Raw genomic sequence first — 56,625 nt, forward strand, 5'->3', positions numbered from 1 at the left:
GCGTCTGACCCCGACGGCCCCCAACACCCGCCTCACCGTGGGAGCCTGGAGCACCTACCTCCATTAGCGCACGTGCACCAAGCGCAACAAGGACCCTGGCATGTGACGGGTGTCACCGCATGAGTTTCTGATACCGCGGTACTTACACCCCACCTACAACTGGTCAATTTTATATGTGCAATTGCACCCTCCACGGGGCTCCTCGCGGGGCGCCGCACAGAGGCCCCCCACAGGAGATCCGACAGCCCTCCCCAGACTCCGACAGGGCCACTCACAGGGCCGTCGGCCAGGCATGCCATGCACACAAAAAAGATCGCGCTGGACCCGGCGGAGTCCAGCGCGATCGACGACGCACCCTGTTACTTGCTTGAAAAGCTCTGAAGAGCGTGGGCGTGGAGCCTGTTGGGGCAGACCCCGCGTCGCTTGGAGCTAGGGTTCGGGCGCCACGGCACGTTGGGGGACCTGCCGATTTGCCCTGTTATGCAGTTGTTCAGGCCTCGCTGCGCTGCTGGGGGATGCCCGCGAGCAGAGCACGGACCTCCGCCTCGCGGTAGCGGCGATGCCCGCCGAGCGTACGGATCGAAGTAAGCTTGCCGGCCTTCGCCCACCGCGTGACCGTCTTGGGGTCGACGCGGAACATCGTGGCGACCTCAGCCGGGGTCAGCAGCGGCTCGGCATCAGGGGTGCGAGCGGTCATGAGCGGCCTCCTCGGGAGAACCGATCGTTCTCGGTTCTTTCCTCTAAATTCTGCACCTTGACCCGCGTTGCCCGAAATGGCGGACGCGAGTCGAGTCGGTTATAGGACGAACGGCTTGTCCTCGGCACTACAACTACACCATCTGTCCAGCCTCGTCGGCCAAACCGATGGAATTGCCCCTCCAGGTGTTCATCAGCCACGGAAGCCGATGGACCATGCCATAACGGACAGTCACGCCCCTGTGACGATCAGTCACAGGACACTCAGGAGCCACGAGACCCCCCAAAGCGTGCAATACGGACGGAGTCCCCCCCGGACTCCTTGTCCTATTTTGGCATGAGGAGGGGCAAGGGACGCAAGAGCCGCGTAAGTGCGGTCCATCACGCTTGGCCGGGGTTGAGGCTTACTTGAGGCGATCGCCCGGATCGTGACCTACGTCCCAAGTCGGGGAAACCTCAGTCACCTCAGGTACCTCGGTGCGAGGACAAAACCCCAAAACGGGCGTCACGTCAAACGTCAGTTCGCCGAGCGCCGGTCCCTGACCGACCGCCAGCGCTCCACGAGCCGCGCGTACGCGTCCCCCGCGGCCGCCCCGTCGCCGTGCCGCAGCGCCTCGATGCCCTCGGCCACGTCCGCCGCCGAGTGGTCGTCCTCCAGCTCGCCGGCCGGCAGGGTGTGCACCAGGCCGCCGTAGTCCAGCTCCACCAGCGAGCGCGGATGGAACTCCTCCAGCCAGCGCCCCACATCCACCAGACCGTCGATCAGCGGCCCCTCGTCGATGCCGTCCTTCAGCGCCCGCAGCGCCCGCGCCACGCGCCGCCGCGCCTGCACCATCGGCGTCTGGTAGCGCAGCATCGGGGGGATCTCGCCGGAGCCCTTGTCGAAGCGCCGCTCCTCGTCCGACACCAGCACGAACCAGTGCAGCGGCACCTGCCAGGTCGACATGCGGATCCAGGGGCGGGCGTCCGGGTTGCGCACCAGCCAGCGCTCGTAGTCCTGGGTCGCCTGACGTCGTACGACCTCCGGCAGTACGGCGTCCAGGACCGGCTTCGGCAGCTCCTCCGGCAGCTCCTGAAGGGCCTGCCACCCCCGCAGCCGGGTCCGCCAGGGACACACGCACACCACCCCGTCGACCTCCAGCACGAAGGCGTCGCTGCTCTCGTGCACCGGCACGGGGATCGGCGGGGTGGGCACCAAGTCGGCCAGGGAGCGGCGGAGTTCGTCCTGGTACGAGGGGCGGCCCGAGCGCCGGGCGTAACGCGCCCAGTGGCTGCGCTCCGGTTCGGGGAAGGCGGCCAGTGGTTCGTACACGCGCAGATACGTCGCGTACGGGACGATCACCGAGGACACCTTGGGCACGCCTGCTCCCTCCCCCGCCCACCACCGGGAAAACCTGCGGAACCCGCTCACAAACGGGCGGGAAATCTATGCAAATCGTCGCACGGACATCATCCCGTGGTAGGTGATCCTGAGCACTGCGCGGATGGCGGGGCTCCCAGGCTCTAATCTCGTCCTCACAGCCCCCGCCACCCACACGGGAGCTGGTCTCCAACCGCCGCTACTTACTTCAGGAGTCACCACCGTGACCGACGTAACCGGCGCACCTGCTGATGTACTGCACACCCTGTTCCACTCGGACCAGGGCGGACATGAGCAAGTCGTGCTCTGCCAGGACCGCGCCAGCGGCCTCAAGGCCGTGATCGCCCTTCACAACACCGCTCTGGGCCCCGCCCTCGGCGGTACGCGCTTCTACCCGTACGCGAGCGAGGCCGAGGCCGTCGCCGACGCGCTGAACCTCGCGCGCGGGATGTCGTACAAGAACGCCATGGCCGGTCTCGACCACGGCGGCGGCAAGGCCGTGATCATCGGCGACCCGGAGCGGGACAAGACCGAGGAGCTGCTGCTGGCCTACGGCCGGTTCGTGGCCTCCCTCGGCGGGCGGTACGTCACCGCGTGCGACGTCGGCACCTACGTCGCCGACATGGACGTCGTGGCCCGCGAGTGCCACTGGACCACGGGCCGCTCGCCCGAGAACGGCGGCGCGGGCGACTCCTCCGTCCTCACCGCCTTCGGCGTCTACCAGGGCATGCGGGCCAGCGCACAGCACCTGTGGGGCGACCCGTCGCTGCGCGGCCGCAAGGTCGGCATCGCAGGCGTCGGCAAGGTCGGTCACCACCTGGTCGGGCACCTCCGGGACGAGGGCGCCGAGGTCCTCATCACGGACGTGCGCGAGGAGGCCGTCGGGCGGATCCTCGCGGCACACCCGACGGGCGTGCGCGCGGTCGCCGACACCGCGACCCTGATCCGCGCCGAGGGCCTCGACATCTACGCCCCCTGCGCGCTCGGCGGGGCCCTGAACGACGACACCGTGCCCGCACTGACCGCGAGGATCGTCTGCGGGGCCGCCAACAACCAGCTCGCCCACCCGGGCGTCGAGAAGGACCTCGCCGACGGGGGGATCCTCTACGCGCCGGACTACGTGGTGAACGCCGGCGGTGTCATCCAGGTCGCCGACGAGCTGCACGGCTTCGACTTCGACCGGTGCAAGGCGAAGGCGGCGAAGATCTTCGACACCACGCTCGCCATATTCGCTCGTGCGAAGGCGGACGGGATTCCGCCGGCCGCGGCGGCCGACCGGATCGCGGAGCAGCGGATGCACGAGGCGGCCACGGGCCGCAGTCTCTGACCTTCAGGAGGTTTGGCCGGTACCCGTCGGCGCACACTTAGAGAGAACTCTCACGTTCGTCGGCGGGTCGCCTGCCGAGAAGTGGTTAAAATCGCGGTTGACCAGCGGGGACGGCGCGCCCCGAGGGTCCTGGACTCGGGCCCGTCCTGCGGGCGACGTACCGTATGGGCGCGGGCTCAGGTACCGTGGAAGCCCTACGGACCGGTCTCTCTGCGGAGGGCCCGTTCCAGATCATGAACGCGTGTCAAGACTCTGGGGCCGCCGGGCCCCGTATCCGAGGGGGTCGAGCCATGGGGCGCGGCCGGGCAAAGGCCAAGCAGACGAAGGTCGCCCGCCAGCTGAAGTACAGCAGCGGCGGGACTGACCTCTCGCGTCTGGCCAATGAGCTGGGCGCATCGACTTCGAGCCAGCCGCCGAATGGCGAGCCGTTCGAGGACGACGACGACGAGGAAGACGACCCGTACGCCCAGTACGCGGATCTCTATAACGACGACGATGAGGACGAGGACGACGAGTCCGGTCCCGCGTCGCAACATCGTCGCGGCGCTTGACGCATTAAGCAGTGCTTGACCCGGTCCGGGGTGGTCCACACCACCGGACCGGGTTTTGTGCTGCCGTCGCGTCCGCCGTCGGATCCGTGTCCGCCGTCGGATCCGTGTCCGTCGGCGGGTCCGTGTCCGTCGGCGGGTCCGTCAGGCGCTGTAGTCGCCGACGAGCGCCGCGCCCGTCTCGTGGTCGCCGCGGTCGGTGATCTCTCCGGCCACCCAGGCCTCGACCCCGCGGTCGGCCAGCGTCGCCAGGGCCACGTCAGCCGACTCCTCGGGGACGATGGCGATCATGCCGACGCCCATGTTGAGGGTCTTCTCCAGCTCCAGGCGCTCGACCGAGCCGGTCTTGCCGACGAGGTCGAACACGGGGCCCGGGGTCCAGGTGGAGCGGTCGACGATCGCGTGCAGGCCGTCGGGGATCACTCGCGCCAGGTTCGCGGCCAGGCCGCCACCCGTGATGTGCGAGAAGGCGTGCACGTCCGTGGTGCGGGTCAGGGCCAGGCAGTCCAGCGAGTAGATCTTCGTCGGCTCCAGCAGCTCCTCGCCGAGGGTGCGGCCGAACTCCTCGATCCGTGCGTCGAGCGACAGTCCCGCCTGGTTCAGCAGGACGTGCCGGACGAGTGAGTACCCGTTCGAGTGAAGACCGGAGGCCGCCATGGCGATCACCGCGTCACCCGTACGGATGCGATCCGGGCCCAGCAGCCGGTCGGCCTCCACGACGCCCGTACCGGCGCCGGCGACGTCGAAGTCGTCCGGGCCGAGCAGCCCGGGGTGTTCGGCCGTCTCGCCGCCCACGAGGGCGCAGCCGGCCAGCACACAGCCCTCCGCGATGCCCTTGACGATCGCGGCGACCCGCTCGGGGTGGACCTTGCCGACGCAGATGTAGTCGGTCATGAACAGCGGCTCGGCGCCGCACACCACGATGTCGTCCATGACCATGGCGACCAGGTCGTGGCCGATGGTGTCGTACACACCCAGCCGGCGCGCGATGTCGACCTTGGTGCCTACGCCGTCGGTGGCGGAGGCGAGGAGGGGACGCTCGTAGCGCTTGAGGGCGGAGGCGTCGAAGAGGCCGGCGAATCCGCCGAGGCCGCCGAGGACCTCGGGGCGCTGCGTCTTCTTCACCCACTCCTTCATCAGCTCTACGGCGCGGTCGCCCGCTTCGATGTCGACGCCCGCGGCTGCGTAGCTGGCACCAGTTGTCTCAGACATGACGGTGAGAACTTTCGTGTCGTACTGCAGGTATGACGGGCTTTACGGGCGACGGATCGCGTCGGCCGCCGCCGTGGCTGCCGGACCGGCGGCCAGCTCGGTCTCCAGAAGCTGCTTGCCGAGCAGCTCGGGGTCCGGGAGCTCCATCGGGTACTCGCCGTCGAAGCAGGCGCGGCACAGGTTCGGCTTGGCGATGGTGGTCGCCTCGATCATGCCGTCGATGGAGATGTACGCCAGGGAGTCGGCGCCGAGCGAGGTGCCGATCTCGTCGATCGTCATGCCGTTGGCGATGAGCTCGGCGCGGGTGGCGAAGTCGATGCCGAAGAAGCAGGGCCACTTCACGGGGGGCGAGGAGATCCGGATGTGGACCTCCGCCGCGCCCGCCTCGCGGAGCATGCGGACCAGGGCGCGCTGGGTGTTGCCGCGCACGATCGAGTCGTCGACGACGACCAGTCGCTTGCCCTTGATGACTTCCTTCAGCGGGTTCAGCTTCAGGCGGATGCCGAGCTGGCGAATGGTCTGCGAGGGCTGGATGAACGTACGGCCGACATAGGCGTTCTTGACCAGGCCCGCGCCGAAGGGGATGCCGGACGCCTCCGCGTAGCCGATCGCGGCCGGGGTGCCGGACTCCGGGGTCGCTATGACGAGGTCGGCGTCGACCGGGGCTTCCTTGGCGAGCTTGCGGCCCATCTCCACGCGGGAGAGGTAGACGTTCCGGCCGGCGATGTCGGTGTCGGGGCGGGCCAGGTACACGTACTCGAAGACACAGCCCTTGGGCTTCGCATCCGCGAATCGAGAGGTGCGCAGGCCGTTCTCGTCGATGGCCACGAACTCGCCCGGCTCGATCTCGCGGACGTAGCTGGCGCCGCAGATGTCGAGGGCGGCGGACTCGGAGGCGACGACCCAGCCGCGCTCCAGGCGGCCGAGGACCAGCGGGCGGACGCCCTGCGGGTCGCGGGCCGCGTACAGGGTGTGCTCGTCCATGAAGACGAGCGAGAAGGCGCCCCTGACCTGCGGAAGGACCGTGTGTGCGGCCTCCTCGATGGTCAGCGGCTTGCCGTCGGCGTCGACCTGGGCCGCGAGCAGCGCGGTGAGCAGGTCGGTGTCGTTGGTGGCCGCGACACGCGTGGTGCGGCCACCCTCCTGCTTGGGCAGGTCGGCGACCATCTCGGCGAGCTGCGCCGTGTTGACCAGGTTGCCGTTGTGGCCGAGCGCGATGGAGCCGTGCGCGGTGGCACGGAACGTCGGCTGGGCGTTCTCCCACACGGAGGCGCCGGTGGTCGAGTAGCGGGCGTGACCGACCGCGATGTGACCGGTGAGCGAACCGAGCGAGGTCTCGTCGAAGACCTGGGACACGAGGCCCATGTCCTTGAAGACGAGGATCTGGGAGCCGTTGCTGACCGCGATTCCCGCGGATTCCTGGCCCCGATGCTGGAGGGCGTAGAGCCCGAAGTAAGTGAGCTTGGCGACCTCTTCGCCCGGAGCCCAGACACCGAAGACGCCGCAAGCGTCCTGGGGGCCTTTCTCGTCGGGGAGCAGATCATGATTGAGTCGACCGTCACCACGTGGCACGGCACCGAGTGTAGGCGAGATCGACCACTGGTCCGAATTGGGGACAGCTGCCGCTCTTGGGTCACCGTCCGGCGACCGCTTCGGCGCTTTCTCCGTTTTCGCTGGTCAGCGTGAGGTTTCGATGATCCAACTCGTAGCTCACCGTGCGGTCGAAGAGGCGCAGGAGGCTCCTCTCCGTATGCATGAGTGAGGTGTCGCACATGATTCGGGTGGTGGACGGGGCGCCCAGGGTGATATGTCCGTTGCGCACCGTGGCTTTCGCGGTCACGTGATTGCAGCCCAGCTTGCCGGTGACCTTGCCGGACTTCTCCTCGAACGTGAGGTACGCGGACCCCTTCTGCTTCTGCGGCAGGCTCGTCGCCGAGCCGTCGGCACCCAGTGCCGTGATGGTCCACTTCGTCCCGAACAAAGGCGCGTCCTTCTCCTTGGTGAGGTGGATGCGGTCGCCGTCGTGAGTGGTGAGGGTCAGCGCGTCGCCCTTGGCCTCGACCGTGAGCGAGCGGTCGGTGAGGGTGCGGGCGAGGGCCCGCTCGAAGGTCATCCGCCGCGGATCGCAGGCCATCAGGGTCTGGCGGGCGTTGGTCAGCTCGACGCGGTGGTCCGTGAAGTCGGCCTTGGCACTGAAGTGGTTGCAGCCGTAGCTGCCCTCGGCTGTTCCGTCGTCGGTGATCCGGACGTCGGCGCCGGCGGGAGCGCGCCGGGTGGTGCCGTCCACGGTGACGCTGTCGACCTTCCAGTGGACGCCCGACATTCCGGACGCCACGGAGGCGCTGCGTGCCTCGGAGACACCCCCCGTTTCGCTTCCGCACGCCAAGCCGAGCGGGAGAACGGTCAGGACGGCGAGGGTGAGTCGCATGTTGTCCATGCCGATGGGACGGGAGGGACGCGGGGCCGGTTCCCCTCCGCGGGCACGGCTCACCCCATGAGCGGCAGCAGCCCGCCCAGGTCCGCCCGCTCGCCACTGGCGCTGACCTGGGCGTTCTCGACCGCCTCCGGCCAGGTCACCCGCCCGGTCGCGAGCCGGATCCAGGTCAGCGGGTCCGTCTCGACGACGTTCGGAGGGGTGCCGCGGGTGTGCCGGGGGCCCTCGACGCACTGCACCACGGCGTACGGCGGGATCCGCACCTCCGTCGAGCCGCCGGGGGCCTTCACGGCCAGCGCGTCGGCGAGGAGCCGGGTGCAGGCGGCGAGGGCCTGGCGGTCGTACGGCACGTCGAGACCCGGCACCGCGGCGTTCAGGTCGTCGGTGTGGACGACCAGTTCGACGGTGCGGGTGACCAGGTAGTCGGCGAGCGTCATGGCGCCGGTGCGGGCGGCCAGGAGGCGGGCCTCGGGGGCGGTGGCGAGGGAGGCGGTGAATCGCTCGCCGGTGCGGGCGTAGAGGGCGTCGAGGTCGGGGTTGGCCTCGGCGAAGTCCCGGGTGCGGTCGGCGATGGCGGCGGCGCGGGGGGCGGTGGCGAACGGCCACTCGGTGAGCGTGAGCTCCGGCTTGGACGGCTCCTCGCTCCCGAGGCCAAGGCTGACGGTCTCCAAGGCCATGGCCAGATGCGCGGCCAGGTCCCGGACCGTCCACGCGCCGAGCCGGGTGGGTCCGGCCAGCTGCTCGGGGCTCAGGGAGGCCACGGCCTCCCGTACGTGCGTGAACTGGGAGAGGATCGCTGCCCGGATCTTGGCCGGGTCGTAGGCACGGGCGCGCTTCTTGGCCGGAGACATGCGGCGAGCCTAGGGCCTGTCCGCGTCCCGCCGGTCATTCGGGAGCCGGCGAAGGAACCAGTGACCTCGGGAGGACGCAGCGAAGGCCCCGCCGGCTGTGAACCGGTGGGGCCTTCACCGTCGTAGGGCTGCTTGGCCGTCGGACTGCTTGGCCGTAGGACTGCCTACTTGAGCAGTGCCGGGATGGTCTCCTCGTGCGCCGTGCGCAGCTCCTCCAGGGACAGCTCGAACTCGCCCTGGAGCTCGACCGTCTCGCCGTCGACGACACCGATGCGGGTGACGGGCAGGCCCCGTGCACCGCACATGTCGTTGAAGCGGACCTCCTCGGAGCGCGGCACGGCGACGACCGCACGCCCCGCCGACTCGGAGAAGAGGAGGGTGAAGGCGTCGAGCCCGTCCGGTACGACCAGACGCGCGCCCTTGCCGCCGAGCAGCGCCGACTCCACGACCGCCTGGATCAGACCGCCGTCGGACAGGTCGTGCGCGGAGTCGATCATGCCGTCGCGGGAGGCGGAGATCAGGATCTCGGCGAGCAGGCGCTCGCGCTCCAGGTCGACCTTCGGCGGCAGACCGCCGAGGTGGTCGTGCACGACCTGCGACCAGGCCGAGCCGCCGAACTCCTCGCGGGTGTCGCCGAGGAGGTAGAGCAGCTGCCCCTCCTCCTGGAAGGCGACCGGCGTGCGGCGCGCGACGTCGTCGATGACGCCCAGGACCGCGACCACGGGGGTCGGGTGGATGGCGACCTCGCCCGTCTGGTTGTAGAGCGAGACGTTGCCGCCGGTCACCGGGGTGCCGAGCTGCTGGCAGGCGTCGGCGAGTCCACGGATGGCCTCCGCGAACTGCCACATCACGGCCGGGTCCTCGGGCGAACCGAAGTTCAGGCAGTCGGAGACGGCGAGGGGCTTGGCGCCGGTGGTGGCGACGTTGCGGTACGCCTCCGACAGCGCCAGCTGCGCGCCCGCGTACGGGTCCAGCTTCGCGTAACGGCCGTTGCCGTCGGTCGCGATGGCGACGCCGAGGCCGGTCTCCTCGTCGATGCGGATCATGCCGGAGTCCTCGGGCTGGGCGAGGACGGTGTTGCCCTGCACGAAGTGGTCGTACTGCGAGGTGATCCACTTCTTGGAGGCCTGGTTGGGAGAGGCCACCAGCTTCAGGACCTGGTCCTTCAGCTCCGCCGAACTCGCGGGCCGCGCGAGCTTGCCCGCGTCGTCGGCCTGGAGGGCGTCCTGCCAGGACGGGCGGGCGTACGGGCGCTCGTAGACCGGGCCGTCGTGCGCGACCGTGCGCGGGTCGACGTCGACGATCTTGCCGCCGTGCCAGTAGATCTCCAGGCGGTCGCCGTCCGTCACCTCACCGATGACGGTCGCGATGACGTCCCACTTGTCGCAGATCTCCAGGAACCGGTCGACCTTCTCCGGCTCGACGACCGCGCACATGCGTTCCTGCGACTCGCTCATGAGGATTTCCTCGGGCGAGAGGGTCGAGTCACGCAGGGGTACGTCGTCCAGCGTCACGCGCATGCCGCCGGAGCCGTTCGAGGCGAGCTCGGAGGTGGCGCAGGAGAGACCGGCCGCGCCGAGGTCCTGGATGCCGACGACCAGCTTCTCCTGGAATGCCTCCAGGGTGCACTCGATGAGCAGCTTCTCCTGGAAGGGGTCGCCGACCTGGACGGCGGGGCGCTTCGACGGCTTGGCGTCGTCGAAGGTCTCGGAAGCCAGGATGGACGCGCCACCGATGCCGTCACCGCCCGTACGAGCCCCGTACAGGATGACCTTGTTGCCCGCGCCGGACGCCTTCGCGAGGTGGATGTCCTCGTGCCGCATCACGCCGATCGCGCCCGCGTTGACCAGCGGGTTTCCCTGGTAGCAGGCGTCGAAGACGACCTCGCCGCCGATGTTCGGCAGGCCCAGGCAGTTGCCGTAGCCGCCGATGCCGGCGACGACACCGGGCAGGACGCGCTTGGTGTCGGGATGGTCGGCCGCACCGAACCGCAGCGGGTCCACGACCGCGACCGGGCGGGCGCCCATGGCGATGATGTCGCGGACGATGCCGCCGACACCGGTCGCCGCACCCTGGTAGGGCTCGACGTACGACGGGTGGTTGTGCGACTCGACCTTGAAGGTGACCGCGTAGCCCTGGCCGACGTCGACGACACCCGCGTTCTCGCCGATACCGACGAGGAGCGCGTCGCTCTGCGGGGCCTTCTCGCCGAACTGGCGCAGGTGCACCTTGGACGACTTGTAGCTGCAGTGCTCGGACCACATGACTGAGTACATGGCGAGCTCGGCACCGGTGGGCCGACGGCCGAGGATCTCCACGACCCGCTCGTACTCGTCCTTCTTCAGGCCGAGTTCGGCCCAGGGCAGCTCGACGTCGGGGGTCGCGGCCGCGTGCTCGACCGTGTCCAGAGGCGTCCGGCTCATGCGTTGACCAGCTTCTTGAGGATCGAGGTGAAGAAGGGGAGGCCGTCGGTGCGGCCCGACCCGATGAGCGGCTCGACGGCGTGCTCCGGGTGCGGCATGAGGCCTACGACGTTGCCGGCCTCGTTGGTGATGCCGGCGATGTCGTTGAGCGAGCCGTTCGGGTTGAAGTCGACGTACCGGAAGGCGACGCGGCCCTCCGCCTCCAGCTTGTCCAGCGTGTACCGGTCGGCGACGTACCGGCCGTCCATGTTCTTCAGCGGGATGAAGATCTCCTGGCCCTCGCTGTAGTCGCTGGTCCAGGACGTGGAGGCGTTCTCCACCCGCAGCTTCTGGTCGCGGCAGATGAAGTGGAGGTGGTCGTTGCCGAGCATCCCGCCGGGAAGCAGGTGGGCCTCGGTGAGGACCTGGAAGCCGTTGCAGATGCCGAGGACCGGAAGGCCGGCCTTCGCCTGCTCGATGACCGTCTCCATCACCGGCGAGAAGCGGGAGATGGCGCCGGCCCGCAGATAGTCGCCATAGGAGAAACCGCCGGGGAGGACGACCGCGTCGACCTGGTGGAGGTTCTTGTCCTTGTGCCAGAGGGCGACCGGCTCGGCGCCCGCGAGGCGGATCGCACGCTGCGTGTCCCGGTCGTCGAGACTTCCGGGGAAAGTGACGACGCCAATACGAGCGGTCACTTCGCGGCCTCCGCGACTTCCTCGACCTTGACGGTGAAGTCCTCGATCACGGTGTTGGCGAGGAAGGATTCCGCAAGATCGTGGATGCGGGCGAGAGCGGCCTCGTCGACCGGTCCGTCAACTTCCAGTTCGAAACGCTTTCCCTGACGTACGTCGGAGATGCCTTCGAAACCCAGACGCGGCAGTGCGCGCTGCACCGCCTGGCCCTGGGGGTCGAGGATCTCCGGCTTGAGCATGACGTCGACTACGACGCGTGCCACTGGCACTCCCGGTGGTGTGGTGCTGAGCAGGTTCCTGCGGGTGTCTCCAACAGGTGCCTTCAGACTACCCGTACAAAATTTCTACGCGGGTAGAGTTGTAGGAAAGTACGTGACGGCCGTCACGATCGTGTATCGGACGGGTGCCTTCACGAAAAGTTCAGGGAAAGATCCCGGATCGATGCCCTGGAGGTATTGCGCGTGAGACACGCGGGGAGATTTAGTCGGGCTTCACATTGCAATGCCGGGCACTGTACAAATGAATTGTCATTAGCCGATACTTTGCCCATTAACTGGCGGACAGTCGGCATCTCCGCGACGTCGTGGCACGTCATCCACGTCTTCGTCGATTGAGGTGTCGCACGAAGGGACCGATATTCGTGGCGCAGAAGGTCGTAGTCACTCTCTTTGACGACATCGACGGCTCGGAAGCGGCGGAAACGATCGCCTTCGGACTCGACGGCAAGTCGTACGAGATCGACCTGAACCAAGCCAATGCCAAGAAACTGCGTAAGGCGCTCGCGCCGTACGTGGAGGCCGGCCGCAAACGGTCGAAGTCCGGCAGGACCTACCGGCAGACGGAGGTCGCCCCCGACCCGGCGGCCGTTCGCGCCTGGGCCCAGGCCAACAAGATGGACGTCCCGGCCCGCGGCCGGATCCCGAAGAAGGTTTACGAGGCGTTCAGCGCGGCGCAGTAGCCGCCGGCCGACGACCGGTCACTCGCCCCTCGGAGGAACCGACTTGCGCTGCACCCCTCAGGGTCGGCTAGAGTCTGGAGCACGCCGCGGGGCGAGGCCGAAAGGCCCAGCTCACGGAGTACATGCGGGTGTAGTTCAGTAGTAGAACATCCCCCTTCCAGGGGGAAGGCGCAGTGTGCAATTCCTGTCACCCGCTCTGCACCGCCGGTCCGGACCACTGTGGTGGATCAGGTAGGCTGGTGCTCGCGCCGATCGGTGGGAGCCGGTCGGAGGCAATGCGGACGTAGCTCAGTTGGTAGAGCGCAACCTTGCCAAGGTTGAGGTCGCGAGTTCGAGCCTCGTCGTCCGCTCAGGAGTAAGACCCCGATCCTCTGGATCGGGGTCTTTTTCGTGTGCCGACTCCCTTCTGACATTTGTCATACGGAGAGATGACACCGCGCACTGCTGCCGGATCCCGGTCGACGGGACGCTGAAGTCATGGACACCAACGAACACGAACACGTGATTGAGGTCACTGACCTGCGACGTGTGTACGGGGGCGGGTTCGAGGCCGTACGCGGAATCACCTTTTCCGTGGCCCGCGGCGAGATCTTCGCGCTGCTCGGCACCAACGGCGCGGGCAAGACATCCACGGTCGAGTTGCTGGAGGGGCTCGCCCGGCCGGCCGGGGGGCGGGTGCGGGTGCTCGGGCACGATCCCTACGAGGAGCGGGGCGCCGTACGGCCTCGTACCGGGGTCATGCTGCAGGAGGGCGGGTTTCCGTCCGAGCTGACCGTCGCCGAGACCGCGCGGATGTGGGCCGGGTGTGTGAGCGGGGCGCGGCCCGAGGCCCAGGCGCTGGAGCTGGTCGGGCTCGGACGGCGGGCCGGGGTGCGGGTGAAGCAACTGTCCGGGGGTGAGCGGCGGCGCCTGGACCTGGCGCTCGCGCTGCTCGGCGAGCCCGAGGTGCTGTTCCTGGACGAGCCCACGACCGGGCTGGACGCCGAAGGGCGCCGGGACACCTGGGAGTTGGTGCGGGCGCTGCGCGACAAGGGGACGACCGTGCTGCTGACCACGCATTACCTGGAGGAGGCGGAGGCGCTCGCCGACCGGCTGGCGATCCTGCACGAGGGGCGCGTCGCGTCGACCGGGACACCGGGCGAGGTGACCGCCGCACAGCCCTCGCGGATCTCCTTCCGGCTGCCGGACGGCTACTTCCTCGGGGACCTGCCGCCGCTCGGTGAGCTGGGGGTGTGCGGGCACGAGGTGGACGGCGATCTCGTACGGCTGCGGACGCGGGAGTTGCAGCGGGCCGCCACCGGGTTGTTGGTGTGGGCCGAGCGGGCCCGGGTGGAGCTGCGGGCGCTCGATGTGCGGTCCGCGTCGCTGGAGGAGGCTTTCTTGGGGATCGCCCGGGAGCGGGAGGTGGCAGCGTGAGCGCCCTCGCCCATGCCCCCGCCGCGCGCCGGCTGCGCGCCCTCGCCCGGGCCGAGCTCACCCTGCTCGTCCGCAACCGGAGCGCGGTGGCCACGGCGCTGCTCGTGCCGCTCGCGGTGCCCTTCAGCGTGCGGCCCGCGGTCGACCAGATGGACCTCAAGAGCCAGGGGCTCAACATCGGCACGGTGATGCTGACCGCCGCGATCGGCTTCTCCTTCCTGTTCTCCGTGTACACGGCCCTGGTGAGCGCCTTCGTCGCCCGCCGCGAGGAACTCGTCCTGAAGCGGCTGCGGACCGGGGAACTCGGCGACCACGAGATCCTCTTCGGCACCGCGCTGCCCGCCGTCTGCGTCGGCCTCGCCCAGTCCCTTGTGCTGGCCGCTGGCTGCGTGCTGCTCATCGACGCCGGGGCGCCCCGGGCGCCGTATCTGACCGTGCTGGGCATCCTGTCGGGCCTGACGCTGTGCGCCGCGCTCGCCGCGCTCACCGCCACCTTCACCAGGACCGTGGAGAGCGCCCAGTTCACGGCGCTGCCGCTGGTGCTCGTGTCGATGATGGGCTCGGGCATCGCGATCCCCGCCGGGATCCTGCCGGATCGGCTCGCCTCCGTCTGCGAACTCCTTCCGCTCTCTCCCTCCGTACGGCTGGTCGGCGGCGGATGGACCGGGCGGCTGAGCGCGTACGAGGCACTGGGCGCCCTGGCGACCGCCCTGGCCTGGACAGTGCTCGCGGTGTTTGCTGTACGGCGGTGGTTCCGGTGGGAACCGCGGCGTTGACGGACGGAGGGCTCGGGGGGATGGGGCGGACACGCGGCTGGTGGCGGCGCAAGAGCACACCGGCGAAGGTCGAGACGTACACGCGGTGGTCGTTCCACTTCTTCGGCGTGACCGAGATCCTGGCGATCGGGCTGCCGGCCGTCGGCACGCTGGGGCCGAGGCTCGGTGGAGCGCTGCTGGGCCTGGTGGCGGTGCACGCCGTGGCGTGCATGGTGACGGTGTCCCGGGCACTGGACTGGACCCGCGGGCGCCGTCCACAGCCCGTGCGGCTGCTGTGGACGCTCGCCGTCGTGACCGCCGTGATCGCCGTCACGGCGGTGTGGATCGCGCAGCGCGGACCGAAGGGCGACGGCGTCGACGCCACGGCGGGCGGTGTGTTCGGGGTCGTTCTGGTCGTCGCGGCCGGGGTCATCTCGCTCGGCGTGCGTGACCGGCGGCGGGTGTGCGCGATCGTGTGCGGCTTCTCGATCGGCGCGGGAGCCGTCTCGTTCCCACTGGGCACCCCCGGTCCCGCCACCGTGCTCACCATGCTGGGCGTGTTCCTGGGCGCCGGGTTCCTGGCCTTCACCGCGATCTTCTCGGTCTGGCTGCTGAACGCCGTCTACGAACTCGACGAGGCCCGCGAGACCCGCGCCCGGCTCGCCGTCGCCGAGGAGCGGCTGCGGTTCGGGCGGGATCTGCACGACGTGATGGGGCGCAACCTCGCCGTCGTCGCGCTCAAGAGCGAGCTCGCCGTACAGCTGGCGCGCCGGGGGCGGCCCGAGGCCGTGGACCAGATGATCGAGGTGCAGCGGATCGCGCAGGAGTCGCAGCGGGAGGTACGGGATGTCGTACGGGGATATCGGGAGGCCGATCTCGGGGTCGAACTGGCCGGTGCGCAGGGCGTGTTGACCGCCGCCGGGATCGACTGCGAGGTGACGGGGGAGACGGCCGGGCTGCCCGCTGAGGTGCAGTCGGCGCTCGGCTGGGTGGTCCGCGAGGCGACGACGAACGTGCTGCGGCACGGGGACGCCGGACGGTGCGGGGTGGCTCTGCTGGTGACGGAGGAACGCGTGGTGCTGACGGTGGAGAACGACGGGGCCGGCCCGCCCACGACGAAGGGCGGTTCCGGACTGGCCGGGCTGCGGGAGCGGTTGTCGGCGGTGGGCGGCACGCTGGAGGCGGGGCCGGCCGGTGGGGACGTGTTCCGGGTCGTGGCCGAGGTGCCGCTGGCCGTGAGCGAGGTCCCCGCGTGACCGCTGCCGTACGACTGCTGCTCGCCGACGACGAGCACCTCATCCGGGGCGCGCTAGCCGCGCTGCTCGGGCTGGAGGACGACCTCGTGGTCGTGGCCGAGGCGGCGTCCGGAACCGAGGCGCTGGCGATGGCCCGGGCGCACGAACCGGATGTCGCCGTGCTCGATCTCCAGATGCCGGGCGCCGACGGTGTGAAGGTGGCCACATCCCTGCGTGCCGAACTGCCCGGCTGCCAGGTACTGATCGTCACCAGTCACGGACGGCCCGGGCATCTGAAGCGGGCGCTTGCGGCGGGTGTGCGGGGGTTCGTTCCGAAGACGGTGAGTGCCCAGCGGCTCGCGGAGATCATCCGGACCGTCCATGCCGGACAGCGGTATGTGGACCCGGAATTGGCCGCCGACGCGATCGCCTCCGGGGACTCCCCGCTGACCTTGCGGGAGGCCGAGGTGCTGGAACTCGCCGCCGACGGCGCGCCCGTGGCGGAGATCGCCGAACGGGCCGCGCTGTCGCAGGGGACCGTACGGAACTATCTGTCGTCGGCCGTCTCGAAGCTCGGTGCGGAGAACCGTCACGCGGCGGTGCGGCTCGCCCGCGAGCGAGGTTGGGTATAGTGGGCATCGCGCTTCGGCGCAGTGCGAACGTAGCTCAGTTGGTAGAGCGCAACCTTGCCAAGGTTGAGGTCGCGAGTTCGAACCTCGTCGTTCGCTCCGTATGAAAGCCCCCGGCTCCGGCCGGGGGCTTTCGCGTTGCCCCGGCCGGAGCCGGGGGCTCTCGGCTCAGGGCCTGTTGCGAAAGTGACGTCGACGCCCGAAGCGCGGCCGCGCGGCGAGAGTGCGTGCCGGGCGTCCTGCGGCTGGGGGCACCCCCTCTGGGGGAGCCACTTTCGCAACAGGCTCTACGCCCAGCTCATGCCCGTCAGCCGCTCGTACGCCTCGACGTACTTCGCGCGGGTCGCGTCCACGACCTCCTGCGGCAGCGGCGGCGGGGGCTGCTCGCTCTTCCTGTCCCAGCCGGAGGCAGGCGAGGTCAGCCAGTCGCGCACGAACTGCTTGTCGTACGACGGCTGCGCGTGCCCCGGCTCCCACTCGTCCGCCGGCCAGAAGCGGGAGGAGTCCGGGGTGAGCACCTCGTCCGCGATGACCAGCTTCTCCCCCTCGAAGCCGAACTCGAACTTCGTGTCCGCGAGGATGATCCCGCGGTCGCGGGCGATGTCGCGGGCGCGGGAGTACACGGCGAGGGTCGCCTGGCGCAGCTGGGCGGCGGTGTCGGCACCGACCTGGCGGGCGACCTCCTCGTAGGAGACGTTCTCGTCGTGCTCGCCGACCGCGGCCTTGGTGGCCGGGGTGAAGATCGGGGCCGGGAGTTCGCTGCCGTCGGTCAGGCCCTCGGGGAGGGCGAGGCCGCAGACGGTGCGGGATTCGTTGTACTCCAGCAGGCCGGAGCCGGTGAGGTAGCCGCGGGCCACGCACTCGACCGGGACCATCTGGAGCGACTTGCAGACCGTGGTGCGGCCCGCCCAGTCGGCGGGGGCGCCCGGGGGCAGCTCGGTGCTCAGGACGTGGTGCGGGACCAGGTCGGCGAGCTGGTCGAACCACCACAGGGACAGCTGCGTGAGGACCCGCCCCTTGTCGGGGATCTCGGTCGGCAGCACCCAGTCGTACGCGGACAGGCGGTCGCTGGCGACCATCACGAGGTCGCCGGCCTCGTTCTGGTACAGCTCGCGCACCTTGCCGGTGTGCAGGTGCACCAGGCCCGGAACCTGAATCGGCTCGGGCTTTTCTACGAATCCGGACACGGTTCCTCCCCGTGGTTGAACGAAAGGGGCGCGCGCCCGCAGGGCTCCAACAGGGTGGTGGTGCGTGACAGGCGGGCCACTGGCTCGATTCTCCCGTATGCCGGGGATCGCCCTAGGGGTGGGGTGGGCTCGTAAGGGGCGGTGACGCGGGCATACGTGAGTTCAGTCACGTTTACAGATGCGGTCCAGCAGGTTCGCCGTGGCGCGCTGGACGCGTGCGTCGACATGGCCCGGACGGTCCAGGGACGGGGTCCAGGCGAACGTCCCGGACGCGAAGACCAGGGCGCCGGAGGGGGCCCGGTACAGAGACGTCTCCTGATGGCGGAGGACGCCCTCGGAGTCGGTGTACGGGGAGTGGGCGAGCAGGATGCGGTCCTCGTGCTCGGGCAGCGGGGTGCGCGGGAAGTAGCGGTCGGCCTCGCCCGCGACCAGGCCCTCGACCTCGTCGCCGTCGTGCGCGCCGGTCGCCTCCCACAGCCAGTGATCGGCGTTACGGACGATCAGGGGGTGGGGTTCGGGGACCCGGCCCGCGTACTGGATGCCGACCAACTGCTGCTCGGGGCGGTCGACTTCGCGCCACAGCACCGGTTTGCCCGGTCCCCTGCGCTTGCGGCAGGTGAGGAGGCGGTCCGGGACGCCGGACGGGGACGGGCCCAACTCCACCTGCCAGTACATGGTGTTGGCGGAGAGGAAGACGAGGGACGTGCCGTGCTCGCGGGCGAGTTCGACGGTACGGCGCATGTTGGACGACCAGTACTCGTCGTGTCCCGGGAAGACCAGGCCGCGGTAGCGGGTGGGGTCTACACGGCCCGCGTGCAGGTCGCGGGCGTCGGCGTACGCGATGTCGTAGCCGTAGCGCTCGGCCCAGCGGATGAAGTCGTAGGCGTGACCGACGTGGAGAGGGAGGCCGGCGCCGGCGTACGGACGGTCGAAGGAGACCGTGGTCGCCGCGTCGGACTCGCCCAGCAGACGGCCCTGCTCGTCCCAGGCGTGGTAGAGGCTCGCGCCCGTGCGGCCATCCTCCGGGTAGAGGTTGTATGCCTGCCAGGTCACGTCCGGCAGGAGCAGGAGCAGGTCCGCCGGATGGTTGTCGCGGACCGTGAAGGGGATGTGGGAGCGGTAGCCGTCGGCCGTGGTGAGGACGGCGACATACGCTCCGATGCTCCAGTACGACGGGATCTGCAGCCGCCAGGACAGCCACCAGTGATGGCACGAGACCGCACGGTCGGCGGCGAGCGGCGGGGGCTGGACGATGCCGGAGAGACGGGGGCTGGTGGTGATCTTGGCCGCGCCGTCGCCGCCGTAGTGGCCGATGCGGTAGATGTCGACGCTGAATTCCTGGGGCGGGTCGACCGTGACGTGGAAGTCGACGGGCTCGCCGGGGGCGACCGCGCCGGTGGAGATGAAGCCCTTGATCTGACGGCGGACGTCGTCCGCGGAGCGGGGGCCTCCGGCGGATCGCGGGGCCGGGACGCGAGGGGTGTCCGTGAGGTCGCCCGCGGGCGACTGCTGGGGGGCGTCCACATACCAGGGGACGACCTGGCCGGTGTCGTCGAAGTAGGTCTCGCTGCCGCGGAGCCAGGGGACGGGGCCCTGGCCGAAGGGGTCGGTCACGGCGTGCGCCAGCGCTCCGGACTCCCAGCGGCGGATCTGCTCCGATCCCATGGTCGCTCCCCTCCCTCGATCCCCCGTGGTCGCGTGCTGCCTGCCTGCGCCGGCGCTCGGCGTGTGCCGCAAGCCCTTGCCATGTGCCCGATCGGTCCCAGCACATCACATTGCGCACCCATGTGGTCACTATTCGTTGCGAATTGGCCGAAAGTGGAATGCGAGGTTCCGCTCGCGTCAGACCAGCCGGACGGGCTTCTCGGGGCGTATGCCGGTTTCGAGCAGCCAGGTTCGGAGGGGGGCCGGGTCGCCGTCTTCCACGAGGCTGAGGACCCGGGGGGTCAGATCGGTGGCCCGTGCGCCGTTGATGAGGAGGGACGGGCCGTCGAGCCAGTCGAGGCCTGGGGTCGCGCCTGCGGTGTCCATGGCGGCGCAGCAGACCATCGCGGTGACGTGGTCGGTCAGCAACTCGCGGGCTGTGCGGGGAGGTTGGAGCGGGAAGAGGGGGAGCGTGCCGTCGTCCCAGAGCGGGGTGTCGGGGGTGGTCCCCTCAGCGGCGGCGGCCTTGGCCGTGGTGGTGGCTGTGGCTGTGGCGGCTGCTGTGGCTTCCTCGCGGGCCAGTTCGGCGGTGAGGCCCGCGGCGAGGCTGGCTGTACGTTCGTTCTCGGGCTCGGCGTCGAAATCGGGGTCGGGATCGACATCGGGGGCAGGGTCGCCGTCGGGGGCAGGGTCGCCGTCGGCGTCGGGATCGACATTGGGGGCACGGTCGCCGTCGGGAGCGGGGTCCGGACCGGGTTCTTCGTCGGGTGCGGGTGGTCCCTGTGGGAGGGACTCGGCGTCGACGGGTGCGGGAGCGGTCGAGGCAGCGGGGGCGGGGGCGGGGGCGGGGGCGGGCGTGGGCCGCTCAGGGGCTGCGAGCTCCGAGGTGGGCCAGGCCGGTAGTGGGTGTGGGGGAGTTGCGAGGTGGTCGAGGATTCGGGAGAGGGTCGGCCCCTCCGAGGTGGGGGTGGTGGGACCCGGGGTGCGGTGTACGCCCAGGGTGTCCAGGACCTTGTGGAGGCGGGCCGCGTCCGTGCGCCATTTGCGGTCCACCACCTCGTCCGGGTATTCCCCCCAGTGCACCGGGGACCAGTCGGGGCCGGGCTCCGCGGGGCCGCCGTGGAAGAGGCGGGCGGCGAGGAGCGAGACCGCCTCGTCCACCGTCCCGGGCTCTTCGAGCAGGTCGCAGGCGGGGCGCTCGCCCAGGCGGGAGGCGAAGCCCTCGGCCAGGCGGTCGCGTCGGGAGAGTTCGGTGAGCGCGGCCACGACGCCCGCGTCCAGCCGGGAGGGCCACCGGCCCATCCGCCAGGCGGGCAGTGCGACGCGGGTCAGGAGGCGGTCCCAGCCGGCGTATGCCAGGCCCACCTGTTCCTGGGCGACGATCCTGAGGCCGTAGTCCACAGCCTGTGCACGCTCGGAAGCCGCGGTCGCGACCCCTCGCTCCATCTGGGTCGCATGCTCCCGACAGCTGCGCAGCAGCAGCCGGGCCACCCAGCCGACGCCCGCGCACATCGAACGGGTCAGAGGGCAGCGGGCGGGCGTCGAGGCGACGGCCACCGCGGCGTCCAGGCCACGCACGAAGCGGCGGGCCGCGGCTATGTCCGGGTGCGCCGAGGGTCCCGTACCGGCGATGACCGGGGCGAGAACCGCACGCAGTTCGCCGACGCGCATCCACCACAGGAAGGGGGAGCCGATGACGAGGACCGGTGCCGCGGCGGTGCGCCGGTGGGCGCCTCGCACACCCGCTATCTCGTCCCGGTCGGGCGGCGGGGGCGGGCCGTGGACCGGGTGGGTGCGGTCCTCCAGCCAGCTGTCGCAGTCCGGGGTGAGCGCTATCGCGGAGGGGGCGGGGACGTCGAGGCGGTCGGCGAGGTCGCGCACCATTCGGTACAGGTCCGGGGCGGATTCCTCGGCGATCGGGACCGTCGGGCTCACGGCGGGGCGGGCTCGGGCGACGACCAGGGCGATGGCGCCCGCGGCGAGCAGGACGAGGACGGCGACCGGGGTCACGGCCCAGCGGGCCGCCTGCCAGAACGACCCCACGAGATGGCCCGTGGAACCGCCGGCCATCAACACCACTGCGACGGCAGCGGGGAGCAGAGCCACGGCCAACGCCCTGCTGCGGATGCGCAGCACGGCAAGGGCCCTCGAACGCGCTGCCTGCGCGCCCACTTCCACACCCATACCCGTACCGGTCACGACCGGACCTCACCCCCTCCCCAGCTGTCCTGACTGTCTGCCTGTCCTGGTGTTGCTCACTCCCCCACTGTGGCACCCGCCACTGACATCGCAATGCCGGTGGGCCAAGTGCCGGACCGCTTGCGCCGCACCCTAGTTGGGGCCTTCACCCCCGTCAGCCGGTTGGGGGAGCGGTCACTCGATGGAATGGCTTTGGTCAGAGGTGGATGACGGACAGCGAAGATCAGGCCCCGGTTTTTGACTTGGATTCCAAGAGGGGAGGTGGAGCCGGGAGGGAAGCTGGGACTGGTGGGAGATGGGACTGGGGGGAGATGGGGCCAGGAGGTCGGGTACGACAGCAGGTCCCGAATCCGAAGACGGATCCGGGACCTGTGCGATTCATCCGGGCGGGGCCGCGTCGGTGGTGGCGATGGTGACGGCGGCCGTGGCAGTGACGGTGGCGGTGGCGGTGGCGGTGGCGGTGGCGACCGTCAGGCGCCCGCCGCCTTCGCGGCGATGTCCGTGCGGTGCTGGGAGCCGTCGAGGTGGAGGCGGGCGACGGCCCTGTACGCGCGTTCGCGGGCCTTGGTGAGGTCCTTGCCGATCGCCGTGACGGACAGGACGCGGCCGCCCGCGCTGACGACCGAGTCGCCGTCGTGCTTGGTTCCGGCGTGCAGGACGTAGGCGTGCGGGGCGTCCTCTGCGGCCACCTCGTCGAGGCCGGTGATCGGGTCGCCGGTGCGGGGAGTGCCGGGGTAGTTGTGCGAGGCGACGACCACGGTGACCGCGGCGTCCTCGCTCCAGCGCAGGGGCTCCACGTCGGCCAGGGTGCCGTTCGCGGCGGCGAGCAGGACGCCGGCCAGCGGGGTCTTCAGGCGGGCCAGGACGACCTGGGTCTCGGGGTCGCCGAAACGGGCGTTGAACTCGATGACCCGCACACCGCGCGAAGTGATCGCGAGGCCGGCGTAGAGCAGGCCGGAGAAGGGGGTGTCGCGTCGGCGCATCTCGTCGACGGTCGGCTGGAGGACGGTCTCCAGGACCTCGTCGACCAGCTTCGGGTCAGCCCACGGCAGCGGCGAGTACGCGCCCATGCCACCGGTGTTCGGGCCCTCGTCGCCGTCGAGCGCGCGCTTGAAGTCCTGGGCCGGCTGGAGCGGTACGACGGTCTCGCCGTCCGTGATGGCGAAGAGCGAGACCTCGGGGCCGTCGAGGAACTCCTCGATGACGACGCGCTGGCAGGAGTTGGCGTGCGCCTTCGCAGCCTCGATGTCGCCGGTGACGACGACCCCCTTGCCCGCGGCGAGGCCGTCGTCCTTGACGACGTACGGAGCGCCGAAGGCGTCGAGCGCCTCGTCGACCTCGTCCGGGGTCGTGCAGACGTACGAGCGTGCGGTGGGAACCCCCGCGCCCGCCATGACGTCCTTCGCGAAGGCCTTGGAGCCCTCGATCTGCGCGGCCTCCTTGGCGGGGCCGAACACCGGGATGCCCGCCTCGCGCACGGCGTCGGCGACCCCGGCGACGAGGGGCGCCTCCGGGCCCACGACGACGAGATCGGCGCCGAGCTCCGTGGCCAGCGCGGACACGGCCTTGCCGTCCAGCGCGTCGACCTGGTGCAGCTCGGCGACCTCGGCGATGCCGGCGTTGCCGGGGGCGCAGTGCAGGGCGGTGACGCCGGGGTCGAGGGACAGGGAGCGGCACAGGGCATGTTCGCGGGCGCCGTTACCGATGACGAGGACCTTCACGGGGTCAGCCTAACCGGCGCGGGGCTTGGAGGTTTGTGCGGGTTGCCGAGGACGAGGAGGGCAGCACGCTGTACGTTCCTCCGAATCCGGCCCGGCTGAATCCGGTGCACCGCTGAATTCGGCGCGGCTGAAGCCAGCGTGACTGAAGCCAGTCCCGCGTCGATGTGGGCGTCCCCGGGGGCTGGGCTGCACCCCGCGATCCTCGCTTCGGCACTTGAGGGGCCTCGTCCTGAAAGGCTCCCCGGCTACTCGTTCGAGAACTCCTCCAACACCGTCGCGCCCAGTTCGCGCACGATCAGGTCGTGGCCGGAGAGGGCCGACTCGTTGAGGTCGGGGTCGTCGTCCTCGGGGATGTCGTCCTCGGGGGCGACCGGGGGTGGGGGTTCCGGGGCGGCCGGCTGGGGCCCGGGGGCGGCACTGGGTGCGGGGGTGACCGGTGCTGACGGGGTGGCGGGTGCGGAGGGGGCCGGTGGGGACGCGGGGCGCTGCGGTGCCGTGCCGGTGCCGTAGCCGCCTGGGGTGCCGTAGCCGCCCGGGGTACCGCCTCCGCCGGGGCCGCCGCCCGCGGGGGGCGGGGCGGAGCCGCCGGACGGGTCGACGATCGCCTCGATCTTCCACTGCACGCTGAACTGCTCGCTCAGCGCCTGCCGCAGTACGTCCTCGCTGCCGCTGCTCGCGAAGTTGTCGCGGGCTCCCGCGTTGACGAAGCCCAGCTGGAGGGTCGTTCCGTCGAAGCCGGCCACCTGGGCGTTCTGGCTGAGCAGGATCCAGGTGAAGCGGCGGCGGTTCTTGACCGCCTCCAGGATGTTCGGCCAGAGCATCCGGGGGTCCAGGCCACCACTGGGGGGCGCGTAGGACGCGGCTGCGGGGGCGGGCGCTGCCGGCTGGGAAGTGGGCGTGGGTGCCGGTGCCTGTGCGGGTGTCGGCGCGCTGGAGGCGGCGGGGGCGGCAGAGGGGCGGCCGGTGCCCGTGGGCGCCGCCGTGGGCCAGCCGCCGGGGCGTCGGCCGCCGCCGGCCGGAGCAGCGGTGGGCCAGGCGCCGGGGGCGGCAGCCGCCGTAGGCGGAGTGGGCTGGGACTGGGACTGGGGCTGGGGCTGGGGGGTCACCGGAGCGGCGGGCCCGGGGGGTGCCGGGGGTGCGGCTGCCTCGGGGGTCGGCGGGGTGGCGCCGATTCCGGCGGACGGCGCGCCCGATGTCCGTACCGCCGCTCGGGCTGCGGCGGGTCCGCCTCCCGGCGCGACCGGCACGACTGGCGCGACCGGCGCGGCCGGATCGGCGGCGGCCAAGCCGGGGCCGGGGGCCGCTCCGCTGTGTGCGTCGGGCCCGGGTACGTACCCCGTCGCGGGCATGGTGGCGCCCGCGGAGAAGTTCACGCCCCGCTCCAGGCGGTCGAGGCGGGCCATCACGGCGCGCTCGTCGCCGTAGGCCGCGGGCAGGAGTACGCGGGCGCAGATCAGCTCGAGCTGGAGACGGGGCGCGTGGGCGCCGCGCATCTCGGTCAGGCCCTCGTTGACGAGGTCGGCGGCGCGGCTGAGCTCGGCGGCGCCGAAGGTGCCCGCCTGAGCCTGCATGCGCTCCACGACGTCGGCCGGGGCGTCGATCAGACCCTTCTCCGCGGCATCCGGCACCGCGGCGAGGATGACGAGGTCGCGCAGCCGCTCCAGCAGGTCGGCGACGAAGCGGCGCGGGTCGTTGCCCCCTTCGATGACGCGGTCGACGACCTCGAAGGCGGCGGCGCCGTCGCCGGTGGCGAAGGCCTCGACGACGGAGTCCAGGAGCGAGCCGTCGGTGTAGCCGAGGAGGGAGGTGGCCATGGCATACGTCACACCCTCCTCCCGCGCTCCGGCGAGCAGCTGGTCCATGACGGACATGGAGTCACGCACGGAACCCGCGCCCGCCCGCACGACCAGCGGCAGCACGCCCTCCTCGACCGCCATGTCCTCGCGCCCGCACACCTCGGCGAGGTACTCGCGCAGCGTCCCCGGAGGCACGAGCCGGAACGGATAGTGGTGCGTACGCGACCGGATCGTCCCGATGACCTTCTCGGGCTCGGTGGTCGCGAAGATGAACTTGAGGTGCTCCGGCGGCTCCTCGACGACCTTCAGCAGCGCGTTGAAACCGGCCGACGTGACCATGTGGGCCTCGTCGATGATGTAGATCTTGTAGCGACTGGCGGCGGGTCCGAAGAAGGCCTTCTCGCGCAGCTCACGGGCGTCGTCCACACCACCGTGCGACGCGGCGTCGATCTCGATGACGTCGATGGATCCCGGGCCGTTGCGCGCCAGGTCCTGGCACGACTGGCACTCGCCGCACGGCGTCGGCGTGGGGCCCTGCTCGCAGTTCAGGCAACGGGCCAGGATGCGTGCGCTCGTCGTCTTCCCGCATCCGCGCGGGCCGCTGAACAGGTACGCGTGATTGACCCGGTTGTTGCGCAGCGCCTGCTGCAGCGGGTCGGTCACATGCTCCTGTCCGATGACCTCGGCGAACGACTCCGGGCGATAGCGGCGGTACAGCGCGAGAGACGACACGCATACGAGGTTATAGGCGCCCACTGACAACGCGGACCGCGCGGTTTCAACAGCCGTTATCGGCCGTCATCGGGCGGTGATCGGCCGTCTCTGGGTTTTTTACAGCCACTTCATGCAAACGGCCTGCCCCCCATGATGAAGTTGAAGAGTCAAGTAGAACACGTACAACTTCGGACCCAGAACAACTCTGTCTGCCGTCACACCCCTCACACCTCCCCGGCACCCCCACCCACTGCACCCACCCCACGCACCCCCAGGCACCCCCTCACCCCCCACACGAGGAGATCCATGCCTCTGTACTTCATCCGTCACGGAGAGTCCCAGGCCAACGAGCAGAACCGCTTCGCCGGACGGCTGGACGCCCCGCTCACCGCGCTCGGCCTGCGCCAGGCCGACCAGGCGGCGGACCGGGTCGCCGCCCTCGCCGCAGGGGGCGTACGGATCGACGAAGTGCACATGTCCACGCTGCGCCGCGCCCAGGAGACCGCCCGGACGATCATCGAGCGGCTGCCCGAGCCGCCGGACCGGGTGACGGTCGACGAGGCCCTCATAGAGCGCGACTTCGGGATCTACAGCGGTCGCAACAAGAGCCTGGTGAAGAAGGGCATCGGCTTCGCCGGGTACACGGAGGCGTTCCACTCCCCGACCGGCCGGCCACCCGGCGGCGAGACCTGGACGGAGATGCACGCGCGCGTGGCCGCGTACTACAACGACGTACTGCTGCCCGCCTCGCGCGCGGGCCGGACGGTCCTCGTCGTCGCCCACAAGTACATCGTGGAGATGTTCGCGCTGGTCGTCGCGGGCGCCGCCCCCGATGCGTACCGCGACTTCAAGATCCCCAACGCCCGTCCGCTCTCCGAGGACGATCTGCGCCGGGCGGTCGCGGCCCCCGCGGCGGCGGGACTGCTGAACGACCTCGGCGAGATCGTCGAGATCCGCCTCCCGCTGCTGGTCGCGGGCGCGGCCGCGGCGGGGGTGGCCGCGCAGCTCGCGCTGGGGATACGGGTCCCCGCCTGGGCCTTCACCACCGCCCTCACGGCGCTGCTGTCGGTCGGCTCGTTCTTCGCGATGCTGCGGGTCAATCCGCACACGCTCCGCCGCCCGATGGCCAGCCTCCACACGGCCTGGCCCCTGCTCCTCCCCCGCCTGGTGCTGGGCCTGGCCCTCCTCTGGACGGCCCGTTCGGTCCCCCTGGAGCTGGCCGGACTCTTCCTCCTGCTCCCACCCGCGCTGCTGGCCCCCACCCTCTCCCTCCTCTGGGGAGGCGACTACTTCTTCGCCGTACGCCACACGGTGGCCGCCTCACTGGCCCTGCCGGCAGTGCTGCTGACGGGCCTGGCGCTGCCGGTGATGCTGCCGGGCGGGGCGACTCAGGCACACACGCTCACCACCCTCGAACCGGCGCTGCTCACGTACGCGGCCGTCCTGCTCGCCGCCCTAGTCCTGCCCGGCGCGGGCGCCCAGGTCCTGCGCCGGCACGATCCGATCCGCGCGGGCGCCCTCAGCACGAACTGGAACTGGCTGGGCGGCCTGGCCCTGATCCCGCTCGCCGGCCTGGCCACGTTCGCGCTGACCCCGCCGACCGGGCTGACGGCATCACTGGCCGGTCACCTGCTGCTGGGAATGGTCATCACCGCGGCGGCCCTGACGATCCTGCGGGGACTGACGGCGCTGTTCCTCCACATGCGCCCCCACGGCACCGCTCTCGGCCGTGACATGTTCATCACCCAGAACACGCCCAACGTGTTCCTCTGGCTCGCCATGACCGCCATCCTGGCCCCGACCACCGGCCATCACCCGTCGGTCATCGGCCTCGGCGTCGCGCTGGTCTTCTTCATCGCGGTCTACATCGACGAGCGAGTCTTCCTGCGCGCGCACCGGCGGGATCTGTCACCGACGGGGGCGACGGCGGCAGCAGGGGCGTCCACGCAACAGAAGACCCCTCACGCACCCGCCAGAGCCGACCTACCCTTGCTGCCTTCCGGCCCTGGGGGAGTTCAGTCAGATAGCGCCGCGTGAGGGGCTGAACCCCAGCCTACCTGATCGCCGGGCGCCCGAACGAGTTCGCTAGCACCCTCCCACTTCATGTAATGTTCCCGGCGGAGGATTCGCCTAGAGGCCTAGGGCGCACGCTTGGAAAGCGTGTTGGGGGCAACCCCTCACGAGTTCGAATCTCGTATCCTCCGCCAGTGCCTCACCGGGCACGATGTCGAAGGGCCCCACCGTTCGCGGTGGGGCCCTTCGACGTTGTGCGTCTCTTCAATGGAGAGTTCGGAAAGCGCGCGTCATCGGCCCACGAGCGTGTGAGCCGACGGATGGAGCGCGGTCGGGGGCTGTGTGGTGGGCTGCAGGGCGACGGTGGAGCCGAGGGCTTCGCGTTGGCGGACGTGGTTGTGCTTGCGTTGTTCGGGGTCGATGCGGGAGTCGTAGTAACCGGAACCGAGGTCGTGGAACCGGGTGCCCGGGGGCGAGAGCAGGTGCCGGATCACGACCAGGAGCGAGCGGCCGACGGCGACCAGAGCCTTCTTCTTGCCTCGGCGACGGCCGATGCGCCGGTAGCGCTCGCCGAGGAAGGTGTCGGTCTTGCCGGCCGCGGTAGCGAGTCGCACGATCAGCGTGAGGAGGCGCTGGCAGCAGCGCTGGCCGCAGTCACCCCGGAACCCGCCCTGTCCATCGCGCCCCATGCCCCCGACCGCCGCCGCGGACCGCGTACTGTTCCGCCGCATCCAGGAACTCACCCTGGCCGGCCGCACCGACGACGAGATCGAGGCCGCTTTGCCCCCGGCGGCGGGCCATGTCTTCGTCCTCCTCGCCGCCGCCGTCGGCGACTACCCCACCACTGGGACCTCGTGACCTCGCCGCACGTCCGAGATCGCGCGACGGAGAACTCCCCGCCACTGGCCCGCTGTTCGACGGCCCCGGTGCATCACCACAGCCGGCGTGCGGGTCGTAACACGGCGGCCCTGGGGCCGGCGCCCAAGTTCTCGGTGATGATCTCGCTGGTGAATCGTGGTTGGCTCTGAACTGGTACTAATGGCGCCGACGGGGCGCGGCCGGACTCGACGGCGGGGGGCGGGCGTTGCTGGGACGAAGTGCGGAACAGCGGCGAATAGAGCGGATGCTCACCGATTGTCGGCAGGGAGCCAGCAGCAGCCTGCTGATTCACGGCGAGGCCGGGATCGGCAAGACCACGCTGCTCGACTATGCCGCCCAGCGGGCGGACGGCGTGCGGGTGCTGCGTGTCGAGGGCATCGAGTCCGAGATGGAGCTTGCCTTCAGTGGGCTGCACCAGCTGTTCCTGCCCGTCCTTGACGTAATCGACCGGCTGCCGACACCGCAGGCCGCAGCCATGCGAGCGATCTTCGGACTCACCGAGGACGCGGTGCATGATCGCTTCACCGTCGGTCTCGCTGTGCTGTCGATGCTGTCGGAGATCGGCGCCGATGCCCCGCTTCTCTGCCTGGTCGACGACGTGCAATGGCTCGACCGGCCATCCGCAGACGTACTCACCTTCGTCGCCCGCAGGCTGCGCGCCGAGGGCACCGTGATGCTCTTCGCCGCGCGCGACGGGGCCCATGGCAGCGTGGCGAAGGGCCTTCCCCTGCTCCACGTCGAAGGGATCGACCGGGAGGCGGCCGCGGCGCTGATCCCCGGCCTCCCGCCGCACGTCGCGGAATGGATCATCGACCAGGCGGATGGCAACCCGCTCGCCCTCATCGAGCTCCCGACCGCGCTCACCCCGGCCCAGCGGGCCGGGCAGTTGAGCCCGCTGGCGCTGCCCGAGGCGCCGTCCCCGCTGCGGGGCCCCTTGCAGGACGCCCTCGCGGGGCAGATCGGCCGGCTTCCCGAAGCCACCCAGACCATGCTCGTGGTGTCCGCAGCGGACGACACCGGGGATCTGCCCTTGGTGCTGAGCGCGGCCCGCCGGTGCGGCGCCGCGATCGAAGACCTGGAGCCCGCCGAACGCGCCGGGCTTGTCTCCCTGTCCGGGGAGGTGCTGCGCTTCAGGCACCCACTCGTCCGGTATGCGGCCTACCAAGGGTCCCCGCTCGCCCGGCGCATCGCCGCCCACGAAGCGCTGGCGGCGACGCTGGACACCGCCCGACACGCGCACCGGCGCGCCTGGCACCTGGCAGCCGCGGCGACGGGCCCGGACGAGCGGGTCGCCGACGAACTGGAGCACGTCGCCGAGTGGGCCGGCAGCCGCCAGGCGATGGCGTCCGCGTCCGCCGCCTACGAGCGGGCCGCCCAGCTCACCGAAGACCCGAAGCGGCGGGCGCGGCTCCTGATCAGCGCGGCCCAGAAGGCCGGCGAAGCCGGACAGGACGAGCGCTGCGGCGCCCTGGCCGACCAGGTGCCGCTTCCCGTGCAGGATCCCGGGATGGCGGCGGACTTCGCCCGCGTGCGAGCCGTCGTCGAGCTCGGCTGCGGCAGCCCGGCGGCCGCCGGTCGCATCCTGGGCGAATGCGCGGACCTCATCGCGCCCAGTCGCCCCGACAAGCTCGCCTCCCTCCTGACCGACGCGGTCCACGCGGCCTTCTCCTCGGGGAACGCCGCCCTGATAGGCGAGATCGCGGCCCGCGCTCCGGACCTGCCGGTGCTGGCCGTGCCCGCCCTCCTGCTCAACGGCGAGGTGCCCGGCGCCCTGAACTCCCTGCGCGAACTCGTACGGGCCTGCCGACTGCCCGGCAGTGGACTCATGGACCAGCTGATGACCGGGATCTACTGCCACTTGGTCGCCGGCCACGCGGAGGCGCACGAGATCGCCACCGCAGCGGTCGCCCTCTGCCGCGAGCAGGGCATCAGCGGGTGGCTGCCCACCACGCTGCACCTGCTCGCGGAAGCCGAACTGGCGCTCGGCCGGTTCGATCAGGCACACGCGCACGCCGCCGAGGGACTCCGGCTCGCCGACTACTACGCCCTCACCCACCGGGCCGCACATCTGCGCGCCGTACTGGCTACCCTCGCCGCCGTCCGGGGCCGCGAGGAAGAGACCCGCTCCCTGGCGGAGCAAGCCCTGGAATACACCCGCCCGCGCAGCGTCGGGCGGGGCACGGCGAATGCCTTGTGGGCGCTGGGGCTGCTCGAACTCGGCCTTGGGCGGGCGCAGACGGCGCTGGAGCATCTTGAGGCAGCGCGGCAGAAAGCGGGCCATCCACTGCTCGCCCGGTTCCTGCTGCCCGACCTCGCCGAAGCCGCGGTGCGCGCCGGCCATCCGGAGCGGGCGAAGGAGCCCGCGCGCCGACTCGCGGACTGGGCGGCTGCCGTAAGCCGGCCGCCCGTCGCCGCGATGGCCCACCGCTGTGCGGCCCTGACCGGCCCGGACAGCGAGGCCGAGGACCACTTCGCGGCGGCCGTACGTCTCCACGCGGACGGCGGCGACTTCGAACGGGCCCGCACCGAGCTCGTCTACGGGGAATGGCTGCGCCGACTGCGCCGCAACATCGATGCCCGCGACCACCTCCGCGAGGCGCTGGAGACCTTCGAGAAGCTGGACGCCAAGCCGTGGGCCCGCCGGGCTCGTGCGGAACTGCAGGCCGCGGGCGAGACCCATGACGCGGCCGGTCCCACGGACGGACGGATCAGCCGGTTGAGCCCGCAGGAGCGCGAGGTCGTACGGCTCGCCGCCACCGGGGCGACCAATCGGGAGATCGCCACGCAGCTCTTCCTGAGCCCCCGCACGGTCGGGCACCACCTCTACCGCGCCTTCCCCAAGCTCGGCATCAGTTCCCGCACCGAACTGGCCTCGCTCCTTGCCTCATGATGCGGGCGCCGAGTAGATCATCCGAATCTCGGCGGTCTGGTAGCCGGCCCGGGCCAAGGCCGCGGCCATCGGCGCATTGCCCGTATCCGTAGTGGCGGTAATCAGTTCGGCGCCCGCCTCCGCGTGCACCCGGGTGATCTCGGCAAGCAGGTCGTCGACGTAACCCCGGCCGCGGAACTCCGGGACGACCCCCAGGTAGCCGACGTTGCGGTTGTACGGCGTCGCCGACGGGATCGCAAGGCCCGCGACCTCTCCGCCGGCGGCGCGCGCAAGCCGCCACCACTCGCGCTTGCCGGGGCAGCCCAGGTAGAAGTCCATCTCGTCCCGGGCGGTGGCCGCCGCGCCCTTGGCCGCCAGGTTCCTGCGGGTCTCACCGTCCAGGCTGCCCTGGGCGATGCGCCGGAAGACCTCCAGGAACTCCTCGTCCGTGGCTTCGTCGAAGGTGAGCCGGCCGCTGGAGCGCGGCACCCCGGCGCCGGGACTCCACTCCAGGCGCAGCCGTTCCACCTCGTCCGTGAGACCGGCCGCCAGCGCCGCCCCGCGCCGCCAGGCCAGGGCGGCGGCGACGGCCGGGTCCTCGCGCCAGCCGTTCGGCAATGTCAGGTTGTACAAGGGCAGTTTGCGCGCGCCCTGCTCGGCGAACGCCCGCAGGCCGGCGGCGAGGAGTTCGGCCGCGACGGCCGTGCGGTCGACGACTGAGGCGTCGACGTACAGGCAGTCCAGGGCGACCGGGTGCTCACTGGACGACTGTCCCCACCACAGGGCCCGGGCCACCACCCGGTCGCCGTCCTCGGCGACCCAGGTCCACTCGGGCCGGTACATTCCCTGGCCGAGTTCATCGCGATAACGGTCGGCGTGGATCCAGCCGATGGGTTCGTCGACCGTCACGGCGACTATGCGATCGAGGTCAGCCTCGGTCGTGGGACGAATCAACATGTGCCCTCCCTTACTGCTTGACGTAGGTCGTGATCGACACGCCGGTGCTGGAGACCTGGGAGCCGGTGAGGGTGAACTCGGCCGATTCGAAGGGAGCGTGGAACAGCGGGTTGCCGGAGCGGTGGCGCCAAAGAGCCTGCCGCTTGGTGTCGGATCGGGTGACGTCATGAACGCTAGGCCGGTCACACCGGATCGGCATCAGGCGCCTCGACTTAACCTGACCGGTCACGGTCGGACGAGCATGGGAAGACGTGGGCACATCGAGGTCAGGGCCGGGCCGCACTGCGGCTTCACCAACGTACGGGCCAGACAGAACGCGCTATGACATGGCTGCAGTTTTGGTTGCATTCACCGGCGTACGGCACCGTTCAGAGGGACCATGCACCACAGCTCCACCGCTGGTCAGAACGTCCCATCACCCCCGGACGAAGACTTGGAAGGCGTGTTGGGGGCAACCCCTCACGAGTTCGAATCTCGCATCCTCCGCCAGCGCCTCACCGGCACTCCCACCGTCAATCCAGCATCTTGTATCACCAACTTGACACAAAATGCTGTGCCCGCCATCTTGTACTCGACATTTGATACAAGCGCCACGACGGGGGATCCCCATGCTCGACACCGCCCTGCCCGGCCCGCACCGACGCGCCCGCGCCGCTCTGTTCGCCCGGTGGGGCGGTCTCGCGCTCGGCGCCGCGCTGGCCTGGGGGACCGCCCAGAGCGACCGCCTGGGGCTCGGAATCCTCCACGCCATCCCGGTCTTCGGCATCTGCACCGTGGTGGGCATCCTGGCCGCAGACGCCCTGATCCCCAATCGGCAGGGGCCAGTACGCCAGGCGGGCCTCACTCCGCGCCGTATCCGCGACTTCCTCCCGGTCCGCTTCGCCACACTTCTGGCCACCCAGGCCGCTGCGCTCATCACCCTGCTCACGACCGCCGCGCTCACCGCGTCCGCGGACGACATCGGCCGGGCGAGCCGCTCACTCAGCGCGGCCTGCGGCGGACTGACCGAGTCACACGGTCCCTGGCCCGGCCTCTTCTACAGCGCCCCGATCCTTGGCGCCCTCGGGGTCGGCAGCGCCGCCTGCGGCTACGCCCTGTACCGCATCACGCGGCGACCAGCCCCCGACGGGGACTCGGCACTGCTCGCCGCCGACGAAGAACAGCGCCGAGACCGGGCGCTCGCGGTGACGGCCGCGTGGGGACTGTTGGTTTCCGCTCCGCTCGCCGGCGCAGCGTTCTTCGCATCAGGTGCACTGCGCTCGCTTTCCTGCCTCGGACCCGCGCCCCACGCCGTCGGCTGGATCCTGCTGCCGGTCGCGGCGACGGCCGGCTGCACGGCCGTGTGGTCCCTGCTCGTCGTTGCCGCCCCGCTCTCCGTCCCCCGGAGGCAGCCATGACCCGCCCGACCGTACGTGTGGACACGACCAGCCCGGTCCCTCCGTACGAGCAGATACGGACCCAACTTGCCGCGCTCATCGGCGGCGGCCATCTCCCGGAGGGCGAACGGCTCCCCACCGTCCGCCAGCTCGCCGCCGACCTCGGCCTGGCCACCGGTACCGTGGCCCGCGCCTACAAGGAGCTGGAGGCCGCGGCCCTCATCCGCACCAGACGTGGAGCAGGCACCCGGGTCGCTGCCGTACCCAGGGCCGCTCACCCCGACGCCGCTCGGCTCACCCGACTCGCTCACGGATACGTCGCCGCCGCCCGCGCGACCGGAGCCGACGAGACAGCCATCCTCGCCGCAGTACGAGCCGCACTTGGCTGAACCGACTCGCCCGAGAAGAACAGCCCGAAGACCGAGAAACCCCACTCCTCAGCGTCGCCGATGCTCAACCCAGTCATTCCGGACAGCCTCAGCCGGGCTTCACCATCCGCACTGCGTGGACGGTGCCGGGGCGTGCCCGCCCGAGGACTGCGGCGGCGGACCCGGCCACAGCGATCTCAAAGTGATCCTCGTTGACCCGGCGCATGAGGAATACCACGCCATGCTGGTGTGGCTCGGACTTCGGTCCGCCACAGAATTCGCCCCTGACCGTTTCGCGCCGGACGAGGCCAACGCGCGGCTGCTGCGCCTCACGGCACCATGGAAGACGAGCCGCCCGGCCACGCCACCGTTCGCGGCACGCACTGGTAACGGAGGCAGGGGCGGGCGGCGAACGGGTGGGCTCACCTGGGCGCGGAGTGCAGTTCGCGTACCAACTGCGGGGTGAGCAGCTCGCCGGCGCGGTCGGCGAGGACAGCCATTTCGTAGCCGACGAGGCCGACGTCGCACCCTTCGGCGGCGAGGACGCCGAGGCAGCTGCCGTCGCGGATACGACCGACCATGAGGAAGCCCCCAAGCATTTCGATCATGACGAGCTTCATGCCGTGGAAGCCGTGTGCCGTCGCCGCGTTCTGGGCGAGGCTGGTGATGCCGGAGACGACGGCGGCCAAGTGGTCGGCGCGATCTCGGCCGAGGCTGTCCGAGGCGGCCATGAGCAGGCCGTCAGAGGAAACGGCGACGGCATCGGTGACGCCGTCGGCGGTGCGCACGAACTCCGAGACGAGCCAGCCGAAACTCTGGACGGCGGTGGTCACGATGACGCTCCTTGGGGGTTTCTGGCTTCGGCGCGGGCGACACCCGCTCGGAAGCCGTTGAGCAGGGAGGAGACAGCGGGCCTGGCGGGTGCGGGTGGGGGTGGGGGTGGGGGTGGGGTGGAGGGGTCCTCCACGGGGGCGAGCAGGCGCCCGGGGAGGACAAGGAGGGCGGACAGGCCGCCGCCAGGAGTGTCGAAGAGGTGGACTTGAGCGCCTTCACCGAGGCGGTGGGCGAGTCGGCCGACGACGAGGTGGCCGAGGAACCGGGTGGGTGCGGCAACGAGGGCCTCCTCGCCGGAGTCGGAGAGGAGGGCGCCCGCACGTGCTTTGTCGGCTTCGGACATGCCGATGCCGTGGTCGACGACACCGAAGGAGTACGTGTCGTCCTCGTTGTCGTACCAGCCGTGCACCTCGACCGGTTCGGTCGGGGGCGAGAAATTCAGTCCGTTCTCGATGAGTTCGGCGAGGAGGTGGGCGACATCTGCGACGGCGTGCCCACGCACCCGCACCGGCTCCACGGTCGCGATCAGAACTCGACGGTACTGCTCCACCTCGGCTACTGCGGACTGGACGACCTCCAGACCGTCGGCGGGTGCTGCCGTGGGCCGCGGCGGATTCTGCCCGGCCAGGACCAGCAGGCTTTCGGCGTTGCGCCGCATACGGGTGGCGAGGTGGTCGAGCTCGAAGAGCTCGGCGAGGGCGTCCGGGTCGAGTTCCTGCCGTTCCAGGCGGGTGATGAGGCTGAGCTGGCGACGTAAGAGGCTCTGGTTCCGGCGGCCGAGATTGGCGAGCGATTCCGTGGTGTTGCGACGCAGGCCGGCCTGCTGGGCAGCCAGCTGGAGGGCCGTGTGTTCCACCTGCTGCAGGGACGCCGCGACCTCGGCGATCTCGGCCGCACCGCCCAGCAGCCGTGCATCGGGGGTGTCCTGCGCGTCCTCCGGCGTCGGGAGCTGAGCAGGGTCCTGCGGGGACTGCTGGATACGGGCGACGGCTGCGGGCAGTCGGCGGCGCGCCACGTCGTGAGCGCTCTCGGCGAGCCCACGGAGCGGGCGCGTGAGCGACCGGGAGGCGACAGCGGCGAGGCCCGCGACAAGGGCGGCGATGAGCGTGCCCGCGACGAGATAGGCGGCGAGGGCCAGCTCGGCGTCGTGGCTGAGCCGATCGGCCCGGTCCCGTACGCCGTCACCGACCGACCGCTGGACGGCGTACAGATCGTCGACGAGTACGGTCATCGCGTCCCACCAGGTGCCGGCGTCGGCGCGCAGCGGGGAGCCGTCGGCGGCGCCTTCCGCCTGTTTCTCGTAGGCGGTGGCGCGTTCGGCGTCCTCGGTTGCGAAGGCTTTCTCCAGTGCCGCGTGCTGAGGCGCGGTGGCGACCTGCCGGAAGCGGGCGAGGGCGGCGACGCGGGTGGCTCGCACCTCGGTGAAGTCGATGTAAGCACGGCCGTGGAAGGCGCCTTGGGCGAACACACCGTTGAGGAGCCCGCGTTCGAGGGCGACGGACTCCTTGGCGGCGGCCAGCTCGCGCAACGCGGCCAGCCCGTCGCGCAGTTGGCGGTCGGCGCCGGTCGCGGTCTCCGCCACCGGATCGACGGCGTTCAGGGCGTTGACGGCGCCGGTGTAGAAGGTGAGGGTCGCGGCCTGGCCGGCGGTGCCTCTGTCGGCGGCGGCTCGGATGCCGGCGAGACGCCGCAAGTGCCGCTGGACGACGTCCTCGACGGCGCTTTCGCTGCGCATTCCGCGCAGTGCCGTGTCAACGCGCTTGCGCGTGGCGGAAAGCGGTGGGCGGAACTCCGTCTCACCGCCCAACAGGCCGTTGGTCAGGCCGCGTTCGCGCTGCAGCTGGTGCACCAGAGCCTGGATGCGCAGGCTGAGGCCGACCTCGGCACGGGTCGTCCGGGCATCGCCGAGGGCCTCGGCGCGGCCGTTCACGGCGAGACCGGCCACCGCCAGCAGCAAGCAGATCGGAACCGTGATGACCACCGCCACCCGGCCCCTGATGCTGCGCCAGCCAGGCATCGGCCGTCGCCCGGGAGTCGTTCGGCCCCCGTGGCGGCGCGCTGAACCGCCCTTGCCGAATCTGCCCGTGCCGATCGCGGCAGGCCTGCCGCGCAGCGGCCGTACAGGCATCCACACCCTCATGTCACGAAGCTAGTCCGACCGCCGTGGCGGCCGGTTTCCTGCCTGTTAGACCGCGTGGGACATTCCGTTGCGCCGCTCTCACACCGCAGAGCAGGAGATTGTGACCGCGGAATGGTCAAAGCACGGGGGTGTGGTGTGGGCGGGAGCGTGACGAGCGTGGCTCCTGTAGAGGGCATCCCTGGCATGCGTGCGGCACTGGCCGGCCGACGATGTGTTGCCTGAACGAAGTGAGGTGTCCTCCCCGCGACCTGCCATAGCCCCCTGACCGCGCAGTTCGCGGCTAGCGGCCGTTGAGGACGTCACGGCAGACGCGGCAGTACATGGCCGCGTTCCGTCCGTACCTGTGCAGCAACTGGCCGCACCCCGCGTATGGCCCCGGTTCCAGGACAGGCATCCCAGCGCGGCGGACGCGGCGACCCGCTCGACGTGAGTGACCTGCATCGGGGCGCGGATCTCCCAGCCGGTCCTTATCCTGGGCCAGCTGCGCGTCAGCCATGCCGGGACCGGGACGGCGGGGCATGCGTACCGGCACCGCACTGGTCCAGAGCCCGACAACGGGAGCAACCAGCAGCAAAAGAGAGGAACCCCAACCGGCGCATGGCTGGGGTTCCTCAAGGCGGTGCGTATCGGTCAGCGGGTGGAATCGCCCACGCCGTAAACCGCTCGTCTACGCGTCGGCGGACCGCCCCACATCGCGATCACCGTGGATCAGGCGGGTCAGCGCTGCAGGGTGAGCAGACCCGGCCGGTACGGCAGTTTCAGGTAGTCGGTGTTCGCCGGTGTGTTGTTGGGGAGGCCCTGGTAGAGGAACTGCAGGTTGCAGGGATCGATGGTCATGGTCTGGTCGGGGTTGTTGCGGACCAGGTCACCGTGGCTGACACCCTTGGCCCAGGGGGAACCACTGTTGGCCTGGCCCGCGAAGGGGCTGCTCTCGCTGCCGGCCTGGACGGTCCACGGACCGTTCAGGCTGGAGGCGGTGAAGGAGCGGAAGTAGCGGTTCGCCCCCTGCGCCTCAACGATCATGAGGTACTGGTTCTGGCCCTGGACCTTGTAGACCTGCGGAGCCTCGAACAGAAGGTCCCGTGTGTCGCTCATGACCGTCGTGTACGAGGAGCCGAAGTTGCCCGGGAAGTTCCCGAGCGGCATGGTCGACTTGTAGATCTTGCCGTTGTCAGCGGCGAAGAACAGGTACATGTTCTGGTCGTCGGCGATCATGGTCGGGTCGATCGGGGCGTCCTTCTGGCCCCCGGGGCCCACGGGGAGGCTGCCGGTGAACAGCGGCTGCGCGGCGGACCAGCCGTTGGGGTTGGTGGGGTCGCTGGACGTGCGGTAGGAGAACGGCCACTGACCCCACTGGGTAACCAGCACCCAGACGTTCTTGGGCGCGAAGTAGAACACTTGGGGCGCCACCGCGGGCTCGTTCATCTTGGTCTGGCCGGCCGTCGCCATGTCCGACCAGTTCGTGAAGGGACTGAACCCCGTCGAGCCCCACGACGTTCCGTTGGAGGTGGTCCCGTAGACCAGGTGCTTGCCGTTGTACGTGGTGGTGGTGAAGTCCTTCAGCGCGACCTGCCCGTTCGCCGGCTCCGCCAGCGGACCCGTCGAGCTCCACCGGTAGGTCGACGGAAGAGCACACGTGGCACCCTTCGTCGCTGGCGACGACCTGAAGTTCCAGTGCTGGTTGGCGCCGCCGTTGGAGTCCCAGATCCGGACGGGAGTGCCGTTGGCGGTCCGACCGCCGGGGATCTCCAGCGCGCGGCCGCTGGCGACGTTGGTCAGCGTGTAGGAGCCGTCGCTGTTCCGGCCTGCCCGCCAGTGCTGATTGGCGCCGCCGTTGGAGTCACGGACCTGCGTCCTCGTCCCGTTGCCCGTCCGGCCGCCCGGCTCGGCCAGGACCCGGCCGCTGGCGACGTTGGTCAGCGTGTAGGAGCCGTCGCTGTTCCGGCCTGCCCGCCAACGCTGGTTGGCGGCACCGCCGGCGTCCCGCACCTGGAGCGGGGTGCCGTTGCCGTTCTTCCCGGCGGGCTGGTCGAGAACACGTCCGGCAGCCACGTCGGAGAGCGTGTAGACAGTGCCGGAGGTGATGCCCCCGCCCGGCGTGCCGGCGCTGCTGCTGCTGCCCAGAGCGTTGAGCACCGCGCTGTAGGCGGGCTTCTTGTTGCCGTTGTTGTCGAACAGCAGCGGGTTCTCACCGGTGCGCCACGAGTCGCTGTCGCGGATACCCCACACCGTGATGCCCTTGCAGCGCGCGACGTTCATGCACGCCCGGACCGTGTTCGCGTACGCCGTCGGCGACGCCTGGGCGATGTCGAGCTCGGTGATCTGAACGTCCACGCCGAGCGCGGCGAATTTGGACAGGGTGGTCTCGAAACTGGCCGGCGGGCCGCCGGCGCCGAAGTGGCTCTGGAAGCCGACGCAGTCGATGGGCACGCCGCGGGACTTGAAGTCCTTGACCATGCTGTAGACGCCCTGGGTCTTGGCGTCGGACCAGTTCTCGATGTTGTAGTCGTTGTAGCAGAGCTTGGCCGAGGGGTCGGCGCTCCGGGCGGTGCGGAAGGCCTCCTCGATGAAGCCGTTGCCCAGCACGTTCTGGAAGACCGAACTGCGGTGCCGGCCGCTGCCGCCGTCGGCGAAGGCTTCGTTGACCACGTCCCAGGCGTAGATCTTGCCCTTGTAGTGGTTCATCTCGGTGGTGATGTGGTTCTTCATCACACTGCGCAGGGTGTTGGCGTCGGTGATGGAGCTGACCCAGCTGGGCAGTTGGGAGTGCCAGACCAGTGTGTGGCCGCGCATCCGCTGTCCGTGCGCGGTGGCATGGTTGACGATCTGGTCGGCGGGCCCGAAGTGGAAGTTGCCGCGGGACGGTTCGGTAGCGTCCCACTTCATCTCGTTCTCCGGGGTGATCATGTTGAATTCCCGGTCGAGAATCGTGGAATACGTCGAGTCGCCGAGCTTCCCGGCGGCCACGGCCGTGCCGAAGTAGCGGCTGCTGCCGACCGCTGCATCGGCCACGGTCGGCGTGCCGGCCTTCGACGTGTGTGCGGCCTGCGCGACCAACGGTACGGCAGCACCCACTGCGGCGAGAACCACGGCGGCGGCGAGTACGCGGCGGGTTGCCGGACGGCGGCGATGAAAGCGGTTCTGATCTGGCAACGGCTTGTCCTTCTGGCTCAATGGGCCTTGGTCTCGGCCCCCGTTACCCGCAAGTCGACGCCACGCACCCAAAGGTTGCCGTGATCGGAAAGGTTTTGGTGCCACTCGCCGCCGGTCTCCGCCACCGCGCCCGGAACCTCAACCGCCCACTCGCCACGCTGGGCGTCACGTGATCAAACCGGACGGATCACCTGAACGACGCCGCCCTGGCACCAGGGCCAGGTCGCCCATGCCATCGACACCGGTGCGGCCATCACGGTCGAGCACGTCGCCACCTCGGGCAACCGGACCGTACGCACCCTCAGCGACCTGGAACTCGACCCGCCCTACCTCGACGCCTGGTGCCACCTGCGCGAAGCGGAACGCGTCTTCACGCTCTCCCGCATCCATGGCGTGATGCCCGCGTAGGACTCCATGCGGCACCGTTGCAGGGCCTCACCCCCCGCAAGCCGCCCGGATCTTGTAAAACGTGCTCAGGTATTTCGCGTGGTAGGACGCGCTGGTGATCCGTAGGACCACTTCGTCGGCTGAGCGTAGGGATGAGCCGGTCAGGTTGGCGCTGCCGGTGTAGACGCGCGGTGTGATGTCGCCGTCGTAGGCGCCGTCGATCAGGATTTCCTTGTTGTGCGGGCGGACGTCGATGCCGGGGCCGTTGGGGATCAGGCACTTGCGGTGCTGGATGCCGGCGGCGTTCAGGCGGGTGGTGATCGTGGAGTCGGTCTCGGCGTAGAGGATGTCGATCCAGCAGCCCTGGGCCTTCAGTTGGGCCAGTTTCTCGGCGACCTGGACGCGTGAGCCGAAGAAGCTGTGGACCACGATGCGGACGTCGGTCTGGTGCCGTTTGCCGTCCGCGCCAGTGTAGGCGCAGCTGAGCTGGTCCAGCGCGCCGACGACCGTGTCCGTGGCCGGGTTGTAGTACGACGCGTCACCGCGCGGGAAGAAGAAAGCACGGTAGGTCGAGCCGGTGGGTGTGGAGAAGTAGGCGTGGTTGTTGCCGCGGGCGAGCGAGCGTCCCTGGCGGAGCATCTCGTGGTACGTGACGTAGTTGTTGTACACCGTGCTGTCGGCGAAGGTGACGGAGTCGTTGAAGGACTCGACCTTGTACCAGTCGCCCAGGTTCGAGGAGGTCTGGAAGACGACCTTCGAGTAGCTGGTGCCGTCGTCGAAGGGGCCGATCTTCGAGAAGACGAAGAACTTGTTGTGGGCGTACGCCGGTCCGGGCGGGGCGACGGCCAGGCAGCCTCGGCTGACGTCGTCCACGCCGTCGGCGTCCTCGAACTTGTCGTCGCAGACGGCGATCCAGGAGCGGGCGGCGTCATTGGTGCCGAGCCCGCTCTTGAGGGACTGGAAGGACGGGTTGGTGTACTCGGCTCCGTTTCCCCCCACATAGCTCGAATCGTCGACGATGAGTTTGACGTCGACGCCGCGCGAGTTCGCTGCCAGCAGGGCGTTGGCCACCTCCTGGTCGTTGAACTCGTACATCGAGCCGCGGATCTGCGCCCCGGCGGGCGTGGCGTCGATCAGCTGGACGAGCTGGGTGAAGATCGCCTTCTGCTGCGCCGGGGTGCCCAGCGGGTCGTTGAACACGGGTCCGTTGATCACCGGCTTCACCGGTGCGGCGGCTGCCGGTGTCGCGCTGCCGAGGAGAAGCGCGGCCACCAGGGACAGGACGGCGGCAACGACGGACGGCAGGGTACGGAGACAACGGACCGCACGGGGGCCCATGGTCGAACTGGTCATCGTCAGCGCTTTCCTCGGTGCATGGAGCGAGCCTGCGGAGGCAGGTCGCGGAAGCGGCGAGGGTACTTTGCCCAGAGGAGGCGGAAAGTCACCTTTTGTTGCGCCTATCGGGTAATTCAATGCGCTTTATGGGTGATGGCGGGGGTGACCGCGTCCGTGGGTGCTGACGTGCGGAGTGGGTGCACAGTGGAGGTATGAGCGAAAGCGACAGCGGCATTCTGGCCCGGGGGCGGGTGGCGACCCGGCTTCCGGCGCAGGACCTGGAGCGGGCGCGGCGCTTCTACTCCGAGAAGCTGGGTCTGCAACCCGTGGACGAACGGCCCGGCGGGCTGCTGTACCGCTGCGGGGACACGGAGTTCGTCCTGTTCAAGTCGACGGGAGCCTCGTCCGGCGCCTTCACCCAGATGGCGTGGACGGTCGACGACCTGGAGACTCTGGTGGCGCAGCTGAAGGGGCGCGGCGTGGTGTTCGAGGACGTCGATGCGCCTGGGCTGCACACCCGGGACGGCATCGCCGAGGTCGAGGGGAACTACCCGAGCAAGGGCGCCCGCGGTGAGCGCGGGGCCTGGTTCAGGGACAGCGAGGGAAACCTGCTGGGCGTCGGCGAGCCGGTCTACTGACCGGCCCGACCGGCCCGACCGGCCGCACGCCCAGCAGGTCCTGCTTCACTTCCCGCGCGGCTCCCGTACGACCGCGACCTCGCCCGCCAGGACCTTCACCGATCCGGCGAGCGGCTTGCGGGTGAGAAGTTCGACCGCCTCCGGCGCCACGGAGACCTCGGCGTCCCGTCCGCCGTGGTTGATCAGGAAGAGGTAGTCGGCATCCGTGCCCCGCCGTACCGCGACCTCCACTCCCTCGGGAGCCGTGCGCGCGGCCGTGACTCCCGCCTCGCCGCGGATCCGGTCGAGGAGTCCGGCGAGGGTGTCCGGGTCCGGCTGCGTGGCGAGGTACCAAGTGGTGCCCGTGCCGTGCGAGTTGCGCGTCACTGCGGGCACACCGTCGAGCGGACCTTCCGCGTACGAGGTCACCGCCTCCGCGCCCTCCAGGCGCACCCGCTCCGACCACAGGACCGCCGTACCGCCCTCGCTCAGCCGCAGCGACTCCTCCGGCAGGAGCGGGAAGAGCTCGTCGGTCCGCACGCCCAGGGCCTCCCGGAAGGCACCCGGGTAACCGCCGAGCCGTACATGGCAGTTCGCGTCGACCATTCCGCTGTGGAAGCCGACCGCCAGGGTGCCACCGCGTTCGGCGAAGGCCGTGAGGTTGGCCGCGCCCTCGTCGTCGATCAGGTAGAGGGTGGGGGCCAGGACCAGGCGGTACGGCGACAGGTCCGCGTCCGGGCGTACGAAGTCCACCGCGACGCCGGCCCGCCACAGGGGCTCGTACCAGGCCCTGACCAGGTCCAGGTAGCGCAGCTCGCCGCTCGGCTGCGAGGGCAGCTCCAGGGCCCAGCGGGCGTCCCAGTCCCAGACCACCGCCACCTCGGCCGGTGTCGTACTGCCGCGCACCTCGGCCAACGCCCGCAGATCCGCGCCCAGTCGGACCACGTCACGCCAGATCTGGCTGTCGGTGCCGGCGTGCGGGAGCATCGACGAGTGCCACTGCTCGGCGCCCGCCTTCGCCGCCCGCCACTGGAAGTAGGCGATGCCGTCGGCGCCGCGCGCCACATGGCCGAGGGCGTTGCGGCGCAACTCCCCCGCCGTCTTGGCCCGGTTGACCGGCTGCCAGCTGACCGCGCCGGTGGAGTGCTCCATCAGCAGCCACGGGCCGCCCGCCAGGGAGCGCACCAGGTCGCCGCTGAGCGCGATGTCGATCTGCGACTCGGGGTCGGTGGACCGGAGGTAGTGGTCGTTGGAGACGATGTCCAGCTGCGGGGCCCAACGCCAGTAGTCGAGGGCGTCGAAGTTGTGCATCACCATGAAGTTGGTGGTGGCCGGGATGTCCTTGCCCGCCGGGTCCGCCTCGCGCAGGACGTCGCGCTCCGCCTCGTAGAGCGAGAGCAGTGCGTCGCTGCAGAAGCGGCGCCAGTCCAGCTGGTGGGTCGGGTTCGGGACCGCGCCCGACGCGCGCGGGGGCAGGATCTGGTCCCAGTCGTAGTACCACTGGCTCCAGAAGGCGGTGCCCCAGGCGTGGTTGAGGGCGTCCAGGCTCGTGTACCTGTCCTGGAGCCAGCCGCGGAAGGCCTGCGCGCTCGTGTCGCAGTAGCACTCCGCGTTGTGGCAGCCGTACTCGTTGTGGATGTGCCACATCACCACCGCGGGGTGGCCGGCGTAGCGCCTGGCCAGTTCGCCGGCGATCCGCAGCGCCGCCTCCCGGTAGGCCGGGCTGCTCGGGCAGAACGTCTGGCGGCTGCCGTACGACAGCCTGCGGCCGTCCTTGTCGACCGGCAGCGCCTCCGGGTGCTCGACGAAGAACCAGGCCGGCGGGGCCGCCGTCGGGGTCGCCAGGTCGGCGGCGATGCCGTGGGCGTGCAGCAGGTCGAGGATGCGGTCGAGGCGCGAGAAGTCGTACGTACCCTCGGAGGGTTCCAGCAGCGCCCAGGCGAAGATGTTGACGCTGACCATGGTGACGCCGGCCTCGCGCATCAGCCGCATGTCCTCGGCCCAGACCTCCTCGGGCCACTGCTCGGGGTTGTAGTCGCCTCCGTAGGCGATGCCCGGCACGTTCAGCGAGCGGGTCATCGGCCCGCTCCCGAGAGCAGGCGGCGGGTGGTGCGCACGCCCCACTCGTCCAGGGACAGCAGGCGGTCGCTGGACGCCGTCAGGCCGCCGGTCGCCTCGACGTGTGCCGCCCAGCGCTCGCGGGTCTCCACGGCCGGGCGGGCCATCAGGCAGTCGGGGTCGTTGACCCAGAGGCGGCCGTGCTGCCACTGGCGGCCGACGCCGGTGAACTCGGCCGGGTCCTGGCCGGGTTGGCTGTAGTCGTCGGCCTCGGGACGGCGGTGCGGGGCAGTGTCGGGGCTGACGCGCATCGCGTCGAAGAGGCCGGCGGACGCCAGCAGGGGCGCCCCGCAGCCCAGCAGGTAGGCGTCCGGGCCGATGGCCTCGCGGATCAGCGAGATGCCTTCGCGGTACGCCGTCAGCGTGTCGGCCGACGAGTGCCGTACGCCCTCCAGCGCCCCCGCGTAGAGGAAGTCGACCTTGAAGTAGTCGTAGCCCTCGGACCGGAAGGTGCGGAACACCTGCGTCAGGTAGGCCGCAGCCTCCGGATGTGTGGTGTCCAGGACGCGCAGGTCGTGGCCCCAGTTGCGGCCGGCGTGGGTGAAGCCGCCGTCGGTGTCGTGGACGAGCCAGTCGGGGTGTTCGGTGGCCAGGTCGCTCGCCGGGTCGACGAGGAAGGGGGCCGTCCAGATGCCGGCCCTGCGACCGCGGGCGCGGATGGCGTCCGCGATGCCCTCGCGGGAGCGGAAGCGGCCGGAGAGGGTGAGCCAGTCGCCGAGGGCCTTCTGGTAGCCGTCGTCGATCTGGACGACGTCGATGGGCAGGTCGAGGGTGTCCATCGCACGGAGGTTCTCGTGGATGTCGTCCTCGGTGACGGCCGTGAAGTACTCGTACCAGGAGCACCAGACGGTGGGTGCCGGGCGCGGGGGCGCCACGTCGAGGCTCTCGGCCCAACTCGCCAGCAGGGACTGGATGTCCGTGCCGGTCCACTCCTTCACCGAACCGTCGGCGCTGACCTCCGCCCGGCCTTCCTCGACGGTCAGCCGGACGGACGGGACCTCACTGGCGGGATCGACGGCGGCCCACAGACGGACCGGTGAGCCGTCGCCCGGGTCGAGCGCCAGCAGCCCCTCGCCCTGGAAGGCGCCCTCGGGCACGGTGACGCCCGGGCGGTAACAGACCGTCGCCCAGTTGTCGTTGGTCGGGCGGTACGGCTTGTCACCGAGGGCGTAGGCGCCGCTGGGGCTCCAGGACTGCCATCCCTCCTCGTGGACGCGGGCGGTGCGCACGTCCACGGGCACGGAGGCGACGGGCGTGAAGGGGTGGGGCACGGTCGTTCTCTTTCGGAGGAAGGGCCTCAGCCCTTGTTGGCGCCGAGGGTCAGGCCGCTGACGAACTGCCGTTGCAGCACGAAGTACACGATCAGCGTCGGGATCGCGGTGAGCAGGGCGCCGGCGGCGACCAGGTTGGGGTCGGTGAAGTACTGACCGGAGAGGTTGTTCAGGGCGGAGGTGATCGGCATGTTCTCGCCGGTGGAGATCAGCACGATGGCCCAGAAGAAGTCGTTGTAGATCCAGATGGACAGCAACGTCGCCAGGGCCGCCATCGCCGGCTTGCACAGCGGCAGCACGATCTGCCAGTACATCCGCCACACCGACGCGCCGTCGACCAGGGCGGCCTCGGTCAGCTCGTGCGGCAGCATCCGCATGTAGTTGCTCAGCACGAAGGCGCAGAAGCCGGACTGGAACGCCACGTGGATGAGGACCAGGCCGAGCGCGGAGTCGTACAGCTTGCCGCTCATCGTGACGCCGGGCAGGTCGATGAGCAGGTACATCCGGTACAGCGGCGTGATGATGACCTGCTGCGGCAGCAGGTTGCCGGCCGTGAAGACCAGCAGCAGGAAGATGTTGAGCCGGAAGTCGAAACGGCTCACGTAGAACGCGACCATCGACGACAGCAGCAGCGTGATCAGCACGGCCGGGACCGCGATGATCAGCGTGTTGCCGAAGTAGTGCATCATGTCCGACTGCTCGAACGCGTTCTTGAAGTTGTCGAAGTTCAGCTTGTCCGGCCAGGAGACATAACCCTTGGTGCTGGTCTCCGAGTACGGGCGCAGCGCCGCGAACACCGCCCACAGCAGCGGGGCGAGCCAGGCCAGCGAGGTGACGACGAGGAACACGTGCAGCAGGACGCGGGCCGGGCGGAGGGGGGTGCGCTGCTTGCCGAGCGCCGCGGCGTTGGTGCTCATGCGCGCCGCTCCTTCCGGAAGGTCGCGATCAGGTACGGGATGATGACCGCGAGGGAGATGACCAGCAGGACGACGGCGATCGCGGAGCCGTAACCGATGCGGCTGGACTCGCCGATGATGTTGTTGGTGATCAGGATCGACAGCAACTCGGTGCCCTGGGCGCCCTTGTTGAAGACGAAGACCAGGTCGAAGGCGCGCAGCGCCTCGATGATGGTGACGACCAGCACGACGGTGTTGGTGGGCCGCAGGGTGGGGAAGATGACGTTCTTGAACGTCTGCCACTCGTTGGCGCCGTCCAGCGAGGAGGCCTCGCGCAGGGACGGGTCGACGCCCTTGAGGCCGGCCAGGTAGAGGATCATCATGTAGCCGGCGTGCCGCCAGGACGCGGCGATCAGCACGGCCCACAGGTTGAGGTGCGGGTCGCCGATCCAGTCGATGTAGTGGCCCGGCTTGTTGGCCCCGATGAGGCTGTTGATCAGGCCCGTGTCCGGGTTGTAGACCAGCTGCCAGACGAAGCCGGTCACCGCAAGCGACACCACGACCGGCAGGAAGAACGCGGTCTGGTAGACGCGGCTGAAGCGGATCCGCTTGTCCAGCTGCACGGCCAGGAACAGGCCGAACGGCGTCGGGACCAGGATGAGCACGACGAACCAGATGATGTTGTGCTCGACGGCCGGCCAGAACTGCGGGTTGTCGGTGAACAGCTGACGGAAGTTGTCCAGCCCCACCCACTTGATCGAGCTGAAGCCGATGCCGTCCCAGGTGGTGAAGGCCAGCGCGATCGAGGCGATCGCGGTGAACCAGACGAGGGCGACGTGCAGGACCGTCGGCACGCCCGCCATGACGGCGAGCGTGATGCGGTCACGGCGGGTCAGCAGGCGCTTGTGGCCCCGCGGAACCCGCTTGACAGATGCGGGCCCCGGGGGCGGCTCGGCGGCCGCCTCCGGGGTCTTCGTTGTGGTCTCGGAGCTCATGAGGACGCGAAGATCGTCTTCTTCTGGCGCTCGATCGAGGACAGCAGGCTGTCGATGCCCTTGGGGTTCTGCAGGAACTTCTGCAGACCCGGCTGCATCACCGTCGAGGTGAAGTCCGGCCGCGAGTCACGGTCCATGAACTGCGTCAGCGACTTGGCCTCACTGATCATCGTGTACGCCTTCTTCTGCAGCGCGGTGTACGAGGAGGTGTCGGCCTTGCTGGAAGCGGCCACCACACTGGAGTCGGCCTTGAGGTAGATCTGCTCGGCCGCCGGAGTGCCCAGGTACTCCATCAGCTTGATGACACCGTCATGGTTCTTGGGCGCCTTGGACACCATGAAGCCGTCCGTGGGCGCCTCCACCGTGTCCTGCCCGTACGCCGAGTTGATCTCTGGGAAGGCGAAGAAGTCCAGGTCGTCGAGGTCGGCCTTGTTCGTGAACTGCTGCGCCACGAACGAACCGAGGACGTACATGCCCGCCTTCTTCGACACCAGCGTCTGCGCCGCGTCCTGCCAGGTACGGCCCATGAAACCGTCCTGGTGATACGGCAGCAGCTCGGCCCAGTGGTCGAAGACCGCCTTGACCTTCGGGTCCGTCCACGCCTCCTTGCCCGCCATCAGCGACTTGTGGAAGTCGTAGCCGTTGAGCCGGAAGTTGATCTGGTCGAAGGTGCCCATCGCCGGCCACGCGTCCTTGTCACCGAACGCGATCGGGACCAGGCCGTCCTTCTTCATCTGCTTGCACAGCGCCACCAGCTGGTCCCACGTGGTGGGCACGGAGTAACCGTGCTGCTTGAAGACGCTCTTGCGGTAGAAGAGCGCCCACGGGTACGTGTACAGCGGCACGAAGTAGTACTTGCCGTCCTCGCCCTTGGACAGCTGCTTCATCGCGTCGGGGAAGTTCCCCCCGATCTTCTCCCACACGTCGTCGATCGGGGTCGCGAGCTTCTTCGCCGCGAAGAACTGCATCCGGTAGCCCGCGAACCAGGTGAACACGTCGTCCGGCGTGGCCTGCAGATACGAGTTGATCTGCTCCTGGAAGGTGTTGTGGTCCTTCGTGTTCACGTCGACCTTGATGCCGGACTGCTTGGTGAACGCCGCGTAGATCTCGGCGAACGCCTTCTTCGGCACCGCGTCCGAGGAGTTGGAGCCCAGGCTGACAGTCTTCGGGTCCGCGGAGGACCCGCTGCCGCCACACGCGGACAGCAGGGGTATGCCCGCACCCGCGAGCAGGGCGGCACCCCCTACACCGCGCAGCAGACTACGACGGCTGGGGGCGGGCAGAGAGAGACCCGAGGATGAGACGTCCATGTACGGCTCCTGAGGGCAGGGTTCGGCCACAACTACGCCATGTCGAAAAAAAGTCGAAACCGACCAGAAATCAACTCGACCGAACATCGTGGCGCTTATATCAGCCGTTTGTCCGGTCATGCGTCAAGAGCCGTAAGGCACATTTGTGGAAACGTGACCGACACGTTTTGATCATCTTCGTCCGAGACGCCGAACAGGGCAGCCCTGAATTGGACAGGAATGTCGGTTCTGCTCCCGCGCTAGCCGATGATCCGGACCGGCTTCGACCCGCTGACCTGGTCAATCTCGGATGTCCGGACGGTTACTTTCATCACCCAGGTTCCCGCGATGGGGAGTGTGACCGAGTTCGTCCCCCAGTAGCCGCCCTGGTCGGTCAGCCTGGCGTCGAGCGGTCCGATCTTCTGGGCCGGGAGGGTGAAGGAGAGCCGCAGCTCGGGGACGGAGACGATGCCGCCGTCGGGACCGAAGACCACCGCCTGCACGGTGTTGTCGCCGACCCGGCCCGCGTCGAGCGTGATCTGCACCGTGCCGTGCGCACCCCGGGTGCCGATGTCGAAGGGGACCGTCGTGACCGACGCGGCGGGCAGCCCGCCGGCCGTCACGGACGCCGTCCCCGCCTCGGCCGCCGCGCGGCCCGGCAGCGTGCCGCCCAGGACCGTCGTGATCACCAGCACCACGACGCCGACGGCGACCTCGGCCAGGACGGAGCGGCGCAGGCCGCGGCGGCTCGGACCCCCGGCCGCGGGGAGGGCCGGTTCCTCCGGCGCGGCCGCCGGCGGCCCACCGACCCGTTCCGGCACCCGCTCGGGCACCCGTTCCCGTACGACCGTCTCCGCCTCGGATGCGACCAGCCGTGCCGTCCACCGCCGCGAGAGCCCGGCGGCCACCAGCAGCAGCACCACCGCGGCCAGCTTGGCGATCAGCAGCCGCCCGTACGTGGTCCCGGTGAGCGCGTCCCACGAACCCAGGCCCCGCCAGGACTGGTAGACGCCGGTGACGGCCAGGACGGCCACGGACGCGAAGGCGAGGCGGGAGAAGCGGGACACGGCGGCCGCGGGGACCTCGGAGCGGTGGAGCAGGATCAGCAGGGCCGTGAGACCGCCCAGCCAGAGAGCCATCGCCAGCAGGTGCAGCACCGTGGACGCCATCGCCACCGGCACCTGGATACCCGCGGAGGCGTGTTCGGCGGTGGCCCAGGTGAGGGCGAGAGCCACGGCGAAGACGGCACCGCCGGCCAGCAGCGGGCGCGGCCAGGCCTCGCGTTCGCGCAGTCGCGGGGCGAACACGGCGGCGATCAGCAGCAGGGCGATCCGGGCCAGCAGGGCGAGGCCCGGACGGCCCGACAGGGTGCGGGTGAACGCCGAGGCGTCGAAGGCGGTCGCCGGGCCCGTGCCGGTCTCGTACGGGGCGCGCAGCACCAGCAGCGCCAGGGTGGCCCCCAGCAGGGTCCACCAGCCCGCCACCAGGGGCCTGCGGAGCGGGCCGCGGTCCGTCGGGCGGCACAGGGCCACGAAGGCCGCCGTACCGACGACCAGAGCCACCGCCAGGTAGGCAAGGTAGCGGGCGATGTTGTACAGGCTGGCCGTCGCCGGGTTCTCGACCGGGCCGGTGTCGGCCGTGGCGACGGTCGCGGAGGCTTTGCCGACGGAGAAGGTGAACGCCCCGCCCACCGGGTGGCTGTCCGCCGACACCACCCGCCAGGCCACGACGTACGTGCCCTGGGCGAGCTTCCCCGGCAGGGTCACCCGCGCGGTGTCGGAGCTGCCCGGCGCGTGCTGCGCCTCGCCGGTGCGCACACGCTGGTTGTCGGGGTCCAGGACGCGGAAGGAGTCGTCGAGCAGGCCGACGGACTCGGTGAAGGTCAGGGTGATGTGGCGGGGGGCCGACTTGAGGACGGTGCCGTCCGTGGGGTCGGTGGACTTGAGGGCCGCGTGGGCCGACGCGGGGCCCGCGCCGCCGAGGACGAGCAGGACCAGCACGGCGCCCAGCAGCACCAACCCTTGAACTCCGCGGCGTCCGCGGACCCCGCGGAACTCGCCACGCGCTCGCCGTCCGCCGTGTGCACCCTCACACCCCACGCATGTCTCCGTCGTCCGACTCGCCACCTTCCGGATAGGTACGGACGCGAGCGGCCGTGTGCTCACCGCGCCGTCACCACGTCGGGCCGGCCAGGACGCCTCCGTCCACCACCAGGTCGTGTCCCGTCACCCAGGAAGCGAGCCGCGAGGCCAGGAACACGCACGCGTCCCCCACGTCCTCCGGCCGCCCGAGCCGCCCCAGGGGCGCCGCCCCCGCCACCGCCGCACCCCCTCCGGCCAGGCGCGACCCAGTTCCTCGATGCGTGCGGCCACTCCCCGCGCCGTCTCCACCGCCGTACGGCAGTGCAGGGCGACCGCCGCGCCCTCCTCGGCCAGCCGCAGCGCGATGCCCCGGCCGACGCCACCGCCCGCGCCCGTGACCAGCGCGACCTGTCCTTCGAGCAACCTCATGGACGGCACAGTCGCGCAATCCGGTCGGCCTCGGCCGGATACCGCGCCGTGAGGTGCTCCGCGTCCCCGTGCTCGTAGCCCTCGTAGGTGAACCCGGGCGCCATCGTGCAGCCGAAGAACGTCCACGCCCCGCCCTCGACGACCCGCCCGCCCATCCAGGTGCCGGCCGGCACGGTCGTCTGCGGCTGCTGGCCGCCCAGCACGTCGGGCCCGAGCACCACCGTCGTGGACGTGCCGTCCGGGGCGAGGAGCAGGAGTTCCAGCGGGTCGCCCAGGTAGAAGTGCCAGATCTCGTCGGTGGGCAGGCGGTGCAGGGCGGAGTGGTCCTCCACGGTCAGCAGGGCGACGATCGCGGAGCCCTCCGGCCGGCCGTCGGCCCGCTCGGGGCCCTCCCAGGTACGGCGGAACAGGCCGCCCTCGCGCGGGATCGGTTCCAGACCGTAGTGGGCGACGAGATCCTCAGGAGTCACCCGGGGAAGGCTACCTCCCGGCGCAGAAAGGCCAGTTGGGCCTTCTTCTCGGGCAGGTACACGTCCGGGACGTCGATCTCGGGGAGCACCGATCGCCCTCGCGTTGCGCACGTCGGGATCGACGACGATCCGGCGCCGATCCAGGCCAGGCCCCGCGGCACGTACGCGGTGATGACGCTGAGGAGGGGAGCCGACCAGCCCCTCCCCCGCGGGCGCGAGCAGCACATGGAGGCCGATGTCGCCGTCCCGCACCTCGTACGCGAGGGGCGCGGACGCCGACGCGCGGCGGCGGCCGGGAAGCGCGGCCCGCTCGTAACAGCGCTCGTACAACCTTTCGCACGCCTGGTGTGTCAGGTGGGGCATCCGTTGCAGCAGTTCAAGGAGTCCCGTTGCGCAGAGCAGTCATCGTGAGCGCCGTGCTCACCGCTGTCGCCGCCGTTCCGCTCACCCCGCTGACCTCCTCCGCCGCCGCCCCTTACACGGGCGCCAACACCGCGGCCGTCCAGGACGACTTCAACGGCGACGGATACCGGGACCTGGCGGTCGGCGCCCCTGAGGCGGCCAACGGGAGCGTGGAGGCGGCCGGTTCGGTCGTCGTGCTGTACGGGTCGAAGTCGTCGGTGAGCGCGACCCGGCGGACCGTCATCACCCAGGCGACGTCCGGGATTCCCGGCGACCCCGAGGACTACGACGGCTTCGGCACGACGGTCACCAGCGCCGACCTGGACCGGGACGGCTACGCGGACCTGATCGTCGGCGCGCCCGACGAGGGCGTCGGCAGCGCGGCCGGCCGGGGCTCCGTGACCGTGGTGTGGGGCGGCCCGAGCGGGCTGAAGGGCGGCACGAGCATCTCCCCGCCCGCCGGTTACGGCGACGGCAGGATCTCCTGCGGCTTCGGCCTGTCCCTGGCCACCGGAGACATGAACGGCGACGGAGCCCCCGAGCTGAGCGTCGGCTCCCGCTGCGACGGAGCCTCCTACACCGGCCCGTTCAAGCGCACCGGCCAGGCCGCCTCCGACTACCGGGAGTGGCGCCTGGGCGATGTCCGGGGCGTGGTGATGGGCGACGTGAACGGCGACGGCAGGGCGGAGCGGTTCTGGCTGGCCGGGCCGACGGACGGCGACCTCCGCGGACCCGTGGACCTCGACACCGGCCCGCCCCCCGCCGACGGCGGTATCGACAACCGGCCCACCGACCTGCCCTACGCCGACGGCCACACCGGCGTCATCGGCGACATCAACGGCGACGGCTACGGCGACCTCGTCACCGGGATCTCGACCGACGACTCCATGTCGGGCGGCCCGGCCGGCTGGGCCCACCGCGGCGGCGAGATCCAGGTCCTCTACGGCAGCGCACAGGGCATCACCGCGGCCCAGAAACCCAAGGTCTACCACCAGGACACGGCGGGCGTGCCCGGCACCGCGGAGAACGGCGACATGTTCGGCCAGTCCATCAGCGTCGGCGACGTGAACGCCGACGGGTACGCCGACGTCCTCGTCGGCTCCCCCGGCGAGGCGGTCGGCTCGCACAAGGCAGCCGGCACCGCCGTACTCCTGCGCGGCTCCGCCTCCGGTCTGACCACCGTCAAGGCCGCCGGATACACCCAGGACACGGCGGGCATCCCCGGGGCCGTCGAGACCGGCGACCAGTTCGGCGCCGCCGTCCACCTCGCCGACCTGAACAAGGACGGGAAGCCGGAGACGATCGTCGGCTCCCCCACCGAGAACAGCGACGGCTGCCTGTGGATCGCCCGCGGCTCCGCGTCCGGACCCGTCCTCAGCGGCTCGGTCAACGTGTGCGGCAAGGCCTCCGGCATCACCGTCCGCGGCGTCAAGGGCTACTTCGGCGCCGCCCTGCCCAGCGCTCACGTGGAGCTCTGAGCCCCACCGAGGCATGATCGGGGTCATGGACGTCACCCTTCACCTCGCCCAGGACCCCGAGGCCGACGGGCTCCTCGGGCGGTCCCCGCTCGCCGCGCTCGTCGGGATGCTGCTGGACCAGCAGGTCCCGATGGAGTGGGCGTTCAAGGGTCCGCGCACGATCGCGGACCGGCTCGGCGCCGACGACCTGGACGCGCACGAGATCGCCGTCATGGAGCCGGAGGCCTTCGCCGCACTGCTGTCCGGGAAGCCGGCCGTGCACCGCTACCCCGGCTCCATGGCCAAGCGCATCCAGCAGCTGTGCCAGTACCTCGTCGAGCACTACGACGGGAACGCCGAGCTGGTCTGGAAGGGCGTCGACGACGGCCGGGAGCTGCTGGGGCGGCTGCAGGCCCTGCCCGGATTCGGCAAGCAGAAGGCACAGATCTTCCTGGCGCTGCTCGGCAAGCAGCTGGGCGTGCGGCCCACGGGCTGGCGGGAGGCGGCGGGCCCGTACGGCGAGGCGAAGTCCTTCCGCTCCGTCGCCGACATCACCGGACCCGAGTCGCTGACCAAGGTCCGGGCGCACAAGCAGGAGATGAAGGCGGCAGCCAAGGCCGCGAAGACCGCGGGCTCCTAGGCGTCAGCCGACCGGCTCCCAGGGGTGGCGGAGCGTCCGCCGCCGGTCCGAGCACGGTCCGAGCATGGAGCATGACCGACCCACCGAACACCTGGGGTCCGGAGTACGACGACCGCGAGGTCCACACCGCCGGAACCGCCCCGGGCGTACACGCACCGGAACCGCCCTTCGAGGGCCCCCTGCACGCTCTGTCCCGCGCCGCCTGGCAGGTCGTCCTGCTCACCGGCGTGGCCTCGCTGATCCTCGGTGTCCTGGTTCTCGTCTGGCCGGGTGCCTCGCTGGCCGCGGCCGGCGTCCTGTTCGGCCTCTACCTCCTGGTCAGCGGCATCTTCCAGCTGGTCTCCGCGTTCGGCACGCACCGGACGACCTCGCTGCGCGTGCTGCCCTTCGTCAGCGGTGCCCTCTCGATCATGCTGGGCCTGTTCTGCTTCCGCGGCCCCATGCAGTCGATCCTGCTGCTCGCGCTGTGGATCGGCATCGGCTGGCTCATCCGCGGGATCACCCAGACCCTGGCCGGCGTGCACGACGCGGCCATGCCCGCCCGTGGCTGGCAGATCCTCCTCGGGGTCATCACGTTCATCGCCGGCATCGTCCTGATCGACTCCCCCTTCGAGTCGGTCGCCGTCCTCACCCTGGTCGGCGGCATCTGGCTGGTCGCGGTCGGCGTCGTGGAGATCGTCACGGCGATCCGCATCCGGGGCCGGGCCGAGCAGGTGCCGCGCACGGTGTAACCCGTACGGGCGGATCTCGGCTCCGACGTGCTGAACACCTGGTGTGTCGTGGGCAGAGGACCTCCCGTGAGCACCGCACGACACCTCCCCCGCGGCCGCGCCTGGCTGCGGACGCTCGTCCTGCTGCTCGCCCTGCTGGTGCCGGGCGCCCACGCCGAGGTGCACGCGACGCCGGTCGCGGCCGCGGAGACCGTCGGGTACGACGCCCTGGACGCGGCCCTGCGGCCGCCTGCCGAAGCGGTCCGCCGTACCGTCGCGGTCCTGCGCCCCGCACCTCGACCGATCCCGGCACCGGCACCGGCCACCCCGGCGGGCCGCCCCCGCCAGGCACCGCCCCGGCCGCCGCACGCCCTCCCGGCCCTGCGCACCGTGGTCCTGCGCTGCTGACAGACCCCGCTCCCCGGCAAGGTCACTCAGTACGACGCAAGGAACACAGCCATGCCCACCGACCCGTACGCGGTCCTGCGCGCCCTGCTGCGCGCCGAGGCCGCACGCAGCGCACCGAAACCGACGACGAAGAAGCCGGAGCCGAAGCAGACCCAGGAGGAACGGGGCCGCTGATTCCCCGGCGGGGGCGGGACTACCGCCTCCGCCGGGCCGTTCCGAGGAGCGAGCGGGTGATCTCACGCCCGATCTGCGTGCCCACGGAGCGGGCCGGCGACTTGAACATGCCGCTGCCGACGACCTGTTCGACGACGGACGGCTGCGGCCCGGGCTTCGGCGCCCTGGCCGCCTCCTTCATCTCGTCCGGCCCCTTGGCCCCGGCGGGCTTCGTGGCCATCAGCTTCTCGTACGCCGACTCCCTGTCCACAGCCTGTGTGTAACGCCCGTACAGCGGCGAGGCCGTCACCGCCCGGTCCAGGGCCGTCGCGTCGACGGGCCCCATCAGGGACTCGGGGGCGCGGATCTACGCGTCCGGCAGGCACTTTCCGTCCCGCAGCAGGGCGCCCAGGTCGGGCGCGGGGCCCCCGAAGGCGTACCCGGCGGCGATCTCCAGGGCCTCCCGGGGGAGGGCGGGAGCACTTCCGCGTACCTCACGAGCGGTGGCCGACGACACGGTCTCGCTGTCACTCATATCGGGCCTCTGTTCCCCTTTGCCCCGCTTCTTTCCACCTTTTCGAGCGTCGCACTCCGTCGCC

The 56,625-nt window shown here is 70.5% G+C and carries 51 protein-coding genes, 4 tRNA genes, 1 other RNA gene and 4 pseudogenes (1 of these 60 cut by a window edge); 25 read left to right on the plus strand and 35 right to left on the minus strand.

The window, feature by feature from the left end; translation table 11 throughout:
- Window positions 1-8, plus strand: the final stretch of a protein-coding gene (locus tag OG870_RS22090; protein ID WP_266517133.1) for a DUF6274 family protein. It extends 181 nt beyond the left edge of the window; the window shows 8 of its 189 coding nt (coding positions 182-189); the start codon falls outside the window, past its left edge; the stop codon is at window positions 6-8.
- A 482-nt stretch (window positions 9-490) separates the two neighbouring features.
- Here the strand turns inward: OG870_RS22090 and bldC are convergent, their stop codons facing one another.
- Together bldC and OG870_RS22100 are read right to left on the minus strand one after the other, a co-directional pair.
- Window positions 491-697 (minus strand): developmental transcriptional regulator BldC, encoded by a 207-nt coding sequence (gene bldC, locus OG870_RS22095; RefSeq protein ID WP_003949541.1) that lies wholly within the window; start codon window positions 695-697, stop codon window positions 491-493.
- A gap of 516 nt (window positions 698-1,213) precedes the next feature.
- Window positions 1,214-2,056 carry a hypothetical protein gene (locus OG870_RS22100; RefSeq protein ID WP_266517136.1) on the minus strand — a complete coding sequence of 281 codons (843 nt, stop codon included), beginning with the start codon at window positions 2,054-2,056 and terminating at the stop codon, window positions 1,214-1,216.
- A 223-nt stretch (window positions 2,057-2,279) separates the two neighbouring features.
- Here OG870_RS22100 and OG870_RS22105 point away from each other — a divergent pair, with 223 nt between their 5' ends.
- Window positions 2,280-3,383 (plus strand): Leu/Phe/Val dehydrogenase, encoded by a 1,104-nt coding sequence (locus OG870_RS22105; RefSeq protein ID WP_327691309.1) that lies wholly within the window; start codon window positions 2,280-2,282, stop codon window positions 3,381-3,383.
- 290 nt (window positions 3,384-3,673) lie between these two features.
- Window positions 3,674-3,934 (plus strand): DUF3073 domain-containing protein, encoded by a 261-nt coding sequence (locus OG870_RS22110; RefSeq protein ID WP_266517140.1) that lies wholly within the window; start codon window positions 3,674-3,676, stop codon window positions 3,932-3,934.
- Window positions 3,935-4,075: 141 nt separating this feature from the next.
- On the opposite strand, the gene purM is transcribed toward OG870_RS22110, so the two are convergent.
- The 7 genes from purM to purS all read right to left on the minus strand — a co-directional run bounded on the left by purM (window position 4,076) and on the right by purS (window position 11,788).
- A complete protein-coding gene (gene purM / locus OG870_RS22115; protein WP_266517143.1) occupies window positions 4,076-5,143 on the minus strand; it encodes a phosphoribosylformylglycinamidine cyclo-ligase in 1,068 nt (355 codons plus the stop codon).
- Between the two features lie 42 nt (window positions 5,144-5,185).
- Window positions 5,186-6,715: an amidophosphoribosyltransferase gene (gene purF, locus OG870_RS22120; RefSeq protein ID WP_266583380.1), complete on the minus strand. Its 1,530-nt coding sequence runs from the start codon at window positions 6,713-6,715 to the stop codon at window positions 5,186-5,188.
- 61 nt (window positions 6,716-6,776) lie between these two features.
- On the minus strand, window positions 6,777-7,580 hold the full coding sequence (locus tag OG870_RS22125) for an META domain-containing protein (RefSeq protein WP_266583378.1): 804 nt from the start codon (window positions 7,578-7,580) through the stop codon (window positions 6,777-6,779).
- A 50-nt stretch (window positions 7,581-7,630) separates the two neighbouring features.
- On the minus strand, window positions 7,631-8,428 hold the full coding sequence (locus tag OG870_RS22130) for a maleylpyruvate isomerase family mycothiol-dependent enzyme (protein WP_266517150.1): 798 nt from the start codon (window positions 8,426-8,428) through the stop codon (window positions 7,631-7,633).
- Between the two features lie 164 nt (window positions 8,429-8,592).
- Window positions 8,593-10,851: a phosphoribosylformylglycinamidine synthase subunit PurL gene (purL, locus tag OG870_RS22135; RefSeq protein ID WP_266925232.1), complete on the minus strand. Its 2,259-nt coding sequence runs from the start codon at window positions 10,849-10,851 to the stop codon at window positions 8,593-8,595.
- On the minus strand, window positions 10,848-11,528 hold the full coding sequence (gene purQ, locus OG870_RS22140; RefSeq protein ID WP_266517156.1) for a phosphoribosylformylglycinamidine synthase subunit PurQ: 681 nt from the start codon (window positions 11,526-11,528) through the stop codon (window positions 10,848-10,850). Before purQ ends, purL begins: the two co-directional genes overlap by 4 nt.
- Entirely contained in the window at window positions 11,525-11,788 is a 264-nt protein-coding gene (gene purS, locus OG870_RS22145; protein ID WP_015659417.1) for a phosphoribosylformylglycinamidine synthase subunit PurS, read from the minus strand. Before purS ends, purQ begins: the two co-directional genes overlap by 4 nt.
- Window positions 11,789-12,165: 377 nt before the next feature.
- Between purS and OG870_RS22150 the strand changes: the two genes are divergently transcribed.
- From OG870_RS22150 to OG870_RS22185, 8 genes are all read left to right on the plus strand, one after another.
- Window positions 12,166-12,483, plus strand: a complete 318-nt coding sequence (locus tag OG870_RS22150) for a histone-like nucleoid-structuring protein Lsr2 (RefSeq protein WP_099929933.1) — start codon at window positions 12,166-12,168, stop codon at window positions 12,481-12,483.
- Between the two features lie 124 nt (window positions 12,484-12,607).
- A tRNA-Gly gene (locus OG870_RS22155) sits at window positions 12,608-12,679 on the plus strand.
- Window positions 12,680-12,760: 81 nt separating this feature from the next.
- Window positions 12,761-12,833 (plus strand) — tRNA-Gly (locus OG870_RS22160).
- A gap of 127 nt (window positions 12,834-12,960) precedes the next feature.
- Entirely contained in the window at window positions 12,961-13,899 is a 939-nt protein-coding gene (locus tag OG870_RS22165) for an ABC transporter ATP-binding protein (RefSeq protein ID WP_266517171.1), read from the plus strand.
- Entirely contained in the window at window positions 13,896-14,675 is a 780-nt protein-coding gene (locus tag OG870_RS22170; RefSeq protein ID WP_266583373.1) for an ABC transporter permease, read from the plus strand. The genes OG870_RS22165 and OG870_RS22170 overlap by 4 nt, the downstream gene beginning before the upstream one ends.
- A 20-nt stretch (window positions 14,676-14,695) precedes the next feature.
- Window positions 14,696-15,910 (plus strand): sensor histidine kinase, encoded by a 1,215-nt coding sequence (locus OG870_RS22175; protein WP_266583371.1) that lies wholly within the window; start codon window positions 14,696-14,698, stop codon window positions 15,908-15,910.
- On the plus strand, window positions 15,907-16,521 hold the full coding sequence (locus tag OG870_RS22180) for a response regulator transcription factor (RefSeq protein ID WP_266517179.1): 615 nt from the start codon (window positions 15,907-15,909) through the stop codon (window positions 16,519-16,521). The genes OG870_RS22175 and OG870_RS22180 overlap by 4 nt, the downstream gene beginning before the upstream one ends.
- A 23-nt stretch (window positions 16,522-16,544) precedes the next feature.
- A tRNA-Gly gene (locus OG870_RS22185) sits at window positions 16,545-16,617 on the plus strand.
- Window positions 16,618-16,805: 188 nt separating this feature from the next.
- Here OG870_RS22185 and OG870_RS22190 read toward each other — a convergent pair.
- The 5 genes from OG870_RS22190 to OG870_RS22210 all read right to left on the minus strand — a co-directional run bounded on the left by OG870_RS22190 (window position 16,806) and on the right by OG870_RS22210 (window position 25,797).
- Window positions 16,806-17,705, minus strand: coding sequence for a phosphoribosylaminoimidazolesuccinocarboxamide synthase (locus tag OG870_RS22190; RefSeq protein ID WP_266517182.1), 900 nt, complete (start codon window positions 17,703-17,705; stop codon window positions 16,806-16,808).
- A 162-nt stretch (window positions 17,706-17,867) separates the two neighbouring features.
- Complete coding sequence (locus OG870_RS22195) at window positions 17,868-19,370, minus strand: N,N-dimethylformamidase beta subunit family domain-containing protein (protein ID WP_266517185.1); 1,503 nt, start codon at window positions 19,368-19,370, stop codon at window positions 17,868-17,870.
- A gap of 177 nt (window positions 19,371-19,547) precedes the next feature.
- Entirely contained in the window at window positions 19,548-21,533 is a 1,986-nt protein-coding gene (locus OG870_RS22200) for a hypothetical protein (RefSeq protein ID WP_327692325.1), read from the minus strand.
- A 485-nt stretch (window positions 21,534-22,018) separates the two neighbouring features.
- A complete protein-coding gene (gene purD, locus OG870_RS22205) occupies window positions 22,019-23,269 on the minus strand; it encodes a phosphoribosylamine--glycine ligase (protein WP_266583369.1) in 1,251 nt (416 codons plus the stop codon).
- Window positions 23,270-23,514: 245 nt separating this feature from the next.
- Window positions 23,515-25,797, minus strand: coding sequence for a DNA polymerase III subunit gamma and tau (locus OG870_RS22210; protein ID WP_327691312.1), 2,283 nt, complete (start codon window positions 25,795-25,797; stop codon window positions 23,515-23,517).
- Between the two features lie 288 nt (window positions 25,798-26,085).
- Here OG870_RS22210 and OG870_RS48210 point away from each other — a divergent pair.
- Window positions 26,086-26,583: pseudogene (locus tag OG870_RS48210) on the plus strand (histidine phosphatase family protein); the annotation flags it as partial.
- Here OG870_RS48210 and OG870_RS22220 read toward each other — a convergent pair.
- The 3 genes from OG870_RS22220 to ffs all read right to left on the minus strand — a co-directional run bounded on the left by OG870_RS22220 (window position 26,502) and on the right by ffs (window position 27,825).
- Window positions 26,502-26,879, minus strand: coding sequence for a hypothetical protein (locus tag OG870_RS22220; RefSeq protein WP_266583365.1), 378 nt, complete (start codon window positions 26,877-26,879; stop codon window positions 26,502-26,504). The pseudogene OG870_RS48210 and the gene OG870_RS22220 overlap by 82 nt on opposite strands.
- A 514-nt stretch (window positions 26,880-27,393) precedes the next feature.
- Entirely contained in the window at window positions 27,394-27,675 is a 282-nt protein-coding gene (locus OG870_RS22225) for a hypothetical protein (RefSeq protein WP_266583363.1), read from the minus strand.
- A 53-nt stretch (window positions 27,676-27,728) separates the two neighbouring features.
- Window positions 27,729-27,825: signal recognition particle sRNA small type (ffs, locus tag OG870_RS22230), an RNA gene on the minus strand.
- A gap of 73 nt (window positions 27,826-27,898) precedes the next feature.
- On the opposite strand from ffs, the gene OG870_RS22235 reads away from it, so the two are divergent.
- Window positions 27,899-27,986 (plus strand) — tRNA-Ser (locus OG870_RS22235).
- A gap of 96 nt (window positions 27,987-28,082) precedes the next feature.
- Here OG870_RS22235 and OG870_RS22240 read toward each other — a convergent pair.
- Window positions 28,083-28,481, minus strand: a complete 399-nt coding sequence (locus tag OG870_RS22240) for a hypothetical protein (RefSeq protein ID WP_266583289.1) — start codon at window positions 28,479-28,481, stop codon at window positions 28,083-28,085.
- Between OG870_RS22240 and OG870_RS22245 the strand changes: the two genes are divergently transcribed.
- Both OG870_RS22245 and OG870_RS22250 read left to right on the plus strand, forming a co-directional pair.
- A complete protein-coding gene (locus tag OG870_RS22245; protein ID WP_266583287.1) occupies window positions 28,480-28,650 on the plus strand; it encodes a hypothetical protein in 171 nt (56 codons plus the stop codon). The genes OG870_RS22240 and OG870_RS22245 overlap by 2 nt on opposite strands.
- Before the next feature lie 226 nt (window positions 28,651-28,876).
- Window positions 28,877-31,561: an ATP-binding protein gene (locus OG870_RS22250; protein ID WP_266583285.1), complete on the plus strand. Its 2,685-nt coding sequence runs from the start codon at window positions 28,877-28,879 to the stop codon at window positions 31,559-31,561.
- Here OG870_RS22250 and OG870_RS22255 read toward each other — a convergent pair.
- Both OG870_RS22255 and OG870_RS22260 read right to left on the minus strand, forming a co-directional pair.
- A complete protein-coding gene (locus tag OG870_RS22255) occupies window positions 31,556-32,497 on the minus strand; it encodes a GNAT family N-acetyltransferase (protein ID WP_266583283.1) in 942 nt (313 codons plus the stop codon). The two genes, OG870_RS22250 and OG870_RS22255, sit on opposite strands and share 6 nt — an antisense overlap.
- Window positions 32,498-32,507: 10 nt before the next feature.
- Window positions 32,508-32,726, minus strand: coding sequence for a hypothetical protein (locus OG870_RS22260; protein ID WP_266583281.1), 219 nt, complete (start codon window positions 32,724-32,726; stop codon window positions 32,508-32,510).
- 379 nt (window positions 32,727-33,105) lie between these two features.
- Here OG870_RS22260 and OG870_RS22265 point away from each other — a divergent pair, with 379 nt between their 5' ends.
- Genes OG870_RS22265 through OG870_RS22275 form a run of 3 tightly spaced genes read left to right on the plus strand, consistent with a single transcriptional unit; the run spans window position 33,106 to window position 34,707 of the window.
- Window positions 33,106-33,894 carry a hypothetical protein gene (locus tag OG870_RS22265; RefSeq protein ID WP_266583279.1) on the plus strand — a complete coding sequence of 263 codons (789 nt, stop codon included), beginning with the start codon at window positions 33,106-33,108 and terminating at the stop codon, window positions 33,892-33,894.
- Entirely contained in the window at window positions 33,891-34,262 is a 372-nt protein-coding gene (locus OG870_RS22270) for a GntR family transcriptional regulator (RefSeq protein WP_266517261.1), read from the plus strand. The genes OG870_RS22265 and OG870_RS22270 overlap by 4 nt, the downstream gene beginning before the upstream one ends.
- Window positions 34,255-34,707 carry an IS1096 element passenger TnpR family protein gene (locus tag OG870_RS22275; RefSeq protein WP_266583277.1) on the plus strand — a complete coding sequence of 151 codons (453 nt, stop codon included), beginning with the start codon at window positions 34,255-34,257 and terminating at the stop codon, window positions 34,705-34,707. The genes OG870_RS22270 and OG870_RS22275 overlap by 8 nt, the downstream gene beginning before the upstream one ends.
- Here OG870_RS22275 and OG870_RS22280 read toward each other — a convergent pair.
- From OG870_RS22280 to OG870_RS22290, 3 genes are all read right to left on the minus strand, one after another.
- Entirely contained in the window at window positions 34,664-35,074 is a 411-nt protein-coding gene (locus tag OG870_RS22280; RefSeq protein ID WP_189781019.1) for a roadblock/LC7 domain-containing protein, read from the minus strand. The two genes, OG870_RS22275 and OG870_RS22280, sit on opposite strands and share 44 nt — an antisense overlap.
- The gene (locus OG870_RS22285; RefSeq protein ID WP_266583275.1) at window positions 35,071-37,092 is read right to left on the minus strand and encodes a sensor histidine kinase; all 2,022 of its coding nucleotides are present in this window, start codon (window positions 37,090-37,092) and stop codon (window positions 35,071-35,073) included. Before OG870_RS22285 ends, OG870_RS22280 begins: the two co-directional genes overlap by 4 nt.
- Window positions 37,093-37,932: 840 nt before the next feature.
- Window positions 37,933-40,368: a non-reducing end alpha-L-arabinofuranosidase family hydrolase gene (locus OG870_RS22290; protein WP_266583273.1), complete on the minus strand. Its 2,436-nt coding sequence runs from the start codon at window positions 40,366-40,368 to the stop codon at window positions 37,933-37,935.
- A 252-nt stretch (window positions 40,369-40,620) separates the two neighbouring features.
- Here OG870_RS22290 and OG870_RS48215 point away from each other — a divergent pair, with 252 nt between their 5' ends.
- Window positions 40,621-40,776 (plus strand): WYL domain-containing protein, encoded by a 156-nt coding sequence (locus tag OG870_RS48215; protein ID WP_443063465.1) that lies wholly within the window; start codon window positions 40,621-40,623, stop codon window positions 40,774-40,776.
- A gap of 27 nt (window positions 40,777-40,803) precedes the next feature.
- On the opposite strand, the gene OG870_RS22300 is transcribed toward OG870_RS48215, so the two are convergent.
- Window positions 40,804-42,108: a phospholipase D-like domain-containing protein gene (locus OG870_RS22300; protein ID WP_266583269.1), complete on the minus strand. Its 1,305-nt coding sequence runs from the start codon at window positions 42,106-42,108 to the stop codon at window positions 40,804-40,806.
- Between the two features lie 194 nt (window positions 42,109-42,302).
- Between OG870_RS22300 and OG870_RS22305 the strand changes: the two genes are divergently transcribed.
- Window positions 42,303-42,728 carry a VOC family protein gene (locus OG870_RS22305; RefSeq protein WP_266583267.1) on the plus strand — a complete coding sequence of 142 codons (426 nt, stop codon included), beginning with the start codon at window positions 42,303-42,305 and terminating at the stop codon, window positions 42,726-42,728.
- Between the two features lie 45 nt (window positions 42,729-42,773).
- On the opposite strand, the gene OG870_RS22310 is transcribed toward OG870_RS22305, so the two are convergent.
- From OG870_RS22310 to OG870_RS48220, 9 genes and pseudogenes are all read right to left on the minus strand, one after another.
- Window positions 42,774-44,786: a beta-galactosidase gene (locus OG870_RS22310; protein WP_266583265.1), complete on the minus strand. Its 2,013-nt coding sequence runs from the start codon at window positions 44,784-44,786 to the stop codon at window positions 42,774-42,776.
- Complete coding sequence (locus OG870_RS22315; RefSeq protein ID WP_327691314.1) at window positions 44,783-46,096, minus strand: glycoside hydrolase family 36 protein; 1,314 nt, start codon at window positions 46,094-46,096, stop codon at window positions 44,783-44,785. The genes OG870_RS22310 and OG870_RS22315 overlap by 4 nt, the downstream gene beginning before the upstream one ends.
- Before the next feature lie 26 nt (window positions 46,097-46,122).
- On the minus strand, window positions 46,123-47,013 hold the full coding sequence (locus tag OG870_RS22320) for a carbohydrate ABC transporter permease (protein ID WP_266517283.1): 891 nt from the start codon (window positions 47,011-47,013) through the stop codon (window positions 46,123-46,125).
- Window positions 47,010-47,987 (minus strand): carbohydrate ABC transporter permease, encoded by a 978-nt coding sequence (locus tag OG870_RS22325; RefSeq protein ID WP_266517286.1) that lies wholly within the window; start codon window positions 47,985-47,987, stop codon window positions 47,010-47,012. The genes OG870_RS22320 and OG870_RS22325 overlap by 4 nt, the downstream gene beginning before the upstream one ends.
- The gene (locus tag OG870_RS22330) at window positions 47,984-49,297 is read right to left on the minus strand and encodes an ABC transporter substrate-binding protein (RefSeq protein WP_266517289.1); all 1,314 of its coding nucleotides are present in this window, start codon (window positions 49,295-49,297) and stop codon (window positions 47,984-47,986) included. Before OG870_RS22330 ends, OG870_RS22325 begins: the two co-directional genes overlap by 4 nt.
- Window positions 49,298-49,536: 239 nt before the next feature.
- Complete coding sequence (locus OG870_RS22335; RefSeq protein WP_327692326.1) at window positions 49,537-51,291, minus strand: copper resistance CopC/CopD family protein; 1,755 nt, start codon at window positions 51,289-51,291, stop codon at window positions 49,537-49,539.
- A 157-nt stretch (window positions 51,292-51,448) separates the two neighbouring features.
- A pseudogene (locus tag OG870_RS22340) lies at window positions 51,449-51,786 on the minus strand (SDR family oxidoreductase).
- On the minus strand, window positions 51,783-52,256 hold the full coding sequence (locus OG870_RS22345; RefSeq protein ID WP_266583258.1) for a cupin domain-containing protein: 474 nt from the start codon (window positions 52,254-52,256) through the stop codon (window positions 51,783-51,785). Before OG870_RS22345 ends, OG870_RS22340 begins: the two are co-directional and overlap by 4 nt.
- Window positions 52,253-52,514: pseudogene (locus OG870_RS48220) on the minus strand (GNAT family N-acetyltransferase); the annotation flags it as partial. The gene OG870_RS22345 and the pseudogene OG870_RS48220, both read right to left, overlap by 4 nt.
- Before the next feature lie 131 nt (window positions 52,515-52,645).
- Between OG870_RS48220 and OG870_RS22355 the strand changes: the two are divergent.
- From OG870_RS22355 to OG870_RS22375, 5 genes are all read left to right on the plus strand, one after another.
- The gene (locus OG870_RS22355) at window positions 52,646-54,136 is read left to right on the plus strand and encodes a hypothetical protein (protein ID WP_327691315.1); all 1,491 of its coding nucleotides are present in this window, start codon (window positions 52,646-52,648) and stop codon (window positions 54,134-54,136) included.
- Between the two features lie 25 nt (window positions 54,137-54,161).
- Window positions 54,162-54,755, plus strand: coding sequence for an HhH-GPD-type base excision DNA repair protein (locus tag OG870_RS22360; protein WP_266517300.1), 594 nt, complete (start codon window positions 54,162-54,164; stop codon window positions 54,753-54,755).
- 71 nt (window positions 54,756-54,826) lie between these two features.
- Window positions 54,827-55,486, plus strand: a complete 660-nt coding sequence (locus OG870_RS22365; protein ID WP_327691316.1) for an HdeD family acid-resistance protein — start codon at window positions 54,827-54,829, stop codon at window positions 55,484-55,486.
- Between the two features lie 66 nt (window positions 55,487-55,552).
- The gene (locus OG870_RS22370) at window positions 55,553-55,873 is read left to right on the plus strand and encodes a hypothetical protein (protein ID WP_266583256.1); all 321 of its coding nucleotides are present in this window, start codon (window positions 55,553-55,555) and stop codon (window positions 55,871-55,873) included.
- A 51-nt stretch (window positions 55,874-55,924) separates the two neighbouring features.
- Window positions 55,925-56,047 (plus strand): hypothetical protein, encoded by a 123-nt coding sequence (locus OG870_RS22375; RefSeq protein WP_266517309.1) that lies wholly within the window; start codon window positions 55,925-55,927, stop codon window positions 56,045-56,047.
- Between the two features lie 19 nt (window positions 56,048-56,066).
- Here the strand turns inward: OG870_RS22375 and OG870_RS22380 are convergent.
- Window positions 56,067-56,393 (minus strand): annotated as a pseudogene (locus tag OG870_RS22380) (helicase HerA-like domain-containing protein); the annotation flags it as partial.
- Window positions 56,394-56,561, minus strand: a complete 168-nt coding sequence (locus tag OG870_RS22385; RefSeq protein ID WP_266583254.1) for a hypothetical protein — start codon at window positions 56,559-56,561, stop codon at window positions 56,394-56,396.
- Window positions 56,562-56,625 lie beyond the last annotated feature (64 nt).

This window comes from Streptomyces sp. NBC_00461 (genome assembly GCF_036013935.1).
In the GTDB taxonomy this organism is placed as follows: Bacteria; Actinomycetota; Actinomycetes; order Streptomycetales; family Streptomycetaceae; genus Streptomyces.

Excerpts from the sequence above, each read along its gene's own strand:
- bldC (WP_003949541.1), bottom strand. The coding sequence starts at position 697 with ATGACCGCTCGCACCCCTGATGCCGAGCCGCTGCTGACCCCGGCTGAG.
- OG870_RS22110 (WP_266517140.1), top strand. The coding sequence starts at position 3,674 with ATGGGGCGCGGCCGGGCAAAGGCCAAGCAGACGAAGGTCGCCCGCCAG.
- purM (WP_266517143.1), bottom strand. The coding sequence starts at position 5,143 with ATGTCTGAGACAACTGGTGCCAGCTACGCAGCCGCGGGCGTCGACATC.
- OG870_RS22125 (WP_266583378.1), bottom strand. The coding sequence starts at position 7,580 with ATGGACAACATGCGACTCACCCTCGCCGTCCTGACCGTTCTCCCGCTC.
- OG870_RS22130 (WP_266517150.1), bottom strand. The coding sequence starts at position 8,428 with ATGTCTCCGGCCAAGAAGCGCGCCCGTGCCTACGACCCGGCCAAGATC.
- purL (WP_266925232.1), bottom strand. The coding sequence starts at position 10,851 with ATGAGCCGGACGCCTCTGGACACGGTCGAGCACGCGGCCGCGACCCCC.
- OG870_RS22165 (WP_266517171.1), top strand. The coding sequence starts at position 12,961 with ATGGACACCAACGAACACGAACACGTGATTGAGGTCACTGACCTGCGA.
- OG870_RS22175 (WP_266583371.1), top strand. The coding sequence starts at position 14,696 with ATGGGGCGGACACGCGGCTGGTGGCGGCGCAAGAGCACACCGGCGAAG.
- OG870_RS22195 (WP_266517185.1), bottom strand. The coding sequence starts at position 19,370 with ATGGGATCGGAGCAGATCCGCCGCTGGGAGTCCGGAGCGCTGGCGCAC.
- OG870_RS22200 (WP_327692325.1), bottom strand. The coding sequence starts at position 21,533 with ATGGGTGTGGAAGTGGGCGCGCAGGCAGCGCGTTCGAGGGCCCTTGCC.
- OG870_RS22245 (WP_266583287.1), top strand. The coding sequence starts at position 28,480 with ATGCCCCCGACCGCCGCCGCGGACCGCGTACTGTTCCGCCGCATCCAG.
- OG870_RS22240 (WP_266583289.1), bottom strand. The coding sequence starts at position 28,481 with ATGGGGCGCGATGGACAGGGCGGGTTCCGGGGTGACTGCGGCCAGCGC.
- OG870_RS22255 (WP_266583283.1), bottom strand. The coding sequence starts at position 32,497 with ATGTTGATTCGTCCCACGACCGAGGCTGACCTCGATCGCATAGTCGCC.
- OG870_RS22265 (WP_266583279.1), top strand. The coding sequence starts at position 33,106 with ATGCTCGACACCGCCCTGCCCGGCCCGCACCGACGCGCCCGCGCCGCT.
- OG870_RS22270 (WP_266517261.1), top strand. The coding sequence starts at position 33,891 with ATGACCCGCCCGACCGTACGTGTGGACACGACCAGCCCGGTCCCTCCG.
- OG870_RS22285 (WP_266583275.1), bottom strand. The coding sequence starts at position 37,092 with ATGCCTGGCTGGCGCAGCATCAGGGGCCGGGTGGCGGTGGTCATCACG.
- OG870_RS22300 (WP_266583269.1), bottom strand. The coding sequence starts at position 42,108 with ATGACCAGTTCGACCATGGGCCCCCGTGCGGTCCGTTGTCTCCGTACC.
- OG870_RS22305 (WP_266583267.1), top strand. The coding sequence starts at position 42,303 with ATGAGCGAAAGCGACAGCGGCATTCTGGCCCGGGGGCGGGTGGCGACC.
- OG870_RS22310 (WP_266583265.1), bottom strand. The coding sequence starts at position 44,786 with ATGACCCGCTCGCTGAACGTGCCGGGCATCGCCTACGGAGGCGACTAC.
- OG870_RS22320 (WP_266517283.1), bottom strand. The coding sequence starts at position 47,013 with ATGAGCACCAACGCCGCGGCGCTCGGCAAGCAGCGCACCCCCCTCCGC.
- OG870_RS22325 (WP_266517286.1), bottom strand. The coding sequence starts at position 47,987 with ATGAGCTCCGAGACCACAACGAAGACCCCGGAGGCGGCCGCCGAGCCG.
- OG870_RS22330 (WP_266517289.1), bottom strand. The coding sequence starts at position 49,297 with ATGGACGTCTCATCCTCGGGTCTCTCTCTGCCCGCCCCCAGCCGTCGT.
- OG870_RS22360 (WP_266517300.1), top strand. The coding sequence starts at position 54,162 with ATGGACGTCACCCTTCACCTCGCCCAGGACCCCGAGGCCGACGGGCTC.
- OG870_RS22365 (WP_327691316.1), top strand. The coding sequence starts at position 54,827 with ATGACCGACCCACCGAACACCTGGGGTCCGGAGTACGACGACCGCGAG.
- OG870_RS22375 (WP_266517309.1), top strand. The coding sequence starts at position 55,925 with ATGCCCACCGACCCGTACGCGGTCCTGCGCGCCCTGCTGCGCGCCGAG.
- OG870_RS22385 (WP_266583254.1), bottom strand. The coding sequence starts at position 56,561 with ATGAGTGACAGCGAGACCGTGTCGTCGGCCACCGCTCGTGAGGTACGC.